The sequence below is a fragment of the Pseudomonas sp. B1(2018) genome (assembly GCF_003097365.1).
GTDB classification, from domain to species: Bacteria; Pseudomonadota; Gammaproteobacteria; order Pseudomonadales; family Pseudomonadaceae; genus Aquipseudomonas; species Aquipseudomonas laurylsulfatiphila.
In genome coordinates this window covers 1-57,032 of the sequence record NZ_PYUK01000022.1, presented here as the reverse complement: position 1 = coordinate 57,032, position 57,032 = coordinate 1, and the positions used below count along the sequence as shown (strand labels likewise).

Below are 57,032 nucleotides of genomic sequence, written 5' to 3'. Positions count from 1 at the left end.
CGGCGGGAATATTGCGCAGGATGTTAACGGAATATCCTGTTTTATGTGAGCACGCGCATTGATCCGCTTTGCACATCAATGCATGCCAACTATGCAATTAACATATCGATGCCCCTGCTCCACTATCCGCCCTAATAAGAACCGTGCGCCGCGTCCAGCCGGCGCACGTCATAAAAGCGGTGGAGTACAGATCAATGACAGCATCAATCCAACGGCCCGCGACTGCCGGTCGCTACCGGGCCAGCGCAATCTTCCGGGTCACCTCGGGCAACTTCCTCGAACAGTTCGACTTCTTTCTTTTTGGTTTCTATGCCACGCAGATCGCTGCCGTGTTCTTTCCGGCCAGCAGCGAATTCGCCTCGCTGATGATGACCTTTGCCGTGTTCGGCGCAGGCTTCCTGATGCGTCCATTGGGCGCCGTGGTGCTGGGTGCCTACATCGATGATGTGGGTCGACGCAAAGGCTTGATCGTGACCCTGTCGATCATGGCCAGCGGCACCATCCTGATTGTGCTGGTGCCCGGTTACGAGACCATCGGTTTGTTCGCCCCGGCCCTGGTGCTGATCGGGCGGCTGCTGCAGGGCTTTTCCGCCGGTGCGGAACTGGGTGGCGTGTCGGTGTACCTCGCCGAGATCGCCACACCCGGCCACAAGGGCTTTTTCACCAGTTGGCAGTCGGGCAGCCAGCAAGTGGCGATCATCGTCGCCGCCGCACTGGGTTACGCCTTGAACCAGTGGATGGCGCCGAGTGTGATTGCCGACTGGGGCTGGCGGATTCCGTTCTTCGTCGGCTGCATGATCGTGCCCTTCATCTTCCTGCTGCGCCGCAACCTGGAAGAAACCGAAGAGTTCGCCACCCGTAAACACCGTCCGAGCATGGGTGAGGTGTTCCGCACCCTGGGGCAAAACTGGCTGATCGTGTTCGCCGGCATGATGATGGTCGCCCTGACCACCACCGCCTTCTACCTGATCACGGTGTACGCACCGACCTTCGGTAAAACCGTCCTGCACCTGAGCACGTCCGATGCGCTGCTGGTGACACTGCTGGTGGGTGTTTCGAATTTCATCTGGCTGCCGATTGGCGGTGCACTTTCGGACCGTATCGGTCGACGCCCGGTGTTGATCGCCATGGCCTTGCTGGCCATCGCCACCACTTACCCGGTGCTGACCTACCTGGTGAACGCACCCAGCTTCATGCACATGCTGCTGGTGCTGTTGTGGCTGTCGTTCATCTACGGCCTGTACAACGGCGCGATGATCCCGGCGCTGACAGAGATCATGCCCGTGGAGGTCCGGGTGGCCGGTTTCTCCCTCGCCTACAGCCTGGCCACGGCCGTGTTCGGCGGGTTCACCCCGGCGATGTCGACCTTGCTGATCCAGTACACCGGCGACAAGGCGGCGCCAGGCTACTGGATGAGCTTTGCAGCACTGTGCGCGTTGTGCGCGACGCTCATGCTCTATCGCCGCGCCTCGAATCACCTGCAACCGGTGGCGTCGTGAACCTGCCCTTGATCGAGAACACAATCATGAAAAAACAGTTCGGTTTTGCCGCCATCGCGTTGGTGGCCAGCCTTGGATTGAGCGGCATTGCCCAGGCTGAAGAGATCCGTGTGATGACCTCCGGCGGCTTCACGGCGGCCTACAAGATCCTCGGCCCGAAGTTCGCCGCCGCCACCGGCAATACCCTCGACACCGCGCTCGGTCCCTCCATGGGCAAGGCGCCGGAAGCGATTCCCAATCGCCTGGCCCGGGGTGAGCAAGCCGACGTGGTGATCATGGTCGGCTACGCCCTGGACGATCTGATCAAACAGGGCAAGGTCGACCCTGCTTCACGGGTCGAACTGGCGGATTCGCGCATTGGCCTGGTGGTGCGCGAAGGTGCACCGAAGCCGGACATCAGCAATGTCGAGGGCCTGAAAAAGACATTGCTCGAGGCGAAATCGGTGGCCTACTCCGACAGTGCCAGCGGCGTGTACATTGAGCAGCAGCTGTTCAAGCGCCTGGGGATCGAAGACCAGCTCAAGCCCAAGTCGACCATGGTGCCGAAAATCCCCGTGGGCTCCGTGGTTGCCACCGGCGACTATCAATTGGGCTTTCAGCAGGTCAGCGAATTGTTGCCGGTGCCGGGGGTCAGTTTCGTGGCGAAGATTCCGGAGTCCGTGCAATCGGTGACCCGGTTTGCCGCCGGCATCCCGGTAGGGGCGCAGCACCCGGTCGAAGCCAAGGCCTTGCTGGAATACCTGGCCTCGACCCAGGCTCAACCGGATGTGAAAGCGACCGGACTGGACTCGGTCAGTCGCTGACCGACGGCTGCAGGACTTTCATCTCCACCACCAGCCGTTCCAGCTCCAATGCCGCCGGGGTCAAGGTTCGACCTCGGCGCTTGATCAGACCGACGCTGCGCATCACTTGCGGATCGGTCAGCGGCACCCGCGTCAGGATCGGATGATCCGCCGCCGGCATCGCCATCAACGGCACCGCCGCCACGCCCAACCCGGCCTCCACCAGACCGATCATGGTGGTCACATGACGGGTTTCACAAATACTCGAGCGCTGCGGCACCACCCCGGTCAACGCCTGATCCAGCAGAAAGCGGTTGCCCGAGGTTTTATCCAGCGAGATGTAATCCTGCCGATAGAACTCGTCCCAGGTGACACTGCTGCGCCCCGCCAGCGGATGATCGCGCCGGCACGCCACGACATACCCTTCCTGCACCAGGGGCTCGAAATCCACTTCGGCCTCCAGCGTACCCATGAAGCTCAGGCCGAAATCCGCTTCGCCATTGACCACCGCGCTCAAGACGTCATGGGCGCTCGAGTCCAGCACCTTGACCTTGATCCGCGGAAACTGCCGGTGATAGTGCGCAATCACCCGCGGCATGAAGTAGTAAGCCGCCGAGGGTACGCAGGCGACCGTGACATGGCCGAGCCGGGTCGAAGCGACTTCGCTGATGCCCAGCAATGCCACGTCCAGATCGTCCAGCAGGCGCTCGACGCTGGGCATGAAACCCCGTCCGGCCTGGGTCAGGCTGACCTTGCGCGTGGTGCGCTCGAACAGGCGCACGCCAAGGGCATCTTCGAGTTTTTCGATCCGCCGGCTCAGCGCGGGCTGGGAAATGCGCACCGTATCGGCGGCCTTGCGAAAACTGCCCTGCTCGACCACGGCACGGAAGGCTTGCAGGTCATTGAGGTCGAAGTTGATCGCCATGGGGTTACTCGCAAGCGACGCTGATTGATCAGCTAATCCTATAAATGTAACTAACTAATGCAAATTGTAACATCTGAGGCCGAGCGCTTTGCTGACGCCGAAGGGCTCAGCCTTTATTCTTGTCACCCCCGCTGTACCGAGTCCTGGAGTTTTCCAATGCCCCATGAAGGCAACCTGCTACAAGCCGCTGTCGTGTTCCTGATGGCGGCCGTGCTCATCGTTCCATTGGCCAAGCGCCTGCAACTGGGGGCGGTCCTGGGTTATCTGTTCGCCGGAGTGATCATCGGCCCGTCGGTGCTGGGGTTGATCGACAACCCGCAAAGCGTCGCGAACATTTCCGAACTTGGCGTGGTGTTGCTGCTGTTCATCATCGGCCTGGAGCTGTCGCCACGACGCTTGTGGGTGATGCGCAAATCAGTGTTCGGCGTGGGCCTGGCGCAAGTGCTGCTGACCGGCACGGTGATTGGCGTGGTGGCTTTGTATTTGTTTGGCCAGACGTTGAACACCGCGATCGTCCTCGGCCTGGGCCTGGCACTGTCGTCCACGGCGTTCGGCCTGCAAAGCCTGGCTGAACGCAAGGAACTGACCAGCCCTCACGGGCGACTGGCGTTCGCGATCCTGTTGTTTCAGGACATCGCCGCGATCCCCCTGATCGCCATGGTGCCGCTGCTCGCCGGTGGCGATCACAGCACCAGCGCCAGCGAAAACCTGAACCACGGCCTGCAAGTGCTGGCCAGCATCGCCGTGGTGGTGATCGGCGGGCGTTACCTGCTGCGGCCGGTGTTCCGCGTGGTGACCAAGACCGCGTTGCCGGAGGTCTCGACCGCCACCGCGTTGCTGGTGGTGATCGGCACGGCCTGGTTGATGGAACTGGTGGGTATTTCCATGGCCCTTGGCGCCTTCCTCGCCGGCCTGCTGCTGGCGGACTCCGAGTATCGCCATGAACTGGAAGCCCAGATCGAACCGTTCAAGGGCCTGTTGCTGGGGCTGTTTTTCATCAGCGTCGGCATGGGCGCGAACCTGAGCCTGTTGCTGAGCATGCCGGTCGCGGTGCTGGGCCTGACCCTGCTGCTGATCGCGATCAAACTGCCGCTGCTGTTTATTGTCGGCCGCCTGGCAGGAGGTCTGAAGAACGTCAGTGCGATCCGCCTGGGTATCGTCTTGGCGGCCGGCGGTGAATTTGCCTTTGTGGTGTTCAAGATCGGTCGCGATCATGGGCTGTTCGCCGCCGGGCTGTATGACCTGCTGGTGTTGACCATCACCCTGTCCATGGCCGTGACGCCGCTATTGCTGCTGGTTTGCGCACGCCTGGTCAGCCCGAAAGTGCAACCGGTGGAAGTACCGGAGAAGTTCCGCGAAATCGACGCCGACGCGCCACGGGTGGTGATCGCCGGGATGGGCCGCATGGGCCAGATCGTTGCGCGGATCCTGCGCGCACAGAACATCAAGTTCGTGGCCCTCGACACCTCGGTGGAAACCATCGAGCTGTCCCGCAGCTTCGGTGGCGTGCCGGTGTTCTACGGCGACCCGATGCGCCCGGAAATCCTCAGCGCGGCCAAGGTCGGCGAAGCCGAGTTTTTTGTGATCGCCACAGACGACCCGAACACCAACATCAAGACCGCCGAACTGGTGCGCAAGCTCTACCCGCATATGAAAATCATCGCCCGCGCCCGTAACCGTCAGCATGTGCACCGGCTGATGGACGTCGGTGCCCACGCCGTGCGCGAGACCTTTTTCTCGAGCCTGGAAATGAGCCGGCAAACCCTGATCGGCTTGGGATTGACCCCGGCCCAGGCCGATGCACGGATCAAGCGGTTCAAGCAGCACGACGAAGAGGTGCTGGAAGCCCAGCACGCGGTGTATGACGACGCCGTGAAAGTGATGCAGACGGCACAGGAAGCGCGGGGGGAACTGGCCAGGTTGTTCGAGTCGGATCAACTGCAGGAGCAGGCGGGCAAGAAATGAGGTGACTATTCGGGCCTCATCGCGGGCAAGCCCGCTCCCACAGTTATTTCGGGTGTCCTTGATTTTGCGTACATCCATTAATCCTGTGGGAGCGGGCTTGCCCGCGATGAACGATGACGCGGTGCATTGGATAAACAATCATTTCAAAGGAATCCACCATGGCTGACGAATCCTCCCCCGCCCTCAAGGAAATCTTCAACACCGAGCGCCTCCAGCACATCGCCACAGAAATGACGGCGGTGTACCCCGATTTTGACGGCAGGAAATTCCTCAAGCTGGCCCAATCCGGCCTGGCAGACCTCAGCGTCATGCAGCGCATGGCCCGGGTCAGCGAATGCCTGCACGCGGTGTTGCCGCTGGACTATGAAGCATCGCTGCAGGTGCTGCGCGCCCTCGCCCCGCGCCTGAACAGCGGTTTCGTCAGCATGTGCCTGCCGCACTACGTCGCCCGCTACGGCGCCCATGCGTTCGAGCAGTCGATGGACGCGCTGAAGTACTTCACCGCTTTCGGCTCTTCGGAATTCGCGATCCGCCACTTTCTGCGCAACGACCTCCAACGTTCGCTCAAGCTGATGCACGACTGGTCGCTGGACGACAACGAACACGTACGACGCCTGGCCAGTGAAGGTTGCCGACCACGCCTGCCCTGGTCATTCCGCCTGGAACCCGTCCAGGCCGACCCGACGCTCGCCGCGAAGATCCTCGACAACCTCAAGGCTGACACCAGCCTGTACGTGCGCAAATCCGTGGCCAACCACCTCAACGACATCACCAAGGACCACCCCGACTGGGTGCTGGATCTGATCGAAGGCTGGTCGCTGGACAACCGGCACACCGCATGGATCGCCAGGCACGCCCTGCGCAGCCTGATCAAACAGGGCAACCAGCGGGCACTGGCGATCATCGGCGCGGGCGGCAAGCCTGAAGTCGAGATCGTCGATGTGAAAGTCGAACCGCCTGTGATTGGCCTGGGGGAAAAGATCACCCTGTCGTTTGCCATCAGATCCACCGTTGAAAGCAGCCAGCGCCTGGTGATCGACTACGCCATCGATTACGTCAAGGCCAACGGCAGCACCTCGGCGAAGGTCTTCAAGCTAAAGGCACTGACACTGCCCGGCAACGCCAGTGAAGTCGTCAGCCGTGGGCAGCAGATCAAGGAACTCACCACCCGCCGGCATTATGCGGGGCGCCATGCGGTGCATGTCATGGTCAATGGCGAGCGGTTGGCCAGCACGGCGTTCGAGATTGTTGTTTAAACCCCAAGATGGATATTGGATGTTCCGCCGCCTTCGCGGGCAAGCCCGCTCCCACAGGGATCTGCTGCGTTACACAGTTGGAGTGAACAGCACAAAAACCTGTGGGAGCGGGCTTGCCCGCGATGGCGTCAGGTCAGCCACCCAGTAGCAACCCCTGCTCCCGCTCACACAACTCCACCACATAATCCCAAAGCACCCGCAACCGCACCGACTTGTGCAACTCCCGGCGAGTGCTGATCCAGTAACTGCGCTGGATGCTTTCGTCCGGCAACAGCGGCACCAGCCCCGGATCGGCACTGGCCATGTAACACGGCAGCACCGCGATCCCCAGACCCGAGCGCGCAGCCTGTTGCTGGGCGATCACGCTGGTGCTGTGAAACACCACCTGCGGGTTGCGGCAGAAGCTGTTGAGGAACATCAATTCCTGGCTGAACAGCAAGTCGTCGACGTAGCCGATCCAGGCATGACGCCCCAGGTCCTCGCGACTGCGCAACGGCGGCGAACGATCGAGGTACTCCTGGCTGGCATACAACGCCAGGCGATAGTCAGTGAGCTTGCGGGTGACCAGCATGTCGGCGGCCGGGCGTTCGAGGTGGATGCTGATTTCCGCCTCGCGGTTGAGGATGCTGACAAACCGAGGCACCGCCACCAGTTCCACTTCCAGCCCCGGATAGCGTTCGAACAAGCCGTTCATGCGACTGGCCAGGAACATGATGCCCAGGCCTTCGGTCACCCCGACGCGGATCTTGCCCAGCGGCGCGGTGGATTGGGTGATTTCCTCCTGTGCCAGCAGCGCCACGTTCTCCATCGCCTCGGCGTGTTTAAGCAACGCCTCGCCCGCCGGGGTCATCTCGTAACCCTGGGCATGCTGGACGAACAATGCCGTACCCAGGCTCTTTTCGATGGCCTCGATGTGCCGCGCCACGGTGGCATGGGTGGTGTTCAAGCGCCGGGCAGCCGTGAGCAAACGCCCGCTGCGCTGCAATTCGAGAAAAAACCGCAGGTCATTCCAGTCGAACATGAAGCGTCCTTGTTCGTGGCCGTTCGGGATGCTGTTTAAAAACGCACAGCGGCTGCGCAAAAACTAACATTCTTTTGACGAAAGCTAACAACTAGGATGACAGACAACAAGAACAACAAAACGAGGTCAGGGATGCAGGCTTCCCTTGATGAATACGATTACATCGTGGTCGGGGCCGGGCCGGCCGGGTGTCTGCTGGCCAATCGACTGTCGGCCAATCCTCAACATCGCGTGTTGTTGCTCGAAGCCGGCGGCCGCGACAACTATGCGTGGATTCACATCCCCGTGGGTTACCTGTACTGCATCGGCAACCCGCGCACCGACTGGTGCTTCAAGACCGAAGCGCAACCGGGCCTGCAAGGTCGCGCCCTGAGCTATCCGCGCGGCAAGGTACTGGGCGGCTGCTCCTCCATCAACGGCATGATCTACATGCGCGGCCAGGCCGGTGACTACGACCGCTGGGCCGCCGACGGCAACCCCGGCTGGAGCTGGCAAGACGTGTTGCCGCTGTTCAAGCAGAGTGAAAACCACTTCGCCGGCGCCGCCGAATTTCACGGTGCCGCAGGCGAATGGCGAGTCGAACGCCAGCGCCTGTCATGGCCGATTCTCGACGCCTTCCGCAGTGCTGCCGAACAAAGCGGCATCGCCAGCGTCGATGACTTCAACCAGGGCGACAACGAAGGTTGCGGCTATTTCCAGGTCAATCAGAAGGCCGGCATCCGCTGGAACGCGGCCAAGGCGTTTCTCAAGCCGATTCGCCAACGCTCCAATCTCACTGTACTGACCGGTGTCGAAGTCGACCGTGTGCTGCTGGACAATGGCCGCGCCTCTGCAGTCAGCGCCCGCTGGCAAGGCACGGTGAAGACCTTCAAGGCGCGCAAGGAGATCGTCCTCTGTGCCGGTTCGGTCGGGTCGCCGGGCATCCTGCAACGCTCCGGCATCGGCCCGCGCCCACTGCTGGAACGGCTGGGCATTGGCGTCGCCCATGAGCTGCCCGGTGTCGGCGGCAATCTGCAGGATCACCTGCAACTGCGCCTGATCTACAAGCTGGAAAATGCCCGCACCCTGAACCAGATGGCCGGCAGCCTGTGGGGCAAGCTGGGCATGGGCCTGCGCTACCTGTATGACCGCAGCGGCCCGCTGTCCATGGCGCCGAGCCAGTTGGGCGCCTTTGCCCGCTCGGGGCCGGAACAGACATCAGCCAACCTCGAATACCACGTGCAGCCGCTGTCGCTGGAGCGCTTTGGCGAACCGCTGCATGGGTTCCCGGCGTTCACCGCATCGGTCTGCGATCTACGCCCGCAAAGCCGTGGCCGGGTGGATATCCGCTCGGCGGATCCGCAACAAGCACCGCTGATCCAGCCCAATTATTTGAGCCACCCGGAAGACCTGCGGGTCGCCGCCGACGCCATTCGCCTGACCCGACGTATCGTCGCCGCCCCGGCCCTGCGCGCCTTCAATCCGGTGGAATACCTGCCCGGCGCCAGCCTGCAAAGCGAGGAACAACTGCACGAAGCCGCCGCGCGCATCGGCACCACGATTTTCCACCCCGTGGGCACCTGCCGCATGGGCAACGACGCCGACGCCGTGGTCGATGCGCAACTCAAGGTCCATGGCATCCCCGGCCTGCGCATCGCCGATGCCTCGATCATGCCGCGCATCACCTCCGGCAACACCTGCTCGCCGACGCTGATGATTGCAGAGAAAGCGGCTCAACTGATCCTCAACCCCGAAACAAGGACCTTTGCCCCGGAAAAGGAGATACCCACCAACGCCTGAAAACCACACACGGCCCCCGTAGGAGCTGCCGAAGGCTGCGATCTTTTGATCTTGCTCTTAAAAGATCGCAGCCTTCGGCAGCTCCTACAAAGGCCATTCAACGAACAAGTACATAAGCAAACCCGATGCATGGACAGTAGCGGCACCCGCCCACAAGGCCGGCGCCGACAGTGGAACAACAAAAACAATCACTGTGAGGGATACCGGTATGTCAGAACACGTTCAGCCCCTGGAAGCCGTGCGCAGCGCGGGCACCAGCCAGGAAACCCAGAAAGTCATCTTCGCCTCGTCCCTCGGGACCGTCTTCGAGTGGTACGACTTTTTCCTCTATGGCGCCCTCGCGGCGGTCATCAGCAAACAGTTCTTCGCCGGGGTCAACGACACCACGGCGTTCATCTTCGCGCTGATGGCCTTCGCCGCCGGCTTCATCGTCCGGCCTTTCGGCGCGCTGGTGTTCGGTCGGTTGGGGGACATGATCGGGCGCAAGTACACCTTCCTCGCCACCATCATCCTCATGGGCCTGGCGACGTTCTGTGTCGGGCTGCTGCCGACCTACGCCAGCATCGGCATCGCCGCGCCGATCATCCTGGTGGTGCTGCGCATGCTCCAGGGCCTGGCCCTGGGCGGTGAATACGGTGGCGCCGCGACCTATGTTGCCGAGCACGCGCCCATGGGCAAGCGCGGCTTCCACACCAGCTGGATTCAATCCACCGCGACCCTGGGCCTGCTGCTCTCGCTGCTGGTGGTGCTGGGCTGCCGCTACTTCACCGGCGACCAGTTCGAAGTCTGGGGCTGGCGCATTCCGTTCCTGTTTTCCATCGTGCTGCTGGGCATCTCCACCTGGATTCGCCTGAGCCTGCACGAGTCGCCGGCCTTCGTGAAAATGAAAGAGGAAGGCAAGCTGTGCAAACAGCCGATTCGCGACTCCTTCGGCAAATGGGAAAACCTCAAGGTGGTGTTGATCGCGCTGTTCAGCATCAATGCCGGGCAAGCGGTGACCTTCTACGCCGCGCAATTCTATGTGCTGTTCTTCCTCACCCAGTTCCTGAAAATGGACCCGGCCGTGGCCAACGGCCTGCTGATTGTCAGCGTGACCATTGGCGCCCCTTTCTTCATTTTCTTTGGCTGGCTGTCGGACAAGGTCGGACGCAAACCGGTGCTGATGATCGGCCTGCTGCTGGCCACAGCGCTGTACTTCCCGATCTTCAAGACCCTGGCCCACTACGCCAACCCGGCCATCGACCAGGCCAGCCGCCAGGCACCGATCACCGTGATGGCCGACCCGGCCACCTGCACCTTCCAGTTCGACCCGGTGGGCAAGGCGAAATTCGACAGCCCGTGCGACAAGGTCAAGACCTTCCTGGTCAAGCAGGGCTTGCCCTACCAGAGCGCAGCGGCCCCGGCCGGCAGTGGCGTGCAGGTGAGCGTCGGTGACGTGAAGATCGATGGTTTCGACGAAGCCGCCCTGCGCGGCGCCGTGACCCTCGCCGGCTACCCGCAACAGGCGGACATGCAACAGATCAACAAACCGATGATCGTGGCGCTGATTGTCGCGCTGATCATCATCTCCGCCATGTGCTACGGCCCGCTGGCGGCGTTGATGGTCGAACTGTTCCCGACCCGCATCCGCTATACCTCGATGTCCCTGCCCTACCACATCGGCAACGGCTGGTTCGGCGGTTTCCTGCCGACGGTGTCGTTCGCGCTGGTGGTGTACACCGGGGACATCTTCTACGGGCTGTGGTATCCGGTGGTGATCACCGGGGTGAGCCTGGTGGTGGGGATGATATGCCTGCGTGAGACGCGTAACGTCGACCTCGACAAGAACTGAGGTCATGCCTGCCGACGAGGGAGCTGGCTCCCTCGTCGCGGCGATCAGCTCCAATCAAACTTCGGCGTCAAGCAACTCGAACTTCACCTGATCCGGATAGAACGCCAGATACCCGCGGATTTGCTCCACCGACACCTTGGGATCCTCGTAACTCCACACCGCGTTGGCACTCTCATGCCCCGGCACCTGCAGACTGAAATAACTCGCATCGCCCTTGTACGGGCAATAGCTGGTGTGGTCGGTACGGGCGAAATATTTCTCGTCGATATCCTCCCGCGGCACGTAGTACACCGGCGGGTAGTTGGCTTCCAGCAACACCAGCGCGCGAGCCGAAGCGGCGACCTGAATGCCGTGGAACCTCACCAGCAGACAGCCAGGCTGCTCGGCGATGGTGATGACAGGACTAGGACCGGAGCTTTTCATGGAAAACGTTCCTCATGACGGTAATGGACCTGCAAATTGATGATGTGGGAGCGTGGCTTGCCCGCGATGGGCTGCGCAGCCGCCCCAAAACCTGAGACCACGACTTATCAGGTATAACCCAAGTTTTACCCTCGCGACTGCTTCGCAGCCGAACGGGAGCGACACACCAAGCTGTACATCCATACAGATAAAGATTGCTCCATCGTCCATCAAGCGCCATTCTGTGCACCCCTGACACATAGATCGACGATGGTGGTTATGCGGCTGTACCTCTGTGAAAAACCTTCCCAGGCCAAAGACATTGCAGCCGTGCTCGGCGCCCGGCGCCGGGGCGATGGCTGTTGGCTGGGAACAGACGTCACGGTGACCTGGTGCATCGGCCACCTGCTGGAAACCGCACCGCCGGATGCCTACGACGCGCGCTACAAGCGTTGGGTGCTGGCCGACCTGCCGATCATTCCCGAAAAATGGAAAATGACCGTCAAGCCGCGCACCGCCAGCCAGTACAAGGCGGTCAAGCGCCTGCTCGGTGAAGCCTCCGAACTGATCATAGCCACGGACGCCGACCGTGAGGGCGAGATGATCGCCCGGGAACTGGTGGAGCATTGCCGCTATCGCGGGCCGATCCGCCGCCTCTGGTTGTCGGCCCTGGACGATGCATCCATCCGCAAGGCCCTCGCGGCACTGAAACCGGGCAACGAGACGTTCAGCCTCTATCACTCGGCCCTGGGGCGTTCCCGGGCCGACTGGCTGATCGGCATGAACATGAGCCGGCTGTTCACCTTGCTGGGGCGCCAGTCCGGCTATCAAGGCGTGCTGCCGGTGGGCCGGGTGCAAACGCCAACCTTGCGCCTGGTGGTGGATCGCGATCGCAGCATCGCCGACTTTGTGCCCGTTCCCTATTGGGCCATCGATGTGCAACTGCTGCACAACGACACCGCGTTCACCGCGCAATGGCGCGCGGCATCCGAGGTTTGCGACGATCAGGACCGTTGCCTGAACCAGGCGCTGGCCCAACAAGCGGCAGACGCCATGCGCGGCGCGGCCAGTGCGCGGGTGATCAAGTTGCGCACCGAACGGATGCGCGAAGTGGCCCCGCTGCCGTTCGACCTGGGCACCCTGCAGGAGGTCTGTTCAAAGAAACTCGGCCTCGGCGCCCAGGAAACCCTCGACATCGCCCAGGCGCTGTACGAAACCTACAAGGTCATCACCTATCCGCGCAGCGATTGCGGTTACTTGCCCCTCAGTCAGCACAGCGAGGCGCCGGCCATTCTGGCGGCGCTGCGCCAGGCCGACCCGGCGTTGAACGCCTTGCACGATCACCTTGATCCGCAACGGCGCTCACGGGCCTGGAACGATGCCAAGGTCAGCGCTCACCACGGCATCATCCCCACCGCTGCGGCGAAGAACCTCGACAAGCTGGCAGGCAAGCAGCGCGCGGTCTACACGCTGATCCGCGCGCGGTATCTGGCGCAGTTCCTGCCCAATCACGAATACGACCGCACCCAGGCCGACTTCGATTGCGCCGGCGAACCCTTGCGCGCTGTCGGCAAGCAGATCATCGAGCCGGGCTGGAAGCGCGCCCTGCCCGAGGCATTGGCTGCGACCAAGGGACGCGAAGCTCCAGCGCCACAGACACTGCCCAACCTGGTCGAAGGCATCGATTGCGCGGTGGCCGGCGTGCAACTCAAGGACCTCTGGACACAACCGCCAAAGCCGTTCACCGAAGGCGATCTGATCAAGGCCATGAAGAACGTCGCCAAACTGGTGGAAGACCCGCTGCTCAAGCAAAAGCTCAAGGACACCACCGGCATCGGCACCGAGGCGACCCGCGCTTCGATCATCCAGGGCCTGCTCGACCGTGGTTATCTGGTCAAGAACGGCAAGGCCCTGGCCGCCACGCCGGCCGCGTTCAGCCTGATCGACGCCGTGCCGCGGGCCATTGCCGACCCGGGCACCACGGCGATCTGGGAACAGGCCCTGGACATGGTGCAAAGCGGGGAAATGAGCCTTGAGGAGTTCGTCACCAAACAGGCGGCGTGGATGAGCAAGCAGGTCAGCCGTTGCGCCGGACTGAGCCTGACCATCAGCGGTCCGCCGCCCAGCGGATCCGCCGCAGCCCCCTGGAAGAAAAAGCGCAAGAGCGCCCCGCGCAAAGCATCGAGTGGCACCAAGCGCAGGGCAAAGCCGGCAAGCAAAACGTAAACCTGACACTGAGCCTTTGTGGCGAGGGAGCTTGCTCCCGCTGGACTGCGCAGCAGGCCCAATGATTTTGTTTGAAAGCGAGAGCCGCTTCGCGACTCCACGGGAGCAAGCTCCCTCGCCACAGTTCGTGCGATGCCGACCATAATCAATGGTGTCCCTTGGCCGGTCAGGAGCCACCCCGTATGTCTTCGATAGCACTGCACGCCGCCCAACGCGACGAACTGGAAACCATCGAAAACCTGATGCAGTTCTACACCTACGACTTCAGCGAATGGCTGCCGCTAAAGTTGGGTGAATCCGGATTCTTCAACATCCTGCCCATGCCGGAGTACTGGCGACACCCGGCCACCCGCCCTTATCTGATCAAGGTCGACGGGGAACTGGCCGGCTTCGTGACCGTGGATAACCGGACTCACCTCCCCGCTGCCGACTACAACATCGGCTATCTGTTTGTCAGTCGACGCTTTCGTGGCCGGGGTGTCGCGCGATTTGTCGTGTCCACCCTCTTGAGTCAATTCCCCGGTCAATGGCAGATTTTCCATCTCGAGGCGAATCAGCCAGCACGCCTGTTCTGGGCCAGCGTGATGCCGGGGCTCGGCGTTGGCGCGTTCACCTTGCATCAGCAGCAGGTAGACGGTCATCCCTGCACTTTTTACCGCTTTGCGTGTCCGCCTTTGTCGTCCTGATCGACACGCCCTCGCCTCCCCTCGCTAATTCCGAACAGCTTTGTCCGACAATATGTAGTGACTGAAAATAATCACTACAAAACCGTTGACGCCTCCGTTTTGCCCTTGCATGATGCAGACGTCTCCCCGATCGGGAGTACAGGCAACACGTTTGAGCAAGCTCGTCTGACCGCCGAGCTGTTTTTCCCGGATACACGCTGCCCACAAGGCAGATTGAAGAAGCTGACCTGGCCTGAACGTCCAGTACAAGGGCGAGAAGTCTTGGCGAGCAATCCTCATGATGCTTGTGGCCGACCCTGAAAATGTCGGCAGTGGCCTTAAGGTTTTCGCCGCTTCTCTTCGTTGTGACGCTATTGCGTAGCAGTTATTCAACACGACTACATGCAACAGACGCAGGACCCCGCCCGATAAGGCGGTCGAACGCTGACGTCCTGGTTTCGGTGCCAGGGATCAACTAACCGATGGGCTACCTGTATTAGCGAATCAACTTTGAAAGATCACCAATTGGTCAAGGGGCTTTATGATGAATCTGAACAATCAACCAACTATCGATGAACTGGCTCGTATGTTCGCTGCCAAGAAAGACAGCCACGACAGCCATATTCTCTGGATCAGCAAGTGTGGCCAGGTTCATATCGACTGCCTGTCGCCGCACGCCCATGAAGCAGAGTTCGACCAGAACAACCAGAACCTGCTGGCCCGACTGAAGATGTACCGTCGCGGCCAGGGCTATGTCGGCAAGAAGGCCGCAGCCGACAAGGACTTCATCGGTAATGTTCTGCAAACCCTGAAACAGGCCTGGGCCTCGATGCAGAATCAGAACGAAGTTCGGGTGATTGACCGGTTCTACTAATTGAATGAGTCGTCACTGACTTATTGAAAAACAGGGCCTGCTCCCAATAAGGAGCAGGCCTTTTTTATGCCCGTACGAAGATCAACTGTGGGAGCGGGCTTGCTCGCGAAGGCGGCGTGTCAGTTGAAATATTGTAATCTGACACACCGCCTTCGCGAGCAAGCCCGCTCCCACAGGGTTTTGTGGTGGTTATGAAAAATCGGTCCCCAACACCAGCTCCACAAACGCCACCGACGCCGCATTGTGGTAGTTGTTCTTGCGCCGCAGCAACGCAGCCCCGCGCTCCGGCGCTGCCCCCTGCATGGAAAGCTTGCGCAATGCCCGATCCTGAGTGGCGATGGGTTCCGGCAGGATGGTGGCGATGGCGGAGTGCCGGATGACTTCCAGCAGCGTGTTGACCGAGTTCACTTCAATCACCACTTTGGGCGTGATCTGCGCCTTGGCGAAAAACTCATCGATGCATGTGCGGGTGATGTAATCCGGGGTCAGCAGCGCAAACTCCAGTTGAGCCACCTCTTGCGCGGACAACGCGTCCTGATGCTCGTAAAGCGGATGATCGCGTCCGACCATCAGCCCCAGGGTCTCGGTAAACGCCGGGATCGATTCGATCTCGGCGCTGCGCACCTGATCAAACGCAATCGCGATGTCCAGCGAATCATCCGCCAGCCCGGCTTCGATCCCGTCCATCGACAGCTCGAAAATCTCCAGGTGAATGTTCGGGTAGCGCGCCACGTAGTCGCGCACCAAGGGCCCGACCAGATAAGCCATGAAGGTCGGTGTCATGGCCAGGCGCAAGGTGCCGCGGGACAAATCCTTCACGTCATGCAACGCACGCCTGCCCGCCTCCAGCTCCACCAGTACTCGCCGCGCGCATTCAATGTAAGCCTGGCCGGCATCGGTGGGCCTGACCGTGCGCGAGGTGCGGTCGAACAGGCTCACACCCAGTGATTCCTCCAGTTGGCGGATCTGCTGCGACAAGGTCGGCTGGGACACATGCAGCACTTCGGCGGCGCGGGTGAAACCGCCCTGGTCGGCCACCGCCAGCAGGTAACGCAAATGGCGAAGCAACATCGGACTCTCCATCTATAGGCAGTGCTTATGCTTGGCATTGTATATCGGTCTTGGACGCTATGGATGGATCGGCAGAAGATGGCTCCACACCCAAGCAACGCCACTCCCGATAGGAGAATCACCATGCAACAGTCCCACGCCTACAACGACCCAAGCCTGGCCCTGACCACTTCTGTCCTTGATGCCAAGGCACGCAAGAACCTATCGTGGCAGGACCTCGCCGATGGCACCGGCTTGAGCCTGGCCTACGTCACCGCCGCCCTGCTCGGTCAACACCCGCTGCCGGAAAGCGCCGCCAAAGTGGTCGGCGACAAACTCGAACTGGACGCCGACGCCGTAGCCCGGTTGCAGATCATCCCGCTGCGCGGCAGCCTCTCGGGTGTGCCGACCGACCCGACCATCTACCGCTTCTACGAAATGATCCAGATCTACGGCACCACCCTCAAAGCCCTGGTCCATGAGCAGTTCGGTGACGGCATCATCAGCGCGATCAACTTCAAGCTCGACATGAAGAAAGTCGAAGATCCGGAAGGCGGCTCCCGCGCCGTCATCACCCTCGACGGCAAGTTCCTGCCGCTGCGTCCCTTCTAAGTTGATACCGGCCCGCACGCCCCGTGCGGGCCGAACCCTGCCCACCCATGAGGACGCAATCATGAAAGCGCTCATCGACGGTTTCCTGAAGTTCCAGAAAGAAGCCTTTCCGCAACGTACCGACCTGTTCAAACACCTGGCCACCACCCAGCATCCGGGCACGCTGTTCATCACCTGCTCCGACAGCCGCGTCGTGCCGGAACTGCTGACCCAGCAAGAGCCCGGTGAACTGTTCGTGATCCGCAACGCCGGCAACATCGTGCCGTCCTACAGCCCGCATCCGGGTGGCGTATCGGCCACGGTCGAATACGCCGTCGCGGTGCTCGGCGTGACCGACATCGTGATCTGCGGCCATTCGGACTGCGGCGCCATGACGGCGGTGGCCAAGTGCACCTGCATGGATCACCTGCCCGCCGTCAGCGGCTGGCTGCAACACGCCGAGTCGGCGAAAGTGATCAACGAAGCCCGGCCACACGCCAGTGAAGCGGCCAAGGTCAGTTCGATGGTGCGGGAGAACGTCATCGCCCAACTGGCCAACATCCAGACGCACCCGAGCGTGCGACTGGCCCAGGAAAAAGGCCTGTTGAACCTGCATGGCTGGGTGTACGACATCGAGACCGGCTCGATCGACGCGCTGGATGCCGACAGTCGCAGCTTTATGTCGCTGGTCGAGCATCCGGGCACTTGTGCGGTATCGGCCAAGGCGATCAAAGCCGCTTGACCGGAACCACCGGTTATTGAAAAAAGTGACCGCCCTTGCAGCGGTCACTGGTTCCGCTGTCTCAGCGTTTGACGCCCAGATCGATCTGGGTCATGCGGCTACGGATGGTGAACACGCCATCACCCGAGAGAATTGCACTGCGCGCAAACAGGCGCCCGCTCTCCCAGTTCGAAAGGCCCAGTTCAGGCTTGTTCAACGCGTACTGGCCGTCGACCCAACGGGTGATGCCATTGCCGACAAAAGGCGCGTTGACCGCGTTGTAGAAACGCTCCTGGGTCTCGGCACTTTCACTGACCAAGGACACGGTGAACTGCGGGCTGTAGCGATTGAACAAGGCGATGGCACTGTCCAGGTCGTCAACGATTTTCAGGCTGACTTCCGGGGTTTCTTCCCACTCCCATTCGCGGCCCAATTGATCTTCCGGCAACGGCTCGGCCTGGGCTTCGGTCTGATAGCCCTCGGCGCGGTACACCTCGACCGTGGCAGCCAGCCAGTCTTGCGGCAGATGCGACTCGCTGCCTTCGACGATGTGCAACTTGCAGCCCTGCCCCCGCGCGGTGCCGGCCTGCTTGAGTGCATCGAGGAACAGCGGCACCAGTTCAGCGGCGCGGTCGCGGTGGATCAGGCAGACGTTCAGGGTGTTGCAGACTTTGCGGTCCAGGGAGTTGCGCACCACGGCGGCAAAGCGCTGGGCGTCGGCATCGGCGTTGGCGATCAGCCAGGCGCCACCGGTGCCGTGCAGGCTGACCGCCGTGCCGGCCTGCTGCGCGATACTGCCCAACTGGCTGACGGCGCGACCCGAACCACGGGCTACCGCCAATGACAGGCGCCGGTCAGCGAACATCGCCCAACCGGCGGCGTGGTTGACGCTTTCCACCAGCGACACCGCACCGGCCGGCAAGCCGGCGTCGCTCAGCGCCGGGTTCAGTGCATGGGTAACGATCGCCTGGGCCGTGCCCAACGCATCGCTGCCGATGCGCAATACGGCGGTGTTGCCGGTGCGCAACACACCGGCCGCATCGGCAAACACATTCGGTCGGCCTTCGAAGACGAACGCGACAATGCCCAACGGCGAGACCACTTGCTCGACTTTCCAGCCATCGTGTTCGACGCAGCTGATCACCTTGCCACGACTGGCCGCAGCATCACGCCACGCGCGCAGGCCGGCGATCATGTCGCGACGCATGCGCTCATCGGCCAGCAACCGGGTGGTCGAACGACCGCGCGCCTTGGCCCGTTCGATGTCGGCCAGGTTGGCGGCCTCGATCAAGGACCAGCATTCCGGGGTTTCCAGGCGTTGGGCAAACAGGTCGAAGAAGGCGCTGATCGCTTGATCGGACACCGCCGACAGCGCGGTAAACGCCGCCTGGGCGCGCTCGATCGCGACGTTGGCCGCTTGCTGGTCCGCCACGGGGATCAACAACAACTCGCCGCTGACCTGCTCCACCAGCAGATGATCACCGGGCTGGAAGCGTTGCGCCAGTTCGGGGCTGACGACAGTGACACGATTACCGGCGAAAGGGATAAGCGTACCAGCGACTAGACGTTCGAGCGCGAGAGACATGAAGCGGTTTCACCATGCAGTGGGCGGCCGGAAAATGTATAGCAATTTCCCTGTGGGAGCGAGCCTGCTCGCGAAGAGGCCATTCCATCCAACATCGATAGCGCCTGACACTCCGCTATCGCGAGCAAGCCCGCTCCCACATTTGTTTGGCGTCGACCAAATCCAGCCCACGACCAACATCCACTGTGGGAGCGAGCTTGCTCGCGATAGCGGCAGGACAGTCAGAATTGATGTCGACTGACACACCGCCTTCGCGAGCAAGCCCGCTCCCACACGGGTTGTGCGCTTACGTATCTCAGTGTGTACAGCCGCGCCCCTGACACACCCCGCACGCAAAACCCCACCCCAACGACACACCGCAGATACACCCCATTGATGAAATACGCCGGTCGATTGGCCTGGCCGATCAAAGCGCTCAACTCACGGGGCATGCCCTTGCCCCGCCTCCCCGACCTGAAGGAGATCATCGTCCATGAACACCTCCATTTCCTCGGCCGTCAAAGGCCTGAACCTGAACCTCGACCGTGCTGGCAACTGGGTTGCGCCCCTGGCGCTGCGAGTGTTCCTTGCCTGGGAATTCCTCGAGTCGGGCCTGGAAAAGTTAAACGGCCAGAACTGGTTCGCCGATATCCAGGAGCGCTTCCCGTTTCCGTTCGACCACCTTCCGGCGACGCTGAACTGGGAACTGTCGATGTGGGCCGAACTGATCTTCGCCATGACCTTGCTGGTGGGCCTTGGCACACGCTTCTCAGCGTTGAGCCTGATGGTGGTGACCCTCGTCGCCACCGCCGCCGTGCATTGGCCCGCCGACTGGCACACCCTGAGTGAACTTGCCCAAGGTTACGCCATCAGCAACAAGGGTTACGGCAACTTCAAACTGCCCTTGATCTACCTTGTGGCCCTCACTCCGCTGTTGCTGTCCGGTGCCGGCAAACTCAGCCTCGACGCCCTGCTGGCGCGTTACTTCTGGCGTCGCTGACAGATCACAAAATATCTGTAGGAGCTGCCGCAGGCTGCGATCTTTTGATCTTGCTTTTGCGATCTGGAGATTGCTGAAGATCAAGATCAAAAGATCGCAGCCTTCGGCAGCTCCTACAGGGGAGCGCGTGCACCACCAAACTACGAGGCCCTGTAGGAGCGAGCCTGCTCGCGAAAAACCCGAGAGCACCGCGGGGTATCAGGCTCCCCGCAGTTGCCTGAACAACCTACCCCATCACTTCTTCCATCCCGGTCTGTTCAGCCAGCGTCGGATGCGCATTGCGTTCATGCACATGGGCATGCGGTGTACGGTCAATCAGCAGGCTCAGCAGTTCCGGACGACTGTAGTGGCCGCGGGAATCCATCATGCGTTTGCGCATGTCGATCAGGCCCATGTCGAGGTCGGCGATCACCTCGCCCTCACCTTCCTGCAACGAACCCAGCACCGTGCCATCCGGGCTGATGATCGCGGTAAAGCAGCCGCCGGAGATCGGGCCGATGGCGCAGCCGGTATCCGCCATGATCTGCGCCTGTTGCTCGGGGTACAGCCATGCCGTGGAATTGACCACAAAGCACGCAGCCTCCAGGGCATGCTGGCGAATGCTGACTTCCATTTGCGAGGCGAACAGGGGACCTGCAAACGACCCCGGGTACATCGCCGCATGGATCTGTTCGCCATCGGCCATCAAGGCATAACGGGCCAGCGGGTTGAAATGCTCCCAGCAGGCCAGTTGCCCGATGCGCCCTGCCGCGCTGTCGACGGCCCGCAGGCCGGAGCCGTCGCCCATGCCCCAGATCATGCGTTCATGGTAGGTCGGGGAGATCTTGCGGCGACGCTGGATCAGCGAGCCGTCGGCATCGAACAGCAACTGCGTGTTGTACAGAGTGCCGCCATCACGCTCGTTGACGCCGATGGACACGACCATGCCGACCTGCCTGGCCGCAGCGCCGATGGCATCGGTGGCCGGCGAAGGCACGGTGACTGCCTGGTCCAGCAGCTTGAGGTGTTCGGCGGCCATTTCGAACGGCGACTGCACGTAGGAAAAGTACGGGTAGTACGGCACGACGGTTTCCGGGAACACGGCAAATTGCACGCCCTGTTCACCGAGTTCGAGAATTTTCTGCACCACTTTGTCGACGGTGCCTTCACGGCTGTAAAGAACGGGACTGATTTGTACAGCGGCGGCTTTGACAATGGTCATGGCGGTGATCTCACTGAGGGAAGGGTTTCAACGAGATCAAGATTACGCTCATAATATAAAGGCTTGAATGTCGTATACACCACTTTTCAGGACATCAACAAATCAATCCCGACTGGCGCGCTGAATCACCTGCGGCGGCTGCCCGAAGGCACGAATGAAAGCACGACGCATCCGCTCCCGGTCACCAAACCCCGTGTCCGTCGCCACCACATCGATGGAGTGACGTCCGGTTTCCATCATCAACCGGGCCGACTCGACCCGCAGGCTTTCGATGGCCTTGGCCGGAGACTGGCCGGTTTCGGCATGAAACACCCGACTGAATTGCCGGGGGCTGAGATTGGCCGCGCTGGCCAGCTCCTCGACCGACAGCGCGGACTTGAGATTCTGCCTGGCGTAGTTCAGCGCGGCCTGAATCCGATCGGTCTTGGGGGCCAGTTCCAGCATCACGGAAAACTGCGACTGCCCGCCGGAACGTCGGTGGTAGACCACCAGCTGCCGCGCCACCTTGCGTGCAAGGTCGGCGCCCAGGTCCTGCTCCACCAGCGCCAACGCCAGGTCCACGCACGCGCTCATGCCCGCCGCCGTCCACAGATGACCATCATTGACGAAGATCCGGTCTTGCTCGACCTTCACGTTCGGGTACGCCTTGCGAAAGGCTGGCACATGCGCCCAGTGGGTGGTCGCCCGCCGACCATCAAGCAAACCGGCCTCCGCCAAGGCAATCGCCCCCGTGCAAATCGAGCCCAGGCGTCGAGTGCCCTGACTAGCGCGGCGCAAGAACGCCAGCATGCCCGCAGTGGTCGGGCGGATCAGGTTGTCGCCCAGGACCAGCAGCGTATCGAACGCGCGCTGGTCAAACGCTTCGGTCTGCACAGCAAAACCGGCGGACGTTTGCACCAGGCCACCCGGTTCGGACAACAAGGCAATGCGGTACAACGGCTCGTCACCGGCACAGTTGGCCAATTCGAAGGCGGCACACATGGCCAGGCCCAGAACCTGAAAACCGGGATAAACAATGAGTCCGATCTGGTGCATGGCGGTATGACCCTGAACGTGGCATGCCTGATATTCAGGCCAGGATCTGCACTCTAACCCGAACAGCCCGCACCGCACATCATGATGGCGCGCCTCGCGCATTGGCCGATGGCGACGGATAATGAAGCGGTTTGCATCTCACCGAGGAATGGAAGGATGTCACTGACTCTTTATTTCCACCCGCTCTCGTCGTTCTGCCACAAAGCACTGATCGCCCTCTATGAACTGGACATCGAGTTTGAAAAAAGGGTTATCGACCTGGGCAACGACGCCGATCGGGCCGAACTTCAAGCGCTGTGGCCGATCGGCAAGTTCCCGGTGCTTCGCGATCACACCCGGCAAAAGAACGTGCCGGAGTCGAGTGTGATCATTGAATATCTGGACCGGCTCCATGCCGGCCAGGCGCACCTGATTCCCCACGATTGGGAAGCCGCCCTGGAAGTGCGGCTGTGGGATCGCTTTTTCGACCTCCACGTACAGGTGCCGATGCAGAAAATCGTCGCTGACCGCCTGAACGCCGCCAACGGCGACCTGACTCGCGAGCGCGCCGCGCTGACAACGGCGTACGGCCTGCTTGAACGGCAACTGGCGGCAAAAACCTGGGTGGCCAGCCCGGCATTCAGCATGGCCGATTGCGCCGCCGCCCCGGCGCTGTTCTACGCCAGCACCCTCGTCCCCTATGCCGACGATCAGCGCCACCTGAGCGCTTATTTCGACAGGTTGACCGAAAGGCCCTCGGTCAAGCGGGTGATCGACGAGGCAAGGCCCTGGTTTGCCTGGTATCCGTTTGCCGAGGCCATCCCGGAGCGCTTTCGCTAGGGGCTCGCGCACAAAGACCTTGCGCGAGCCTTGGCTGCACGCGGGTTTGCGAGGGAACATCCGGAACATGAATAACGAGCGCAAAAAACCGGCGAATCGACGAACAACAACCGTCGGTCGAGTGTTTTCTGATTGAGCAAGAAGAAAAATGGCAGGGGCGGCTGGATTCGAACCAACGCATGGCAGGATCAAAACCTGCTGCCTTACCGCTTGGCGACGCCCCTGTATCTGTTGCGATGAGTGCCAGGCACTCGCTTTCTCGAGTGGCAACAGTGCTGTTGCCTGCTTGCGCGACAGGTTCCCTGAGGATCTGTGCAAGAGTGGGCGGCAATTTACCAACTTTTGCCTTGTATGGGAAGCCCCAATAAAACAATTTGTTTTTTAAAACAGACGCTTAGTGTTCAGCCGGGTCCCGGAGAAGTGGTCGGCGCACATTCGGCCCGATCACGTCTGCTACGCTTTTCCTTTAGGGGATGGAATCAGGAATCGTTTGCTCAACACCCCTCCTTTGCCATTTGAGGGCGCAAAATGTGAAAGGCAAATTGATGGGCACCTTTGCAACCATCCTGGTGGTCGGGGCCGCGATTTATGGACTGAACACCTGGGAACACATTGAGAGCCAGAGACAGGAAACGGTCTGCAGGGCCGCCCGGGAGCATCTCAACGGCCTGGAAACCCAGGCGCGGGCCCTGGCCTCCGGGTTGACGGTCGAAGCCTATGCCGAGGCCGAAAAAGCCGAGGCCGGCCAGTTGGTCCTGGCACTCGATACGGCCAGGAACGAAGCCGAGGTCAATGCCGTCATCGACAAACACGCCGCCGCCATCGAAGCACAGATAACGGCCGAAGACGCCGAAGTCCACTCCCGCAGCGATCAACCCTTCCTCGGCCAGGAACTCAAAAAGCAACGCATCCCCACCGACATCAAACAGGAATTCAAACGAGCTGAAAAAGCCGTCCTCGAGACCTGTGGATAGCAACGACTGCTGCTGCGGGTTTGTCGCCAGCGTCTAGACTCCAGCAACAGCAGGTTGCAACCAGACTCCGCGTTTAAAACAAAAAAAACTACAAACGAGGACGCCCATACCTTGAAAATATCAACCCTCTGCGCCATCGCGGGCCTGCTGGTGTCGGTCGCGGTGTCTGCCAACGGCGTCATTCCTGTCCTCGAACTGGACTTCACCCGGTCTGCGACCGAAACCCTGAAAAAAATCGGCATCAGTGACGCGTGCGTCATTGGCGCCTCGAGCCCCGTTGCGTTCACTTTCTGCCGGGAAGGATCGTCGACACTGTGGAAGTATCAGGCACTGGATCTGGAGCAGATGGCGGCGATGCAAGATGCAAAGCAGTCCCCGGCGGCCTACCAACCGGTTTCCGTGGTGGAATTCGGGAGCTCGGCCTGTGAACACGAGGGCAGCCTGGCTGCCACTGGAAAACCACCGATACGCAGGCTGATCCTCGGCCTGATCGCCATTTCCCTGCTGATCGGCTTGCGCTACAGCTATCGGGCCATGCGACAGCGCCGCCAGGACCCCACCGCGTACGCGCATCCCCTTGAGCAGGCGTCGAGTGAATTTCAGGCAAGCGCACAGGCAAAAGCCCTGGCAGCCTTTGGCCTCGCGGTTGCCGTGGCAGTCGTTTACTTCAATTACACGGGGTATTGAACAACAGGCGAGCGCGCCGTTGCGGCGCGCTCGCCGGTCACTCAGTGCGGTGCGCGCGGGATGGTCTTGAGCAGGTCTTCGGGGCTGATGTGACCGACCACGCTGCCCGGTTGCGGCAGGTTGAGGATGTGGCCCTTCATCTTGCCGATGATGTGCATTTCGCACGGCTTGCAATCGAACTTCAGCGTCAGCACTTCATCGCCGTGAATCAGCTGCATCGGCGCGACCTTGGTGCGCACGCCGGTCACGCCCTTGGCCTGTTTCGGACACAGGTTGAAGGAGAAACGCAGGCAGTGCTTGGTGATCATCACCGGCACTTCGCCGGCTTCCTCGTGGGCCTCGTAGGCCGCGTCGATCAGCTTGACCCCATGGCGGTGATAGAAGTCGCGGGCCTTCTGGTTGTAGACGTTGGCCAGGAAGGTCAGGTGCGACTCCGGGTACACCGGCGGCGGCGTGGTTTCGGCTTTACGGCTGCCGCGCGGGTGGGCGGCGACCCGCGCCTGGGTCAAGGCCTCGATCACTTCGCGGCGCAAGGCCTTGAGCTGCGAGTTCGGGATGAAGAACGCCTGCGGCGCATCCAGCTTGATGTCGATCGCGTGGTACTGGGTGGTCCCCAGCTGTCCGAGCAGATCCTGCAACTGCTCCAGCGCCTGCTCCGGCTTGTTGGCCGCGCCGAACGGGCCGGCCAGAGTGACGCTGGCGCTGATGCCCTCCTCGCTGGTCGCGGTCAGTTCCAGCTGTTCTTCGCGCAGGCGAGCGACCCAGCTCAGGGCGATGCGACGCTCGGCCGAGGTCCGTTGCAGCGCCTGCTGCCAGTTGTGATCGAGATTGCGATTCAGCGGATGGTTGGGGCGCAGCTTGTACATCCCCTCCGGCATCTCGTTGGGCTCGACGCGATAGCGATAACGCTTCTCGCCGTCCTCCTCGAATTCGCCCTTGGGTTCGGCGATGTTGGCGCGGAACCCCACCACTTCACGCTTGACCAGCACGTTGAGGCCGTCACCGTTGGACAGCGGCTCGTGCGTCACGACCTGCATGTCACGCTTGGCGACCTTCTCGACCACACCCACCGGCAGACCGGTGAAGGTCGGCGAGTCAAAGGCGCCGATATCGATCTTGCGGTCCGTGACGAAGTAATCGGTGCTGCCACGGTGGAAGGTCTTTTCCGGGTCGGGCAGGAAGAAGTGCGCGGTGCGGCCGCTGGAAGCGCGGGCCAGGTCCGGGCGGTCTTCGAGGACGTCGTCGAGACGCTGGCGGTAGTAGGCGGTGATGTTCTTCACATAGCCCATGTCCTTGTAGCGGCCTTCGATCTTGAACGAGCGCACACCCGCCTCGACCAGCGCGCGGATGTTGGCGCTCTGGTTGTTGTCCTTCATCGACAGCAGGTGCTTTTCGTAAGCGATCACCCCACCCTTTTCGTCCTTGAGGGTGTACGGCAGGCGGCAAGCCTGGGAGCAGTCGCCACGGTTGGCGCTGCGCCCGGTCTGCGCGTGGGAAATGTTGCACTGGCCGGAAAACGCCACGCACAACGCGCCATGGATAAAGAACTCGATGGCCGCGTCGGTTTCGTCGGCGATGGCGCGGATTTCCTTGAGGTTCAGCTCGCGGGCCAGCACCAGCTGCGAGAAACCGGCCTGATCGAGGAACTTCGCCCGCTCCAGGGTGCGGATGTCGGTCTGGGTACTGGCGTGCAGTTCGATCGGCGGAATGTCCAGTTCCATCACACCCAGGTCCTGGACGATCAGCGCATCGACGCCGGCGTCGTACAACTGGTGGATCAGCTGGCGGGCCGGCTCCAGTTCGTTGTCGTGCAGGATCGTGTTGATGGTGGTGAAGATCCGCGCGTGATAACGACGGGCGAATTCCACCAGCTCGGCAATCTCGCTCACCTCGTTGCAGGCGTTGTGGCGGGCGCCGAAGCTCGGGCCGCCGATGTACACGGCATCGGCACCATGCAGGATAGCCTCGCGGGCGATGGCGACATCGCGGGCGGGGCTGAGCAATTCCAGGTGATGTTTGGGCAAAGACATAGTTTTTTAGTCAGGCTTGTCACGGTCGAGGCGTGCATTGTAGCGGCGAAACGCCCGACCGGCACCCGTATGCTGCCAGGTGGCGTTTCGGGCAAGCCTGGCCAGCCTCGCTCCTACATTATTTGATCGGCGTCGGCCAAATGCCCAAGATCCTCTGTGGGAGCGAGCTTGCTCGCGATGGCGGTGTGACAGCCAAAATGGATGTCGACTGACACGCCGCCTTCGCGGGCAAGCCCGCTCCCACAAGGGGATTTATGTCGTACTCAGAATTTGTGCACAACAACATTCAACTGTGGGAGCGGGCTTGCCCGCGAAAGCGCTGGGTCAGTCAACACCTGTGCAAGCTGACACGCCGCCTTCGCGAGCAAGCCCACTCCCACAAGGGGATTTCATGTCGTACCCAGAATTTGTGCACAACAACATTCAACTGTGGGAGCGGGCTTGCCCGCGAAAGCGCTGGGTCAGTCAACACCTGTGCAAGCTGACACGCCGCCATCGCGGGCAAGCCCGCTCGCACAGTGTGTGTGTGTGTTGCCGAGATCAGGCCTTGGCCGCCATCGCGGTCACTTCCACGCGCATGCCTTCCACCGCCAGCGAGGCAACCCCGACAGCGGCGCGCACTGGCCACGGCTTGGCGAAGTAGCGCTTGTAGACCTCGTTGAACGCGGCGCGGTCGGCCATGTCGGTGAGGTAGATGGTCAGGTGCATCACGCGGTCCATGGAGCTGCCGGCACGTTCCAGTGCGACCTTCAGCGCTTGCAGGGTGCATTCGCTTTGCAGGGTGATGTCGCCCAGTTCCAGGCTGCCGTCGGCACGGGTGGGGATCTGGGTGGAGACCAGCACACCGGCGAAACCGACGACGTCGGAGGAAATCGAGTCGGCATCGAGGTCAGGCGTAAAGGTCAGGTCGTGGTTTGCCATTGGAAGTTCTCTTGCTGGAAAGGGTAAGGCGAGCGCCTTTTGCGCCGCCAGTTTACAGGGCCATTCCCGGCGCGTCGCTAATCCGCAGCGCTCGGCTGCGCATGAGCCGAGCCCTCGTCATTGCAAGGGCGAAAACTTCGTCGGCAGGTAGATCGTCGAGCACATGTCGCGCAGTTGCGGGCCGGAGTTTTCCGGCGGCCAGACGCCATCGGCGACCGCCTGGGTGCGCACCTGCAAGCGCTGCTCAAGGCTGGGCCACGGCCAGATGTGCAGGTAACGCGGCAGCGCGCCGTCGGTGGCGTAAAACGCCGCGTACACCGGCGAATATTGCTCTGCGGTTCGCGCCTCGATGGCTTTGCTCCAGCCGTCGAGTGTCGGCTGCAAGCCGCTGCTGACCAGATCGTAAACGCGCAACTCATAGAACGGACCGTGCTGGCCGGCGCTCAAGGGTTCGAGGAAGGGAAACAACGTGTAGTTTTCGATGCGCAGGTCGGTGATGAACTCGTTGACGCCAAACGCCCCGCCCCCCAGCAGGAAACGCTCGCGCTCCGCTTGCCTGAGGTGCTCATCTGCGTAGCCGCGCAGCACAGCGATCTGGTTCAACTGGCCGATCTCAGAGGCCCAGCAGCCCATCAGCGTGCCGCCGACGTTCGGATCGTCCAGCGCCGCCTCGATCTGCGCCAATGCTTGCGCCACCGTGCGCACCCGCACGGTGAAAGTGATCAGTTCATAAAAACGCATGGCGACTCCGCCCATTGGTTTGCCAAAAGCCCACAGCCTAAGGCAGCCCCCGCAGGCGGGATATTGATAAGAACCCCATCGATTACGGCATTTCCTATAGTGTTCCAGGTGATTTCTTTACGCCGGGCAGCCATCGATCATTCACACAACGTGTTCAATGCCTTCACTTAATGGCGCTTGATGCAGGAATGGCGACGAATATGCTGTGGGTACGTTTCCGTGATCTCGCATGACAACAAGAGCCCACACCATGCACAGCCCCAGAACGCTCTACCAGAAACATATCGACAGTCACACCGTCTGCGCCCTCGACGATCAGGGCCACGTGCTGCTGTACATCGACCGCCAGGTCGCCAACGAATACACCAGCCCGCAAGCCTTCAGCGGCATGCGCGACGCGGGTCGCAAAGCCTGGCGGCCGAGTGCGACGCTGGCGGTGGTCGACCACGTCAATCCCACGGCGCCGACACGCGTTGCCGCCATGCCGGACGCTGGCGGCGCCCGTCAGGTGTCCTACTTCGAAGAAAACTGCCGCGACTTCGGCATCGAACTGTTCGATGTGCTGGACAAGCGCCAGGGCATCGAGCACGTCGTGGCCCCCGAGCAGGGCTTTATCCTGCCCGGCATGGTCGTTGCCGCCGGCGACAGCCACACCACCACCTACGGTGCCCTGGGTGCCTTCGGCTTCGGCATCGGCACTTCGGAAATCGAACACCTGCTGGCCTCGCAAACCCTGGTCTACAAGTGCCTGAAGACGATGCGCGTAACGGTCAATGGCCTGCTCGGGCCTGGCGTGACGTCCAAGGACATCATCATGGCCCTGATCGAGAAAATCGGCGCTTCGGGCGCCACGGGCTATGCCATCGAATTCGCCGGCCCGGCGATCAGCGACCTCAGCGTCGAAGCGCGCATGACCATCTGCAACATGGCCGTCGAGGCCGGCGCCCGAGGCGCGTTCATGGCCCCGGATGACAAGGTCTTCGCCTACCTGCAATGCAAGCCCCGTGCACCCCGGGGCCAGCTGTGGGAACAGGCCGTCGCAACATGGCGCGGCCTGCACAGCGACGAGGGTGCGGTGTTCGATCGCGAAGTCACCCTGGATGTCGCGGCGCTCGAACCCATGGTCACCTGGGGCACCAGCCCCGATCAGGCCGCACCGGTGGGCGGGCATGTGCCGGACCCGGCCGCGCAGCCGGATCTGATCCTGCGCCAGGGCATGCAACGCGCCTTGAACTACATGGGCCTGGAGCCGGGCATGCCGCTCAGCGACGTGGTGATCAGCCACGCTTTCATCGGCTCGTGCACCAATGCGCGCATCGAGGACCTGCGCGATGTCGCCCGCGTCGTGCGCGGCAAACGGGTGGCGGCCCACGTGCGGGCCATGATTGTTCCCGGTTCGACGATGGTGCGTGACCAGGCCGAAGACGAAGGATTGGCGCAGATCTTCCTCGATGCCGGTTTTGAATGGCGCCAATCGGGTTGCTCGATGTGCCTGGCCATGAATGACGACGTGCTCGCCCCCGGTGATCGTTGTGCGTCAAGCACCAACCGCAACTTCGAAGGCCGGCAAGGCGCCGGTGCGCGCACCCATTTGATGAGCCCGGCCATGGTCGCCGCCGCAGCGATTACCGGGCACTTGACCGACGTGCGCACCTTCGCGCTGGAGGCTTGAACCATGCAACCTTTCGCTATCGTCAGCGGCAGCGCCGCCCCGCTTCTGGCCGCCAACATCGACACCGACGTGATCATGCCCAAGCAGTTCCTCAAAGGGATTGATCGCAAGGGCCTGGACAAGGGTCTGTTCTTTGACTTGAGGTTCCTTGAGTCCGGCGAACCCGATCCGCGGTTCATCCTCAACCAACCGGCCTGGAGCGAGGCTGCGTTTCTGGTGGTGGGTGCCAATTTCGGCTGTGGTTCGAGCCGCGAGCATGCGGTCTGGGGCCTGAAGCAAGTCGGCATCCGGGCACTGATCGGCACAAGCTTCGCCGGCATTTTCTACGACAACTGCCAGCGCAATGGGGTGTTGGCGATTCAGCTGACCGAGGAACAACTCAAGCAGATTGCCGCGTTGACCAGCAACCCGGCAACGGCTCGAATCAGCGTCAACCTGCCGGAGCAAACCATCGAACTGGCGGACGGCAACCTGATCCCGTTCGAGATCGATGAACTGCGCAAGCAATCGTTGCTGCTGGGGCTGGACGCCATTGGCACCACGTTGCAACGGGCGGAACAGATACGCCAGTTCGAAACCCGGCACCTGGCGGAAAATCCCTGGTTGGTCTGATTAGGATCCTGTAGGAGCGAGCCTGCTCGCGATGGTCGTTAACGATAACGCGTGTTTACTGGCTAAACGCGGCGCTCTTGAATCCATCGTCGGATCGCCGCCCGGAGCAAGCTCGCTCCTACAGAGGATAATGACGCCGGTGGGGCTGGACGCCATTGGCACCACGTAGCAACGGGCGGAACAATCCCTGGTTGAACTGATGGAAACCTGTGGCGAGGGAGCTTGCTCCCGCTGGGCTGCGTAGCGGCCCCAAAAGAAGGCCTGCTACGCAGTCCAGCGGGAGCAAGCTCCCTCGCCACAGAGGTGAGTGTGGCTGCCTCATTCCACCAAGAGGTGGTGATGACGGCCTCACTCAACCGACAGATGACGAAAATACTCCTCGAGAAACTCGACACAAACCCGCAGCTTGGCCGACTGGCTCAGCCGTGTCGGGTATACCGCCCACACGTTGGCGCTCTGGGTGTAATCGTGCAGCACCTGCACCAGTCGCCCCTGCTCCAGCATCGGCTTCACATCCCACATCGAGCGCAACAGGATCCCGCCGCCACTCAAGGCCCACTGCAACACGATCTCACCGTTGTTCGAGGATAACGGCCCGCTGACACGCACCGATTCCTCTTGCCCGTCCTTCGTCAGGCTCCACACACCGAACGCGTTGTTGCGTTCCTTGAGCACCAGGCAATCGTGGTCTTTGAGGTCAGCCAGCGATTGCGGTACACCGCGCCGTTCCAGGTACTCGGGCGTCGCACACAGCACCCGCCGGTTGCTTACCAGTTTGCGCCCCAGGTGCTGGCCCGGCAGGTCATCCCCCACGCGAATCTCCAGATCGAACCCTTCACCGACGATATCGACCACGCGATCGAACACGTCCAGGCGCAGTTCGAGTTTGGGATAGGTCTGCGACAGCTCGCAGATGGCCGGCGCCACATGGTTGCGGCCAAAACCGAAGCTGCTGCAGATGTGCAACGAGCCCATGGGTTGTTGCCGCGCCTCGGATATTTCGCCGACGAAATCATCGAAATCACCCAGCAACTTCTCCGCCCACACCCGCACCCGCTCGCCGTCGTCGGTCAGCGCGATGCGTCTTGTTGTGCGGTGCAGCAGGCGGGTCGAGAGCGTGCTTTCCAGCACGGAAATGCGTTTGCTGATGTAGGCCGGCGAATACCCAAGCTCCTCGGCGGCGCTGGCGAAGCCGTTTTTGCGCACGACGGTGAGGAACACCTTGAGGTCTTCAGGCAAGGGAAACTGATCACGATTCGTGTTCATACGCCTCATACTTTTGCTGTTTATCGCGTTATTCGCGAAGGATAGCATCGATCTACCGAGTGGCAATCCATCCCCGGCCAACCGTGGTTTCTGAATCCTCGATAAAAACAACATGAGGAAAGCGCGACATGAACAAGCCCTACGAGCAAACCCTTAACACCCCCGACGGCGGTTTCGTGCAACGCCTGCGCAGCCTCTGCGCCTACGAAATCGGCGTCATCCCGCTGCCGATCTTTCTCGGCATCGCAGTCATCGTTTATCTCTCGGCCCACCTGGGCTTCCTGCCCAAGAACATGATCGGCGGGCTCGCCGTGATCATGACCATGGGCGTGTTCTTCGGCCAGTTGGGCTCGCGCCTGCCGATCCTCAAGGAAATCGGCGGCGGCGCCATCCTGTGCCTGATGCTGCCGTCGATCCTGGTGTTCTACGGCTTCTTCGGGCCGGCGACGATCGACGCGACCAAAATGCTCATGAAGGAAGCCAACTTCCTGTACTTCGTGATCGCCAGCCTGGTGGTCGGCAGCATTCTGGGGATGAGCCGTTTCATCCTGGTCCAGGGCATGCTGCGGATGTTCATTCCCCTGCTCGTCGGCACCCTGGCCGCCGTTGCCAGCGGGCTGCTGGTCGGCAAACTGGTGGGCTACAGCTTTCACCACACGTTCTTTTTCATCATCGTGCCGATCATTGGCGGCGGGATCGGCGAAGGGATTCTGCCCCTGTCGCTGGCCTACTCGTCGATCCTCGGCGGCACTCCGGATATCTACGTGGCGCAACTGGCGCCCGCCGCCGTGGTCGGCAACATCGCGGCGATCATCTGTGCCGGGGTTCTCGCGCGCCTGGCCCTCAAACGCCCGAACATCAATGGCGAAGGTTCGCTGATCCGCGCCAAGGACGAGAACGATAAATTCAAGGTCAAGGAAGACACCGGCTCCCTTGTCGACTTCCGTGTCATGGGTGCCGGGGTGCTGGTGATCTGCGCGTTCTTCGTCCTCGGCGGCCTGCTGGAAAAAGTCGTGGGCATTCCCGGCCCGGTGATGATGATCCTCGTGGCGGTGCTGTTTAAGTACCTTCGGGTGCTGCCGGAGAAACTCGAGAAAGGCGCCAACACCTTTTACAAGCTGGTGTCGTCGGCCTTCATCTGGCCGGTCATGATCGGCCTGGGCATGCTCTACGTACCGCTGGACAGCGTGGTGAAAGTGTTCTCGGTCGGCTATGTACTGGTGTGCGTTTCGGTGGTGGTGTCGATGACAGTGGCCGGCTTTTTCATTGGCAACCTGATGAAGATGTACCCCATCGAATCGGCCATCGTGACCTGCTGTCACAGCGGCCTGGGCGGCACCGGAGACGTGGCGATCCTCTCGGCGTCCAACCGCATGTCGCTGATGCCGTTCGCGCAGATTTCCACGCGCATCGGCGGGGCTTCGACGGTGATTCTGGCGACGATACTGTTGCGCCTGTTTGTCTGAACCGAACAGAAACCCATAGCCATACCTGTGGCGAGGGAGCTTGCTCCCGCTGGACGGCGCAGCCGTCCCCGAAAGGGGGCCGCTGCGCGACCCAGCGGGAGCAAGCTCCCTCGCCACATTTGTTTTTCGGTCGTTATCGGCCCAGCCGATTCAAACCTGCGAATTATCGATTTGTGCAGCAGTCCGTGGACCGCGAGCATGGCGTCACTTCCAACAACAAAAACCAAGGACCCGCCATGACCGCCCGATTTCACAACCCAGTGGATACCCGTTTCGGCTGGGGCAGCCTGCAAGAGCTGGCCGCCATCACCGAATACCAGAACGTTGCCGTCGTGACATTTCCCGAAGCCCGTGACCTGGGGCTGGTGGATCGCCTTCAAGCGTTGCTGGGCGAACGTCTGGTCTACGTGATCGAAGATGTCCAGCCCAATCCCGATGTCGCGCAACTGCGCGCGACCTATGAACGCTTCTGGCAGGAAGCCGGCGATTGCCATGCGGTGATTGCCGTCGGTGGTGGCAGTGCCATCGACACGGCTAAAGCGTTGATTGTCGGCACCGAGTCAGGCCGCTTCGATGAGTTGCTGGCATTGCTGGCAAGCGGCAAACCCTTCGTTCCGGTACGCAGCAAACAGCTGATCGCAGCCCCGACCACGGCAGGCACCGGCAGTGAAGTCACGCCCTGGGCGACGATCTGGGACGCGGCCAACCACAAGAAGTATTCCCTGCACCTGGACTGCACCTGGCCAAAGGTCGCGATCATCGATCCGCAATTGATGCTCACGGTGCCAGCCAGCGTCACCGTTTCCACAGGCCTGGATGCTTTGTCCCACGCACTGGAATCGATCTGGAACATCAACGCCAACCCGCTTTCCGACACCTTCGCCATTTCTGCCATCGAAGACATCCTCGAATGCCTGCCCTTGCTGCGGCGTGACCTGTCCAACCAGGAACTGCGTTCACGGATGGCCCTCGCCGCACTCAAGGCGGGCATGGCGTTCTCCAACACCAAGACCGCGCTGGCCCACTCCATTTCCTATGAGATGACCCTGCACTACGGCTTGCCCCACGGCATCGCCTGCTCCTTCACCTTGCCACTGGTACTGGGCCTCGCCTGGGGCCACGACGCAACGCGCGACAAGACCCTGCAACGGGTTTTCGGGCCAGACCTGGATAAAGCCCAGACCCGTTTGCGCGCCTTCCTGCACAGCCTGGAGGTGAAAACCGAGTTCGCCGACTACGGCGTAACGGCCGAAGAAGCACAAGCCATGATCGACTTCGCCTTGCAAGGCGCGCGCGGCAAGAACTTCATCGGCTCACGAGCGGCCTAGGGCTCGACAGCCCCCAAGACACTACACTGCCAGCGGCGTAACGAGCCGCGACGATTTCCTGCCGCACCTGAAAAAGAGTGCACCCTGCGACGCAACTCGCAGGGAACGAACAAGAATAAGGAAAAGATCATGAATCGTGCCCAAACCATGCCAGGTCTCGCCGTACACAGCGCATCGTTTCGCGTCGCCCAGTGGCGCATGCTGCTGGCCGCCATGTTTTGCTATCTGTTTTTCTATACCGGGCGACAAACGTTCGGTTTCGCCATTCCCGGTATCCAGGCCGAGTTCGGCTTTACCAAAGAGCACCTTGGCTGGGTATCGGCCGCCATGCTCTGGGCCTACGCCATTGGCCAGGCCATCAATGGCAACCTCGCCGACAAATTCGGTGGCCGACGCATCATGACCCTGGGCGCGGTACTGTCGTGCGGCGCTAACTGGGTGACGAGCTTCGCCAGTAACTTTGCCGCGTTGATTTTGCCCTGGGGCATCAATGGCTACTTCCAGGCATTGGGCTGGGCACCGGGCAGCCGGCTGATCTCCAACTGGTGGAGCGCGGGTGAACGCGGCAAGGTCTACGGCTTCTACGTGTTCGCGGCCGGTTGCGCTTCCGTTCTTTCCTACGTGACCTCGATCGTCGTGCTGGAAGTGATGCATCTGGAATGGCGCTGGATCTTCCGCCTGCCCGTATTGCTCATGCTGGCGGGCGGCATCATCTTCTACCTGGTGGCCCGCGAGCGCCCACAAGACCTGGGATTCGAACCGCTGGCCGACACAGGCGTGGCCAACGCCGAGGACAAGAACCATGAGGTGGCGCACGGTGAAACCGAAACATCGGCGCAACGCTACAAAGCGGTACTGAAGAACTTTCGCCTGATCATCGCTGCCGTGTCCCTGGGGTTCCAGAACGCTGCCCGCTACGGTTTGATCGTCTGGGTGCCGGTGCACTTTCTGGGCGCAAACTGGAAAAGCGGCGACAGCATGATCGATCCGAAATGGATCACCGTGGCCCTTCCGGTCGGCATGGCCATCGGCGCGCTGAGCAACGGCTGGATCTCGGATAAGCTGTTCGGTTCCAAGCGCTACCTGGCGATCATGCTCTACATGTTCCTCGGTGCCGCCACCAGCTTGTGGATGTGGACCCTTGCGCCCCACAGCGCGACCGGCCTTGTGGCGTTGTTTCTCTGCGGTTTCTTCGTGTACGGCCCCGCTTCCAGCTTCTGGGCACTGTGCCCGGACCTGGTGGGCGCCAAGCGCGCCGGCACGGCGACCGGCGTGATGAACTTCTCTTCCTATCTGTTCGCCGGCCTGGCGGAACCGCTGATCGGCAGTATGCTCGACAGTACCGGCAACACCTCGCTGATCTTCATCGTGGTCACCAGCGCCTGCCTGTGCAGTGCGATTGTCGCGTTGTTCATCAGGCGTTGATTGCCGGGCACGGCAGGTTGAATCGAAGGCGCGGCTTCTGAACAGGATCGTCTATGTACCAGTACCACAAGTGGCTACGTTCATTTCATGCGGTGGCCAAGACCGGCAGCTTCACCCTCGCCGCCGAGTATTTGAGCGTCGGCCAGCCCACGGTCAGTGAGCAGGTCAATGCCCTGGAGAAGAAGTTTTCCGTGGAGCTGTTCCATCGCCGCGGCCGCTTTATCGAAATGAGTGCCGCCGGGCACCAACTCTATGCGATCACCCAGGGCCTGTTCGGCCAGGAGGATGAAGCCGTGCAACTGCTGCAGAGTTTCAAGCAACGCAAGACCGGCATGCTGCGCCTGGGCGCGGTGTCCCCGCCCATTGCGATGAACCTGACCTACGAACTGATGCAGCGGCACCCGGACATCGAGCTGGAAACCTCGTTTTCTCCGGAAAAAGAGACCCTGGATCGCCTGTTCAACTTCGATATCGATGTGGCGATCCTGGCCCTGTCCGAATTCGACCAGCGTTTTGACACGCAGCTTTACCGGCGCTACCCGATCATTGCGGTGGTGCGCGAGGACCATCCCTGGGCCCGGCAGAAAGAAGTACATGTCGAGCAGATCAGCGAAGAGAAATGGGTGCTGCGGGAAAAAAGCTCCCGCACTCGCCAATTGGTAGAGGAAAGCTGCAAGCGCCTGGGCGTCGCCCTCAATTGCGTCATGCAGTTGAACAGCCGCGAGGCCATCGTCCATGCCATCGCCAAGGGCATCGGTATCGGTTTCGTCTCGGCCGTCGAGTACGCCGAAACGCCCGGCACCAAACCGATCACCTTCGTCAATCACCCGTTTTCCATCGACTACCACCTGTGCTGCCTGGGCATTCGCCGAAACCGGCCGATGATCGCCGAGCTGTTCGACTCGAGCCCAACGCCGGCCACCTGATTTCGTCTCACCCTTGAGCAATCCACAGGCCTACTTCCTGGTGACAGGAGGGACGGCCTGCCCACAACAAAAAATGGAGAAACACCATGAATTACCAACAACCGACCCAACTGCAAGCCGTGGTCCTGGACTGGGCCGGCACCGTTGTCGATTTCGGCTCCTTCGCCCCCACGCAGATTTTCGTCGAAGCCTTTGCCGAGTTCGGCGTCGCCGTTTCGCTGGAAGAAGCGCGGGGCCCGATGGGCATGGGCAAGTGGGATCACATCCGCACCCTGTGCAATCAGCCGCAGATCGCCGAGCGCTACCGTGCCGTGTTTGACCGCCTGCCGACCGATGACGATGTCACCGCACTCTACGAGCGCTTCATGCCGCTGCAAATCGAGAAAATTGCCCTGCACTCGGCCCTGATACCCGGCGCGCTGAACACCATCGATGCCTTGCGCGACAAGGGCCTGAAAATCGGTTCCTGCTCCGGTTACCCGGCCGTGGTCATGGAAAAGGTGGTCGAACTGGCGCGGCACAATGGCTACGTGGCGGACCATGTGGTGGCCACCGACGAAGTGCCGAACGGCCGCCCCTACCCGGCTCAGGCCCTGGCCAACGTGATTGCCCTGGGGATCAGCGACGTCGCCGCCTGCGTCAAGGTCGACGACACCTGGCCCGGCATTCTCGAAGGCCGTGCCGCCGGGATGTGGACGGTCGCGCTGACCTGTTCCGGCAATGCCCTGGGCTTGACCTACGAGCAATACAAGGCCCTGCCTTCCGACAGGCTGGACAGTGAGCGGGCCCGCATCGTCAAGATGTTCGAAGGCTCCCGCCCGCACTACCTGATCGACACCATCGTCGATCTGCCGGCGGTCATCGAAGACATCAATGCCCGACTGGCGCGGGGTGAAACACCGCAAGGATCCTGAACGGATTCAAGCGTCAAGCGGCCGTCCCACGGGCGGCCGCCTCACCTGAAAAAATCACTCGGCGTCTTGCCGAACTGCTTCTTGAACATGGTGGTGAACGCGCTCGGGCTGTCGTACCCCAGCTCCCCGGCGATGTCGATGATCTTCTCCCCGACGGCGATGCGTTCCAGCGCCAGCAGCAGTCGCGCTTGCTGGCGCCATTGGCCGAAGGTCATGCCGGTTTCCTTGCGGAAGCGGCGCTGGATGGTTTTGGCGTCGAGGCTCAACCGCGCGCTCCAGTCCGACAAGGTCGAGCCATCGCCCGGGTCTTGCTGCAATGCACTACAGATCTGGTTGATCCGTTGATCGGTGGGCTGCGGCAGGTTCAATGGCAAGGTCGGCAGGATCGTCAGTTCGTCCAGGATCAGCCGCAGCACCCGGGCTTCCCGCGAATCCGGATCGCCATTGAAATCGAAATCCACCGAGACCTTGATCAGCTCACTGAGCAAGGCGGACACACTCACCGCGCGGGTTTCGCCAGGCAGGTCCGGGCTGGCGCCGGGATGCACAAACACGCTGCGCATCTTGATCGGCCCCACGCAGCGAATCGAGTGCACTTCCCCACTCGGCATCCAGATGCCACGGCTCGGCGGCACTGTCCATTGGCTGGTGGCGGCGTGCACCACCATTACACCTTCGATGGCATAGATCAGTTGATGCTTTTCATGGGAATGCGGCGCGATAAACCAGTTTTCCGGGTAGTCGGTCGCACTGCTGCGAACGCTCCAGTCGCCCTGGTCGATCTCCGCAAGAAATGCCTGCAATGGCTTGATCATGACGCCCTTTTTGCGATGGTCGGTGCCCGAGTTGCGCGAGACGGGCGACTTTGTGGGCCATAGGATAACGCCGAACCCTGAAATTGGCTGCGCCTTGCGTTCGCGGCTCGCGTTTTTTATCCGGATACCCGCCCATGTCGACCACCACCCTCAGCTCGCCCTCACCCACCGTCTCGGTCGCCAGCCAGGCCAGCCCGCTGGTCATGCGCGTCATCGGCGCCTGTGCGTTGGCGCACCTGATCAACGACCTGATCCAGGCCGTGCTGCCGTCGATCTACCCGATGCTCAAGGCCACTTATGGCCTGAGCTTCACACAGGTCGGCCTGATCACTCTGACCTTCCAGCTCACCGCCTCATTGCTGCAACCCTGGATCGGTTTCTACACCGACCGTCATCCCAAACCGTGGCTGCTGCCGGCCGGCATGGTCTGCACCCTGATCGGTATCCTGATGCTGTCGATGGTCGGCAGTTTCCCGGCGATTCTCGTGGCCTCGGCGCTGGTGGGGGTTGGCTCGTCGACCTTTCACCCGGAGACCTCGCGGGTGGCGCGCCTGGCCTCGGGCGGTCGCTACGGCCTGGCACAGTCGACCTTTCAGGTCGGTGGCAACGCCGGCAGCGCTTTCGGCCCCTTGCTGGCCGCCGCGATCATCATTCCCTATGGCCAGGGCAACGTCGCCTGGTTCGGCCTGTTCGCGGTGTTCGCCATCCTCGTGCAATACGGCCTGAGCCGCTGGTATCGCAATCACCTGAACCTGTTCAAGCTCAAGCAAGGCAGCAAGGCCACCCACGGCCTGTCGAAACGGCGGGTGACCTTCGCCCTGGTGGTGTTGGCGCTGTTGGTGTTTTCCAAATACTTCTACATGGCCAGCTTCACCAGTTACTTCACCTTCTACCTGATCGAAAAATTCGACCTGTCGGTGGCCAGTTCGCAGCTGTACCTGTTCCTGTTCCTCGGTGCCGTCGCGGCGGGTACGTTCTTTGGCGGCCCGATCGGCGACCGGATCGGCCGCAAGCGGGTGATCTGGTTCTCGATCCTCGGCGCAGCGCCGTTCACCCTCGCCCTGCCCTACGTCGACCTGTTCTGGACGGGCGTGCTGAGCATGATCATCGGCTTCATCCTCGCCTCGGCATTCTCGGCCATCGTGGTCTTCGCCCAGGAACTGGTGCCCGGCAACGTCGGCATGATCGCCGGGGTGTTCTTCGGCCTGATGTTCGGTTTCGGCGGGATCGGTGCTGCGCTGCTCGGGCATCTGGCCGATATCCATGGCATCGAGTATGTGTACACGCTGTGTTCTTTCCTGCCACTGCTGGGAATTCTGACCATACTGTTGCCGTCTACTGGACAACGCCCCTCGGGAGCGTGAATGGTCATCAGGAGGAACACCCCATGAAAATCGTAGTCACCAGCGTGCTCGTCGATGATCAGGCCAAGGCCCTGGCGTTCTACCGGGATGTACTCGGCTTTGAACTCAAGCACGACATTCCCATCGGCGAACACCGCTGGCTGACGCTGACGTCCCCGGGCGATCCCGATGGCGTCGAGCTGCTGCTGGAACCCAATGCCCACGGCGCGGCAAAAACCTTCCAGAGCGCGATCAAGCAGGACGGCATTCCCTGCACGTTTTTCGGCGTCGACGACGTGCAGGCCGAATATGCCCGGCTCAGCGCCGCCGGGGTTCAGTTCACCCGCCCGCCGACGGTGATGGGACCGGTCACCCTCGCGGTACTGGATGACACCTGCGGCAACCTCATCCAGATCGTCCAGCACCACTCGACCGCCTGATCATTTCTGCTACCAGCCCTGTAGCACTCGGTAACACCAGGCCCCAATGCGGTGCATCTTTTAAACGCCTTGCCGTCTGCCACCCCGCTCCACAGGGGGCCACCCGCCATGGCGTACTTTGTGCATCCAAAGGCCATCCTCTTCTGCCTGTAGCCGCCATGCGCCCCAAGGAACTGAAACTCTGGACCACCGGAGTCGCTCACCTGCTCGACCTGCCTGCCGGGCATGCGCGGCTGTCGGGGTTGAGCCACTGGCTTCGACAAATCTGCCCGGTCGATCATTTCGTGTTGTTTGTCTACGAAGGCAATCACCGGCCCCTGGCGTTGTTCGATACGTTTTCGGCGGACAAGCGCGCGGTGTATGTCGACGACTACCAGTGCGGGCCTTACCTGCTCGATCCCTTCTACCTGGCCTGCACCCGTGGCCAGGCACCGGGACTGTGGCGTTTGCGCCAGTTCGCCCCCGACCATTTCTACCTTGGCGAATACTTCCTGACCTATTACCAGCAGACCGGCCTGGCCGAGGAAGTGGCGTTCTTCGTCGACCTCGGTGGTGGCGCCACGGCGGTGTTGTCGCTGATGCGCTCCAGTGCCAGTTGCGCCTTCAGTCGGGACGAAATGCAGCTCGTCGAATGCGCGCAAGCGGTGGTCGAGCAAGTCATCAATGAAGCCTGGCGCTTGCGCCAGGCCCAGCAACCGCGCCCGGCGCAAGACCTGGACTTCAAGATCCGCGAAGCCTTCGACCACTTCGGCGCGCACATCCTCACCGGGCGCGAGCAGGAGATCGTCCAGCTGTTGCTGCGCGGCCACTCCAGCGCGTCGGTGGCCGAACAACTGAACATCAGCCCCGGCACGGTGAAAATTCACCGCAAGAACATCTACGCCAAGCTGGGGATTGGCAGCCAGTCGGAGTTGCTGGGGTTGTTCATTCGGGAGCTGACGGAGGATCCGTTGCAGGCGCCCGGCCTCAGGCTGCAAGCCTGATACCCGTTGGTATACGCATATTCCTGTGGGAGCGAGCTTGATCGCGATTGCGGCCATACATTCAACATCCATGTGTCTGACACACCGCCATCGCGGGCAAGCCCGCTCCCACAGGTCTGTCGGTGATCCGGAGATTGTGGTCAGGGCGGATCAAGCTGATCCTGCTCCCCTGGGCTCAAGCTGCAAGCCTGATACCTGTCGGTAAGCAGAAAACCCTGTGGGAGCGGGCTTGCCCGCGATAGCGGCAGCACATTCAACATTGATGTGTCTGACATACCGCCATCGCGAGCAAGCTCGCTCCCACAGGTCTACTGGTGATCTGAAGATTGTGGTCAGGGCGGATCAAGTTGATCCAGTGCGCGGTTCACCGCCAACTCCCCCAACATGATCACCTGCGCGATGCCCAACAGCGCATTGCGGCTCGACCCTTCCAGATGATCCACCAGATCGTTGGCCATGACATTGGCCGACGCCAGCGACTCACAGGCGTGCACCAGCAAGGTCTCGGTATTGAGTTCGGGATTGACGATGAACATCGTGCTGGGTTTGTGAGGGGTGGCCATGATGTGGGGGCCCGGGTTGAGGGCGCGCTCGGCGGCTTCGTGGAGCTTGCTTGAATCGAGGCTTTCGTACGGGGATGCCGGATCGGTGTCCGGCGGGTTGGGTGTGACCTTGAACATAGAATGGACCTCTAGCGCGAATAGTAAGGAGCCATCACCCTCGCTACCAAACGAAGGTGGCGGCCACACGCGGGTTGGTAGACCGGTCGCACTAGAACCCGGCGCCCGCAAGGGAGCCCCGCGCATGGCCACCATATAAAGCACAGTCCAAAAAATGACTGTATTCAGGTGACGTAATGCGCCTAGAACGAACTCGGGCTACCAAACCCGATCACTGTTTTTCAGTGACCGGCAAACGATAAGACCCACGTTCCAGACGCACAAGCCGGCGGATTCTGGCGTACCTGTAGGCAACGACGCAAGGTGGTGTAGCCTTCGCGAAGTAACCCCGGATGTCTTTAAACACGCATCTGCATTTTGTGTAGGAGCGAGCTTGCTCGCGATGGTCGTTAACGATTACGCGGGATGACTGGCTGAACGCAGCGCTCTTGAGTCCATCGCGAGCGAGCTCGCTCCTACAGTAATCTGCTTCTATCCCCGTAGGGATATATACACCGCAAAACCCCCATTGCTAGTTTGGCCACCGACGCACTGATTCATCACTGCAAGGGAGCCCGCCTCGTGAACAACACCCCGCCAAGCGATATCGAATTCTGCAATGTGGTCAAACGCTATGGTGAGGTGCAGGCCGTCAGCGGTCTGGATTTCGCGGTGCGGCGTGGCTCGTTTCATTCCTTTCTCGGCGGCTCGGGCTGTGGCAAGACCACTACCCTGCGCATGATCGCCGGCTTCGAGCAACCCACCAGCGGCGAGGTTCGTCTGGCCGGTAAAAGCGTGGCCGGTGTGCCGGCGTTCGAGCGGCCGGTGAACATGGTGTTCCAGCATTACGCGCTGTTCCCGCACCTGACCGTGGCGCAGAACATTGCCTACGGCCTGCGCTATCGCACACCGCGCCCGGACAAGAAACAGCAACTGCGCATGGCCGATGAAGCGCTGGAAATGGTGCGCCTGAGCGGCTTTGGCCAGCGCAAGCCGAGCGAGCTTTCCGGTGGCCAGCAACAGCGTGTCGCCCTCGCCCGCGCACTGGTCAACAAGCCGACGGTGTTGCTGCTCGACGAGCCGCTGGCCGCGCTGGACCGCAAGCTGCGCAAGGAGATGCAATCGGAACTGCTGCGTTTGCAGCGCGAGGTCGGCATCACCTTCGTGCTGGTCACCCATGATCAGGAAGAAGCCCTGTCGATGAGCGACAGCATCAGCGTGATGCACAACGGTTCGATCATCCAGACCGCCACCCCGGAACAACTCTACGAAGCCCCGGCCAGCCGCTACGTCGCCGACTTTATCGGCGAGTCCAATCTGTTCGACGGCACCGTGCGCCAGCTCAACGGCAATTCGGTGGTGCTGCGTACCGAGCAAGGGCTGGAACTGACCAGCCCGCTGACGCCTACCGGCAAAGGCCTGAGCGCCAACGCCGCCGGTTGCATTGCGGTGCGCCCGGAGCTGATCAGCATCGCCGGCGCCAATGCCGAAATGTGCCGCGAAGTGAAGCTGCCGGGCTGCGTCGAAGACCGCATTTACCTGGGCAATTCCACCGAGTACCGCGTACGCACCCAGGCCTTAGGCGTGGTCTGCGTGCGGGTGCCGCGCCAGCAGGATCACGGCGCCAATGCCTTCGAACACGGCGCAGCGGTTCGCGTCGGCTGGGATCACGCCAATGGCCTGGCCATGGCGTTGTAAATCATCGATTCGTTTCATCAACCGGATGTGGAGCGTGCTATGGACCAGAAGACTTTTATAAAAACCCTGCGCAGCTGGCAGAACGGCTCGATCAGCCGCCGCGAGTTTCTTGGCCGCACCGGCCTTGGCATCGCCGCTGCCGTGGTCGCGACCAACATGCCCGGCCTGCTGACCTCCAGCGCCGAGGCTGCCGAGCAGGCCAAGCTCGGTGATCGCCTGTCGCTGGCGACCTGGCCGAACTACCACAGCCAGGAAAACCTCGACGCCTTCGGCAAGACCACCGGCGCCCGGGTGTCGATGAGCGTGTTCGGTTCCAACGAAGAAATGCTCGCCAAATTGCAGGCCGGCGGCAGTGGCTGGGACGTGCTGGTGCCGACCAACTACACCATCAGCACCTATGTCGGGCTAGGCCTGATCGAACCGCTGGACCTGTCGCGCATTCCCAACTTCGATGCCTCGGCGTTCCAGCAGAAATTCATGGCCCAGGGTACGGTGGACGGCAAGGTCTACGCGGTGCCGAAAAACTGGGGCACTACCGGCATGCTCTACGACACCGGCAAGCTGAAAAACGGCCCGACCAGCTGGAAGGAATTCTGGGTCGCCGCCCAGGGCCCGGCCAGCGGTCGGACGATGGTCCACGACTACCAGTTGACCGCCATCGGCAACGCCCTCAAAAGCTTCGGCTACAGCTTCAACTCCCTGGACCCGAAAGAACTGGCCGATGCGGAAAAGCTGCTGATCGAGGTCAAGCCGCACCTGTTCGCGATCAACTCCGACATTCAGCCGTCGATGCGCAGCGGCGATGCCTGGCTGGCAATGTCGTGGACCGGCGACGCCTCGCAACTGCACCGCGACAACGCGCAAATGCAGTTCGAACTGGGCAAGGAAGGGGGCGAGTTGTGGAGCGACTTCTTCGCGATTCCCAAAAGCTCGGAGCACAAGGACGCCGCCTACGCGTTCATCAACTACCTGCTCGATCCGCAGCACAACAAGCTGGAAGTGCTGAGCCACGGCTACCCGAGCGGCGACAAGCGTGTCGACGCGCTGCTGCCGGTGGCGATGCTCGACGACCCGATCATGTACCCGGCCGCCGAGGCCTTGAGCCCGCTGGAGTTCGGTGCCGCCGCGACGCTGACCAGCCCGGCGCGTGCCGAACTGATGGCGCGTTTCAAGTCCGCCTGATCGCCTGACCATGGCCAATGAGGAGTCATCCATGAATGCCGCCGCCCACCCGCAAACGGTGCAGCCGGGCCATGCCCTGTCGGCCGAGGTTCGCCAACGGCGCAGCCTCGGCCGGCGCATCACCCTGCTGATGCTCTTGCCTTCGACCCTGTGGTTCCTGCTGCTGTTGTTGATGCCGCTGGTGATCATCCTGGTCTTCAGTTTCGGCGAGCGCAGCGCCGTGGGCGGTTATGCCGGTGGCTTCACCCTGGCCAACTACCTGAACCTCGGCTCTCGCGGCGCAGCGTTCAGCAACACGCTGATGCTCGCACCGCTGGGCACTTTGGTGTGCCTGGTGGCGGCCTATCCGCTGGCGTACTTCCTCGCGGTCAAGGTCAGCAGAAACCGTTCGCTGTTGCTGACCCTGGTGATCGTGCCGTTCTGGACCAGTTTTCTGATCCGCACCTATGCGTGGATTTTCATCCTCAGCGGCAAAGGCATTCCGGCGCTGCTGGCCAGCCTGGGGCTTGAGGATGTGCGGCTGATCAACACGCCGTGGGCGGTGCTGATCGGCATCGTCTACGGCTACCTGCCGCTGATGGTGTTCCCGATCTACGTCAGCCTGGAAAAACTCGACAAGCGCCTGCTCGAAGCGTCCGCCGACCTGGGCGCCAGCGCCTTCGAAAGCTTTCGCCGGATCACCCTGCCGCTGTCGGCGCCGGGGATCATCACCGGGGTGATGCTGGTGTTCATCCTGCTGATGGGCGAGTTCCTGATACCGGCCATTCTCGGCGGCGGCAAGGTGTTCTTTGTCGGCAATGCGCTGGTCGACCTGTTCCTGCAATCGCGCAACTGGCCGTTCGGCAGTGCGCTGGCCATGACGCTGGTGGCGATGATGCTGCTGATCATCGGCGTGTATCTGAAACTGGTGGCGCGCTACGGCGGCCGCCCTGCCGATGGAGGCTTGTGACATGTGGCTGCGCAGCTATTCGACATCGCTGTACCTGTTCCTCTACGCGCCGATTGCCTTGATCGTACTGTTCAGCTTCAACGCCGGGCGCAGTGGCCTGGCCTTCCAGTGCTGCTCGGTGCAATGGTTCGGCACCGCGTTCGGCAACCCATTCATCATGGAAGCCCTGGGCAACAGCGCACTCATCGCCGCAAGCTCCGCGGTGATCGCCACGCTGTTCGGCACCCTGGCGGTGTTCGGCTTGCAGCGCTGCGGCGCCAAGGTACGCCTGCTGTTCGATGCGCTGACCTACTGCGCGATTATCGTGCCGGGCATCGTCATCGGCATCTCGACGCTGATCGCCTTCATCAGCCTGTTCGACCTGATCAACCCGCTGCTGGCGAGCTGGCTGCCCACTGTGCCGAAGTTGAACATGGGCTTCTTCACGGTGATCGCCGCGCATTCGCTGTTCACCATGGCCCTGGTGATGGTGATCGTGCGCAGCCGTGTCGATTCCCTCGACAAGGCCCTGCTGGAAGCCTCGGCGGATCTGTACGCGCCACCGATGGACACCTTCTGGCGGGTGACCCTGCCGCAGATCAGCCCGGCGATCATGGCCGGGTTCCTGCTGGCGTTCACCTTCAGCTTCGACGATTTCATCATTGCCTTCTTCGTCGCCGGTTCCGAAACGACGTTGCCGATCTACATCTTTTCCTCCATCCGCCGCGGCGTGACGCCGGAGATCAACGCGATTTCCACGGTGATCATCTGCGTGTCGCTGGCCCTGCTGTTCACTTCCCGCCATCTGCAAAACCGCCGCACCGGCGTCCAGGAGTCGCACCATGCGTGATCAGCTCTACATCAACGGCGAATGGGTCAGCCCGGACCTGGGCGGCTATCTGGACGTGATCGATCCGGCCACCGAACAAGTCTTCCACCGGGTGGCAGCGGGGACTGAGGAAGATGTCGACCATGCCGTGCGCGCGGCGCGCTGGGCCTTCGACAACGGTTGGGGTCAGACCAGCGGCGCCGAGCGTGCGCAGTGGCTGGAGACATTGGCCGATGAACTGGAAGCCGGCAAACAGGCACTGGCGGAACTGGAAGTGCGCGACAACGGCAAACCGCTGCCCGAAGCCCAGTGGGACATCGGCGATGCCATTGCCTGCTTCCGTTACTACGCCGGTCTGGCCCGCGATCTGGACCAGCAACAGGATCAGCCGCTGGCCTTGTCGGACGAGCGTTTCCGCTGCCGCATCCGCCACGAGCCGATTGGCGTGGCCGGGCAGATCATCCCCTGGAACTACCCGCTGCTGATGGCCGCGTGGAAGGTGGCGCCAGCCTTGGCCGCCGGGGCCACGGTGGTGTTGAAACCGTCCGAGCTGACGCCGCTGACCGCCCTGGAACTGGCCGCCGCCGCCGATCGTATCGGCCTGCCTGCGGGGGTATTGAACCTGGTCACCGGCCTGGGCGCCGACGCCGGCAGCCCGCTCACCGAGCATCCGGGCGTGGACAAGCTGGCCTTCACCGGCAGCGTGCCCACCGGGGCGAAAATCATGTCGGCGGCAGCGCGGGACATCAAGAACGTCAGCCTGGAACTGGGTGGCAAGTCGGCCTTCATCGTCTTCGATGACGCCGATGTCGACGCCGCCGTGGAGTGGATTCTGTTCGGGATCTTCTGGAACCAGGGCCAGGTGTGCAGCGCCACATCACGCCTGCTGGTGCAGGAATCCATCGCCCCGCGCCTGATCGAACGGCTGGTGGAAGAAACTCGCAAGATCAGTATCGGCCCCGGTATGCAGCCCGGGGTTCTGCTGGGGCCGCTGGTCAGCCAGGGCCAGTACGACAAGGTGCTCGGTTTCATCGACCAAGGCCTGGCCAGTGGTGCCCGTTTGCTCACCGGCGGACGGCGACCGACGCATCTGGCTGAAGGGTATTTCATCGAGCCGGCGATCTTCGATGAGCCCGGCCACAGCAGCATTCTGTGGCGCGAAGAAGTGTTCGGCCCGGTGCTGTGCATCAAGCGTTTCAAGACCGAAGAGCAAGCCGTGCAAATGGCCAACGCCAGCCGCTTCGGCCTGGCCGCTGCCGTGATGAGCGCCGACCTGCAGCGCACCGCCCGGGTCGCCAACCAGCTGCGCGCCGGGATCGTCTGGGTCAACTGCTCGCAACCGACCTTCGTCGAAGCACCCTGGGGCGGCATGAAACACAGCGGCATCGGCCGGGAACTGGGGCAATGGGGGTTGCATAATTATCTGGAGGTCAAGCAGGTGACCGAGTACGTCAGTGACCAGCCGTGGGGGTGGTATTTGAAGTAAACAGGTCAACTGTGGGAGCGGGCTTGCTCGCGAAGGGGGCGGCACTTCCAAAAAGGATGGCACCTGACACGCCGCTTTCGCGGGCAAGCCCGCTCCCACAGGGATTGTGGCCAGCCGTGGGGTTGGCGTTCACTGAAGATCAGAATTGTGGGAGCGAGCCTGCTCGCGAAAGCGGAAGGTCAGTCGACATCTCTGTTGGATGTGCCGGCCTCTTCGCGAGCAGGCTCGCTCCCACAATGGATCGGCGGCGAGCACGGCATTGGCGTACATCCGTTCCCGCCATTTTTTTGCTGACCAGCAGGCTTGTGACTGCGGGCTAACAACAGGTAATTTGAACGGCCTGCCCTCCAAGCCACGCCGGAGTTGATCCATGCGCATCGCCTTGCTGTCCGACATGCACCTGTCCGTCAACGCGGTCCCGTTTCCTGCCGTGGAGGCCGATATTGTCGTGCTCGCCGGGGACATCGCGCGCCCCGCCAAGGCCATCGAGTGGGCCAGGGCGTGCCCGGTTCCGCTGCTGTACGTGGCGGGCAATCATGAGTTCTATGGCAGTGACCTGGTCTCCACCTACGAACAGTTGAACAGCCTGGCGCAAGGCACGCAGATCCACGTGCTGGAACGTTCGGAGTACGTCCACGACGGCGTGCGTTTTCTCGGTTGCACCTTGTGGTCTGACTATCGCCTGCTCGACAGCCCCGAGGATCGAGCGCTGGGTATCAACCTGGCGACTCAGCTGATCCGTGACTTCAGCCACATCAAGATCGCCCCCGACTTTCCCGACCTGTTCACGCCGGCCACTTCCCAACTGGTGTTTCTGCAGACGGTCGCCTGGCTGCAAGACTGCTTCGCCCGCGACAGCCGCACGCCCACGGTGGTGGTTTCCCATTTCGCCCCGACCCGCTCGAGCATCAGCCCGACCTTTGCCGGTTCGCCTATCAACTCGAGTTTTGTCTCGGACCTCGAAGCGCGGATCAAGGACTGGCAGCCGGCACTGTGGCTACATGGACACACCCATGGCAGTTTTGATTATCGAGTGGGCAATACCCGCGTGGTCTGCAACCCACGGGGCTATGCCAAGAACGGCATCAACGAAAACCCCGACTTCGATGATGCCTTCGTGATCGATCTGGATTTCTGAGGTAGCCCTCGAGTCAGCAGCACCGCGTATTGCATTTCCCCCGGCCAAAACGCGCTTCCTGACGTTCGCGGAAAAACATCTCATAACTCATCACTGGCTCACCCGGACGATTGCGGGCCATTTGTGCCACGTAGTTGTCGTACTCGGGAACGCCGACCATCAATCGGGCGCTCTGGCTGAACATTCTGGCGACCTGCTGCAGTTTGCCGAACATGGCGGATCTCTCTGTTGTCGTGGGACCTGGCCCATGAAACCGCGCTCATGTATCGGTATTGTGTCCGAATCGGGCGCCTTTGTATTTTCAAGTATCCAGGCACACGCCCGATGGACCGCCGGCAACCCGCTACACTTTCCTCGCTCCGCCGCTGCACCCGAGCGGCCACGACCACTGACTTCTGATCTGGAGGTATCCCATGAGCGACAGCAGCGAACTCACCACCTTTACCGGCTGGGCCGCCACGGCAGCAGGCGCACCACTGGAGCGATACAGCTACGATCCCGGTCCGTTGGGCAACGATGAGGTGGAAGTCGCCGTGGAGTATTGCGGCGTCTGCCACTCCGACCAGTCGCTGATCGACGACGATTGGGGTATCAGCCGCTACCCGTTCATTCCCGGCCATGAGGTGGTCGGCCGTATCGTGCGCATGGGCGCCCAGGTGCGTGGACTGGAAATGGGGCAACGGGTGGGCATCGGCTGGTACAAGGGCAGTTGCATGCATTGCACGTCCTGTATCGAAGGCTCGCATAACCTGTGCAGCACGGTGCAACCGACCATCATCGGCAGCAACGGCGGCTTTGCCGACCGCGTCCGCTCGCACTGGGCCTGGGCCCTGCCGATCCCGGCGGGGCTCGATCCGGCGATGGCCGGGCCGTTGTTCTGTGCCGGCTCGACCGTGTTCAACCCGCTGGTGGAATTCGGCATCAAGCCCACTGACCGGGTCGGCGTGGTGGGCATCGGCGGCCTTGGTCACCTGGCGCTGCGTTTTCTCAACGCCTGGGGCTGCGAAGTCACGGCATTCACCTCATCGCTGAGCAAGCAGGACGAAGCCAGGCGCCTGGGCGCACACAAGGTGGTCGCCTCGACCGACTCCGATGCGCTCAACGCCATTGCCGGCACCCTGGATTTTCTCCTGGTCACCGCCAACGCCAATCTCGACTGGACCGCCATGCTCGCCACCCTGCGCGGCAAGGGGCGCCTGCACTTTGTCGGCGTCGTGCCCGACGCCATTCCGGTGCACGTGTTCAACCTGATTCCCCAGCAAAAAACCATGTCTGCCTCACCGGTCGGTTCACCCGCCAACACCGCGGCCATGCTGGAATTCTGCGCCCGCCACCAGATCCTGCCGCAGGTCGAGATGTTTCCCATGAGCCGGATCAACGAGGCCATCGATCACTTGCGCAGCGGCAAGGCGCGCTACCGCGTGGTGCTGGACGCCAGCCAGTGACAGATGACGAACGATGAAGCCCCCTGTGGGAGCTGGCTTGCCTGCGATGGTCGTCAACGATAACGCGTGCGAACCGGATGAACGCGGTCCCCTGTAGGAGCTGGCTTGCCAGCGATGGTGGTCAACGATAACGCGTGCAATCTGGATAAACGCGGCGCACTGGAGTCCATCGCCAGCAGGCTGGCTCCTACAGGTTCCCGGGACTGGGTGAAGGCCCCGGTTTTGTCTTCAGGGATTGGCTACCTGCGCCGGCACCACTGCCATGTGCGGGTCGTTCCAGCTGAACCGATAGGCTTTGCCGGTTTCTGGCGGCTGGCATTTGCCGTTGTCGGCATCCACGCCCACGATCGACCAGTTCGCCCGTGAGTTTTCGCCCAGTTCACGGGCCGCTTCGGCTTTGAAACACTGGCTCAAAACATCATCCGGCACCAAGGCGTAGGCCTTGGGGTGTTCGCGCAGATACAGCGCGGCCTTCTCGATGGACGAATTATCCATGCCGAAATGCACGATCGGCTGGCGGGCGAACAACCAGTGCCCCTCCTCCCAGTTGACCAGCACCAGATCGGCGCTCTGGGTCATGCTCGCCGCCTGCGCCATCAGCACCTGATCGATGTTGGTGCCGTCCTTGAGCGGTTCGATGAAACCCCGGGCGAACCACAGCGCAAACCAGGTTGCCACCAGTGCCGGGAACACTTGACGCAAACGCGGGTGCTTTTTGAACCAGCGCTTGAGCAGCCACGGAATCAGCGGTGCGGCGACCAGCACCAGCCCGGGCAGCGCCGGGTAGATGTACAACTTGCGCTTGCCCGTGCTGATGCAGAAAAACAGCACCACCAGCACCACCCAACCGAGCAACACGAGGACCCGGCCGTCACGCTTTTGCAACTGACGGCGCCAGGCCGGCACCAGCCATGGCAGCACCAGCACCAACGGCAGCCAGTACTGCGGAATCACGTTGGTAAAGAAGTACCAGAACGGTTCGCGGTGATGCCACGCAGCGGCATAGCGGCCTGCGGTCTGGTGCAGGAGGATCTCCCGCGCATAGGCAATTTCATCGGCGCTGCCATTGAAGGCGATGGCTAATGCCAGGGGCAACAGCCAGATCGCAATCGCCGCGAGCATCACGGCCAACCCCAGCAACCACTTGCGGGCCTCGCCAGGCATGGCCACCACACCGGGCCAGTCCTTGCGCACCGCATAGGCGTAAGGGATCAGCAACAGCGCCGGCAAAAAACCCACGCCTTTGGTGATCACGCCAATGCCCATGGCCGCGCAGCCAGCGTAAAACCAGCGCCACGCCGGGCCGATCAGCAGGTGCCGCGCCAGACCGTAGAGGCCAAGCGAAGTGAACAGAATCAAAAAGCTGTCGATCTGGCCGGTGCGCAGGATGCTGTAGGTCTGGTAGGTCGCCAGGTACAGCAGCGCGGCGTTGCGCCCGATACGCTGGGTCCACAGGCGACGGCCCAGGTCATAGACCATCGCCGTGACCGTCACGGCCGAAAACAGTCCCGGCAGGTAGAGCGCGATGTTGGGCTTGCCGGTCAGCCAGGTGAAGAACGCCACCGTCCACATGAAAATCGGCGGTTTGTCGCCGTAGATCTCGGCGGCACGGTGCGGGATCAACCACGAGCCGTTCTGCAGCATCTCCAGGGCGACGCCGAGGAAGCGCTCCTCATCCACGTTCTGTGCCTGGCGTAGCCCCAGCCCCGCGCCGATCAACAACAGGGCAAGCAGCATCAGCCCCAGGCACTCGACCCGGGGCGACAACGATCTACGCATGGTTTATTCCTTCACGCTGCGGCTTTTGGCAATCAATTGCAGGTTGCGAAAATAGACGATGGAGCCAAAGGCCTGCCCGGCAATGAACACCGGATCCTGACGGTAGATGGCGTAGGCCAGCAGCAAGGAGCTGCCAACGATGCTCAGGTACCAGAAGCTGGTCGGGATCACGCTGCGCTTTTTGTACTCGCTGTACAGCCACTGCAGGACAAACCGCCCGGTAAAGGCGATCTGACCAACAAAACCGACCACCAGCCACAGGGTTTCACGGGTCAGCATCATCCTTCGAGCTCCTGGGCAATGGTGTTCAGCCGCGTGCGCTTGATCAGCCACCAGACACCGATCAGGTCAAGAATGCCGACCAGTGCGCGGTCGAGGTTGCCGTATTTCGAGACCCCGGCCGTGCGCGGCCGGTGGTTGACCGGGTGCACGATCATGCGCCCGTTGTGACGCTGGATCAGCGCCGGAATGAAGCGGTGCATGTGGTCGAAGTACGGCAGGCGCAGGAACGCCGCGCGCTCGATCAGCTTCAGGCCGCAACCGGTGTCCGGGGTGGCGTCCTTGAGCAGGCGGCGGCGCAGGTTGTTGGCGAACCGCGAGGCGTAGCGTTTGCTCGCAGTGTCGCGGCGATTGACCCGGTGCCCGGCGACCAGTTGCACATCGACCTTGCCTGGTTCGCCGCGCACCAGCGCCAGCATGCCGGGAATGTCCGCCGGGTCATTCTGGCCGTCGCCATCGAGGGTCGCCAGCCATTGCCCGCGGGCCTCGCGGGCGGCGTGATACAGCGAAGTGCTCTGCCCCAGCGACCGCTCGTGATGGAGGATGCGCAGGGTGTTCAAGCCATCGTGGCGGATCTGCCGCAGTTCCTGCAGGGTCGCATCGGTGCTGCCATCGTCGACGACGATGATTTCGTACGACTCATGGGCCAACGCCACGCGGATTTCCTCAAGCAGCGGTTTGAGGTTGTTCGCTTCGTTCTTGGCGGGAATCAGTACGGATACAAAAATGTCTTGGCTCATGGGGTCCCTCTCGCCTTTTATGATTTTTTCGAGATCAGAGGCGAACGCTTCAAATCCGGTAGAACTGCCGATACCACCGCACAAATTCTGCGACGCCGGTTTCCAGCGTCACCTGCGGGCTGAAGCCCACCCACTCGGCCAGTGCCGAGACATCGGCCCAGGTCTTGACCACATCACCGGCCTGCATCGGCAGGTAGTTGCGTCGGGCCTGCAGATGCAGGGCCGACTCCAGGCACTCGACGAAATCCAGCAACGCCACCGGTTTGCCACGCCCGATGTTGAAGAGCCGGTTGACGCCAGCGGCGCCGCCTTCCGGCACCGGAGGCTTTGGACGCAGTCGGGCGATGCCTTCGACAATGTCGTCGACGTAGGTAAAGTCGCGCGACATCTGGCCCTGGTTGTAAATGTCGATGGGCAGGCCTTTGAGGATGGCGTCGGTAAACTTGAACAGCGCCATGTCCGGGCGGCCCCACGGGCCGTAGACGGTAAAAAAGCGCAGGCCACTGGCTTTCAAGCCATACAAATGGCAGTAACTTTCGGCCAACAGTTCATTGGCACGCTTACTGGCGGCGTACAGCGATACGGGATGTTCGACAGGGTCCTCGACACTGAACGGCATCTTGCTGTTGGTGCCGTACACCGAACTGCTCGAGGCGTAGATCAGGTGCTCGGGGCGATGGTGCCGACAGGCTTCCAGCACATTGAGAAAACCCACCAGGTTCGACTGGGCATAGACATCCGGGTTGTCCAGCGAATATCGCACCCCGGCTTGCGCCGCCAGGTGCACCACCTCGGTAAAACCATGGTCGCGGAACAGGTCCATCAGGGCCGGTTTGTCGACGATGTCCAGTTTCCGGAAGCGAAAACCCGGCAAAGTCTCCAGCACCTTGAGACGTGCGTGCTTGAGTTCCACGTCGTAGTAGTCGTTGAGGTTGTCGATACCGACGACGTCCTGACCCTCGCGGCACAAGCGCTGGATCGTATGAAAACCGATGAAACCGGCGGCACCGGTGACCAGGACGGTCATGGCAGGCACGCCGTCGACAGCGCCTTGATCGGCGCGAGATTACTGATCCAGACCCTCATCCGCTGCATGTGTAGTTCCTGCTTATCGCGTCATTCGCGCACGGTTACGTTATGAAGCTTATAAAACAGAAACATTTCAGTTTCGATAACACCTCGCGCGACTTTAAAAAAAATAAAATATTTGGCCGAAATCACCGCTGCTATCTGGCCGATCCGTCATGGGGTTTGTAAAAGCGGAACAAGCCGATATCCACGGTCTTGATGTATTCCCTGGCCCAATCCGGCTTGACCGTACGGTCATGGAAATACAAGGCACCCTGGGTGCGATCCGGCAACTCCTTGTTCAGGGCCTTGCGCGCGATTTCCTTGGCCATCGCATACGGCACCTCCTCCTGGACCGAATCGGATTTTCCGTCACACCACCAGGAGAACTGACAGCTCTTGGTTTCCGATCCCTGCTTGACCACCTTGCACACCGTGTCCGGAAAGCCCTCGTGACCCAGGCGATTCATGACCACATTGGCCACCGCCTCCATGTCGGCAGCGTCCTTGCCCTTGGCTTCCCAGTAAATGGAACGGGCCAGGCACGTGATCGCATCGTCCAGCGGTGCGGCACCCGCCGGGTCAACGGCCTGGACCTCGGACTGGGTAATGGCTTCGACCTTGGGTTCCGTTGCGGGGTTTTTATTCTCGGCAGCCTTCTGTTCCAGCACCTCGGCCTTGTTCTCGGCCGATTCCTTTTTTTGCTCTTGATCCGTAGCCGATACCGGGCCGGCAAGCAGCGTGAGGGCAAGGCAGGTGGCGATCCAGTCGAGGCGCATGGTCGGTGTCACTCGGTGAGCGATTCGATTCAGTGTAGTAGTGAAATGATTTCGCTTACACCACTACACTCTGGATAAATCCGTTGTCCTGGATGGGTCAACTTCGCGCATCATGGGTGCCATCTGCTCAAGGGGGATTTTCATGGGATTCATCTCATCCGCAATGCGCCTGGCCGGTTTGTCACTGGGCCTGGTATGTGCCGCCAACGCCATGGCGGCGGACGAAGCGCAATTGATCGAATCGATCAACCTCTACCGCAGCCAACTGCAGCGCTGTGCCGGCCAGGTGTCATCGGAACTGCCGCCGCTGTCGGCCGACCCGCGCCTGGTGCTGAGCGCCCCGAGCATCGGTGATCTGCAACAGGCCATGGCCGCTGCCGGTTATCCGATGAAAAACGTGCAGGCCATCAGCCTGTCCGGACCTCGCGATGCAGCCGCGGCGATGAAGGCGATCCAGGAGAGTTTTTGCCAGATCGTCCTCGACCCGCAATTCGTAGATGTCGGCGTCTTCCGCCAGGACCGGCAATGGCGCATCGTGGTCGCTCGGCCATTGTTGAGCGCAAGCCTGGGCGACGCGCAGACCGAAGGCCAGAAGCTGCTCACCGAACTCAACGCCGCACGCACCCGCCCACGCCAGTGCGGCGCGCAATCCTTCGCCGCCGCGCCGCCGCTGGCCTGGAACGCCACACTGGCCAGCGCCGCCGAAGGCAACTCGCGCTCCATGGCCAACAACAACTACTTCGACCACAAGGACCGCGATGGCCGCACTCCGGGCGACCGCGCGGAACTGGCCGGCTACGACTTCCAGCAGATCGGCGAAAACATCGCCGCCGGGCAAGACACCGCGCACAAGGTGGTCGAAGGCTGGCTGACCAGCCCCGGCCACTGCGCCAACCTGATGAACCCGCAGTTCCGCGAACTGGGCGCGGCGTATGCGACCGATCCGAAGAGCGATGCGGGGATTTACTGGACGGCGATGTTTGGGGCGCAGTAAGAACTGAACCTGGCACGAACAATGTGGCGAGGGAGCTTGCTCCCGCTGGGCTGCGAAGCGGCCCCAAAAAAGGGCCTGCTGCGCAGTCCAGCGGGAGCAAGCTCCCTCGCCACAGGTAATTCATCACTCCTGTTATTTCCGTGTTTTTGCAACGTGCATCAGTGACTACTCATCCCCGCCGCCTGCATCAACCCCCGCAACCGCCCCCCCCCCACCCCCCCCCCCCGAAAACCACCCCCACCCGAAGAAAACCGCCCCCCCCCAGTGCGGGGGGGTAGG

The 57,032-nt window shown here is 61.7% G+C and carries 52 protein-coding genes and 1 tRNA gene; 33 read left to right on the top strand and 20 right to left on the bottom strand.

From position 1 onward, the window contains the following. Positions 1–194 precede the first annotated feature (194 nt). Positions 195–1,499: an MFS transporter gene (locus tag C9422_RS26965; RefSeq protein ID WP_116582794.1), complete on the top strand. Its 1,305-nt coding sequence runs from the start codon at positions 195–197 to the stop codon at positions 1,497–1,499. 26 nt (positions 1,500–1,525) lie between these two features. Next, entirely contained in the window at positions 1,526–2,302 is a 777-nt protein-coding gene (locus tag C9422_RS26960) for a substrate-binding domain-containing protein (protein ID WP_116582832.1), read from the top strand. Here C9422_RS26960 and C9422_RS26955 read toward each other — a convergent pair. Next, the gene (locus tag C9422_RS26955; RefSeq protein ID WP_102701806.1) at positions 2,292–3,206 is read right to left on the bottom strand and encodes a LysR family transcriptional regulator; all 915 of its coding nucleotides are present in this window, start codon (positions 3,204–3,206) and stop codon (positions 2,292–2,294) included. The two genes, C9422_RS26960 and C9422_RS26955, sit on opposite strands and share 11 nt — an antisense overlap. A 156-nt stretch (positions 3,207–3,362) precedes the next feature. Here C9422_RS26955 and C9422_RS26950 point away from each other — a divergent pair, with 156 nt between their 5' ends. Continuing rightward, positions 3,363–5,171, top strand: a complete 1,809-nt coding sequence (locus C9422_RS26950) for a monovalent cation:proton antiporter-2 (CPA2) family protein (RefSeq protein WP_116582793.1) — start codon at positions 3,363–3,365, stop codon at positions 5,169–5,171. Positions 5,172–5,329: 158 nt separating this feature from the next. Further along, positions 5,330–6,427, top strand: coding sequence for a DNA alkylation repair protein (locus tag C9422_RS26945; protein WP_116582792.1), 1,098 nt, complete (start codon positions 5,330–5,332; stop codon positions 6,425–6,427). A gap of 133 nt (positions 6,428–6,560) precedes the next feature. On the opposite strand, the gene C9422_RS26940 is transcribed toward C9422_RS26945, so the two are convergent. Continuing rightward, complete coding sequence (locus tag C9422_RS26940) at positions 6,561–7,448, bottom strand: LysR family transcriptional regulator (RefSeq protein ID WP_116582791.1); 888 nt, start codon at positions 7,446–7,448, stop codon at positions 6,561–6,563. 132 nt (positions 7,449–7,580) lie between these two features. Here C9422_RS26940 and C9422_RS26935 point away from each other — a divergent pair, with 132 nt between their 5' ends. Both C9422_RS26935 and C9422_RS26930 read left to right on the top strand, forming a co-directional pair. Beyond that, complete coding sequence (locus tag C9422_RS26935; protein ID WP_116582790.1) at positions 7,581–9,227, top strand: GMC family oxidoreductase; 1,647 nt, start codon at positions 7,581–7,583, stop codon at positions 9,225–9,227. Positions 9,228–9,435: 208 nt separating this feature from the next. Then, positions 9,436–11,058: an MFS transporter gene (locus tag C9422_RS26930; RefSeq protein WP_104447437.1), complete on the top strand. Its 1,623-nt coding sequence runs from the start codon at positions 9,436–9,438 to the stop codon at positions 11,056–11,058. Between the two features lie 54 nt (positions 11,059–11,112). Here the strand turns inward: C9422_RS26930 and C9422_RS26925 are convergent, their stop codons facing one another. Further along, complete coding sequence (locus C9422_RS26925; protein ID WP_008046975.1) at positions 11,113–11,481, bottom strand: DUF427 domain-containing protein; 369 nt, start codon at positions 11,479–11,481, stop codon at positions 11,113–11,115. A gap of 258 nt (positions 11,482–11,739) precedes the next feature. Here C9422_RS26925 and C9422_RS26920 point away from each other — a divergent pair, with 258 nt between their 5' ends. From C9422_RS26920 to C9422_RS26905, 3 genes are all read left to right on the top strand, one after another. Then, positions 11,740–13,686 (top strand): DNA topoisomerase III, encoded by a 1,947-nt coding sequence (locus C9422_RS26920; RefSeq protein ID WP_256590039.1) that lies wholly within the window; start codon positions 11,740–11,742, stop codon positions 13,684–13,686. A gap of 182 nt (positions 13,687–13,868) precedes the next feature. Continuing rightward, positions 13,869–14,372 carry a GNAT family N-acetyltransferase gene (locus tag C9422_RS26915; RefSeq protein WP_116582788.1) on the top strand — a complete coding sequence of 168 codons (504 nt, stop codon included), beginning with the start codon at positions 13,869–13,871 and terminating at the stop codon, positions 14,370–14,372. Between the two features lie 523 nt (positions 14,373–14,895). Next, positions 14,896–15,225 carry a hypothetical protein gene (locus C9422_RS26905; RefSeq protein ID WP_043302583.1) on the top strand — a complete coding sequence of 110 codons (330 nt, stop codon included), beginning with the start codon at positions 14,896–14,898 and terminating at the stop codon, positions 15,223–15,225. Between the two features lie 189 nt (positions 15,226–15,414). Here C9422_RS26905 and cynR read toward each other — a convergent pair whose 3' ends face one another. Beyond that, a complete protein-coding gene (gene cynR, locus C9422_RS26900; RefSeq protein WP_116582787.1) occupies positions 15,415–16,296 on the bottom strand; it encodes a transcriptional regulator CynR in 882 nt (293 codons plus the stop codon). A gap of 123 nt (positions 16,297–16,419) precedes the next feature. On the opposite strand from cynR, the gene cynS reads away from it, so the two are divergent. Together cynS and C9422_RS26890 are read left to right on the top strand one after the other, a co-directional pair. Continuing rightward, the gene (gene cynS, locus C9422_RS26895; RefSeq protein WP_007971791.1) at positions 16,420–16,887 is read left to right on the top strand and encodes a cyanase; all 468 of its coding nucleotides are present in this window, start codon (positions 16,420–16,422) and stop codon (positions 16,885–16,887) included. 61 nt (positions 16,888–16,948) lie between these two features. Further along, positions 16,949–17,608, top strand: a complete 660-nt coding sequence (locus tag C9422_RS26890; protein WP_116582786.1) for a carbonic anhydrase — start codon at positions 16,949–16,951, stop codon at positions 17,606–17,608. A 61-nt stretch (positions 17,609–17,669) separates the two neighbouring features. Here C9422_RS26890 and C9422_RS26885 read toward each other — a convergent pair whose 3' ends face one another. Continuing rightward, entirely contained in the window at positions 17,670–19,172 is a 1,503-nt protein-coding gene (locus tag C9422_RS26885) for an aldehyde dehydrogenase family protein (RefSeq protein ID WP_116582785.1), read from the bottom strand. A gap of 472 nt (positions 19,173–19,644) precedes the next feature. Here C9422_RS26885 and C9422_RS26875 point away from each other — a divergent pair, with 472 nt between their 5' ends. Further along, complete coding sequence (locus tag C9422_RS26875) at positions 19,645–20,151, top strand: DoxX family protein (protein WP_116582784.1); 507 nt, start codon at positions 19,645–19,647, stop codon at positions 20,149–20,151. Positions 20,152–20,377: 226 nt separating this feature from the next. On the opposite strand, the gene C9422_RS26870 is transcribed toward C9422_RS26875, so the two are convergent. Continuing rightward, complete coding sequence (locus tag C9422_RS26870) at positions 20,378–21,352, bottom strand: nitrilase-related carbon-nitrogen hydrolase (protein WP_116582783.1); 975 nt, start codon at positions 21,350–21,352, stop codon at positions 20,378–20,380. A gap of 102 nt (positions 21,353–21,454) precedes the next feature. After that, a complete protein-coding gene (locus tag C9422_RS26865; RefSeq protein ID WP_116582782.1) occupies positions 21,455–22,387 on the bottom strand; it encodes a GlxA family transcriptional regulator in 933 nt (310 codons plus the stop codon). A gap of 156 nt (positions 22,388–22,543) precedes the next feature. Between C9422_RS26865 and C9422_RS26860 the strand changes: the two genes are divergently transcribed. Then, positions 22,544–23,206 carry a glutathione S-transferase family protein gene (locus C9422_RS26860; RefSeq protein WP_116582781.1) on the top strand — a complete coding sequence of 221 codons (663 nt, stop codon included), beginning with the start codon at positions 22,544–22,546 and terminating at the stop codon, positions 23,204–23,206. A gap of 149 nt (positions 23,207–23,355) precedes the next feature. Here the strand turns inward: C9422_RS26860 and C9422_RS26855 are convergent. Then, positions 23,356–23,430: transfer RNA gene (locus C9422_RS26855), tRNA-Gln, on the bottom strand. 321 nt (positions 23,431–23,751) lie between these two features. Between C9422_RS26855 and C9422_RS26850 the strand changes: the two genes are divergently transcribed. Both C9422_RS26850 and C9422_RS26845 read left to right on the top strand, forming a co-directional pair. Continuing rightward, complete coding sequence (locus C9422_RS26850; protein WP_104447448.1) at positions 23,752–24,180, top strand: hypothetical protein; 429 nt, start codon at positions 23,752–23,754, stop codon at positions 24,178–24,180. 54 nt (positions 24,181–24,234) lie between these two features. Then, positions 24,235–24,867 carry a hypothetical protein gene (locus C9422_RS26845; RefSeq protein ID WP_371924868.1) on the top strand — a complete coding sequence of 211 codons (633 nt, stop codon included), beginning with the start codon at positions 24,235–24,237 and terminating at the stop codon, positions 24,865–24,867. Positions 24,868–24,908: 41 nt separating this feature from the next. Here the strand turns inward: C9422_RS26845 and C9422_RS26840 are convergent, their stop codons facing one another. The 3 genes from C9422_RS26840 to C9422_RS26825 form a co-directional block, all read right to left on the bottom strand. Further along, entirely contained in the window at positions 24,909–26,897 is a 1,989-nt protein-coding gene (locus tag C9422_RS26840; RefSeq protein ID WP_102702707.1) for a U32 family peptidase, read from the bottom strand. A 540-nt stretch (positions 26,898–27,437) separates the two neighbouring features. Continuing rightward, complete coding sequence (locus C9422_RS26830; RefSeq protein ID WP_116582778.1) at positions 27,438–27,818, bottom strand: RidA family protein; 381 nt, start codon at positions 27,816–27,818, stop codon at positions 27,438–27,440. A 117-nt stretch (positions 27,819–27,935) separates the two neighbouring features. Continuing rightward, positions 27,936–28,559 carry an NIPSNAP family protein gene (locus tag C9422_RS26825; protein ID WP_116582777.1) on the bottom strand — a complete coding sequence of 208 codons (624 nt, stop codon included), beginning with the start codon at positions 28,557–28,559 and terminating at the stop codon, positions 27,936–27,938. Between the two features lie 250 nt (positions 28,560–28,809). On the opposite strand from C9422_RS26825, the gene leuC reads away from it, so the two are divergent. After that, positions 28,810–30,231 (top strand): 3-isopropylmalate dehydratase large subunit, encoded by a 1,422-nt coding sequence (leuC, locus tag C9422_RS26820; RefSeq protein ID WP_116582776.1) that lies wholly within the window; start codon positions 28,810–28,812, stop codon positions 30,229–30,231. A 3-nt stretch (positions 30,232–30,234) separates the two neighbouring features. Continuing rightward, a complete protein-coding gene (gene leuD, locus C9422_RS26815) occupies positions 30,235–30,843 on the top strand; it encodes a 3-isopropylmalate dehydratase small subunit (protein ID WP_116582775.1) in 609 nt (202 codons plus the stop codon). 348 nt (positions 30,844–31,191) lie between these two features. Here leuD and C9422_RS26810 read toward each other — a convergent pair whose 3' ends face one another. Further along, positions 31,192–32,109 (bottom strand): LysR substrate-binding domain-containing protein, encoded by a 918-nt coding sequence (locus tag C9422_RS26810; RefSeq protein ID WP_116582774.1) that lies wholly within the window; start codon positions 32,107–32,109, stop codon positions 31,192–31,194. 128 nt (positions 32,110–32,237) lie between these two features. On the opposite strand from C9422_RS26810, the gene C9422_RS26805 reads away from it, so the two are divergent. The 5 genes from C9422_RS26805 (at position 32,238) to phnX (ending at position 38,168) form a co-directional block, all read left to right on the top strand. Next, positions 32,238–33,575 (top strand): 2-hydroxycarboxylate transporter family protein, encoded by a 1,338-nt coding sequence (locus C9422_RS26805; RefSeq protein ID WP_116582773.1) that lies wholly within the window; start codon positions 32,238–32,240, stop codon positions 33,573–33,575. A 236-nt stretch (positions 33,576–33,811) separates the two neighbouring features. Next, the gene (psrA, locus tag C9422_RS26795; RefSeq protein WP_116582771.1) at positions 33,812–34,903 is read left to right on the top strand and encodes an iron-containing alcohol dehydrogenase PsrA; all 1,092 of its coding nucleotides are present in this window, start codon (positions 33,812–33,814) and stop codon (positions 34,901–34,903) included. 129 nt (positions 34,904–35,032) lie between these two features. Continuing rightward, entirely contained in the window at positions 35,033–36,328 is a 1,296-nt protein-coding gene (locus C9422_RS26790; protein ID WP_116582770.1) for an MFS transporter, read from the top strand. Between the two features lie 53 nt (positions 36,329–36,381). Further along, complete coding sequence (locus C9422_RS26785) at positions 36,382–37,254, top strand: LysR substrate-binding domain-containing protein (protein ID WP_007980564.1); 873 nt, start codon at positions 36,382–36,384, stop codon at positions 37,252–37,254. Positions 37,255–37,340: 86 nt separating this feature from the next. Continuing rightward, positions 37,341–38,168 carry a phosphonoacetaldehyde hydrolase gene (gene phnX / locus C9422_RS26780; RefSeq protein ID WP_007980567.1) on the top strand — a complete coding sequence of 276 codons (828 nt, stop codon included), beginning with the start codon at positions 37,341–37,343 and terminating at the stop codon, positions 38,166–38,168. 41 nt (positions 38,169–38,209) lie between these two features. Here the strand turns inward: phnX and C9422_RS26775 are convergent, their stop codons facing one another. Further along, on the bottom strand, positions 38,210–38,983 hold the full coding sequence (locus C9422_RS26775; protein ID WP_116582769.1) for a helix-turn-helix domain-containing protein: 774 nt from the start codon (positions 38,981–38,983) through the stop codon (positions 38,210–38,212). A gap of 134 nt (positions 38,984–39,117) precedes the next feature. On the opposite strand from C9422_RS26775, the gene C9422_RS26770 reads away from it, so the two are divergent. The 3 genes from C9422_RS26770 to C9422_RS26760 all read left to right on the top strand — a co-directional run bounded on the left by C9422_RS26770 (position 39,118) and on the right by C9422_RS26760 (position 41,749). Further along, complete coding sequence (locus tag C9422_RS26770) at positions 39,118–40,347, top strand: MFS transporter (RefSeq protein ID WP_116582768.1); 1,230 nt, start codon at positions 39,118–39,120, stop codon at positions 40,345–40,347. 23 nt (positions 40,348–40,370) lie between these two features. Beyond that, positions 40,371–40,766, top strand: a complete 396-nt coding sequence (locus C9422_RS26765; protein ID WP_116582767.1) for a VOC family protein — start codon at positions 40,371–40,373, stop codon at positions 40,764–40,766. A gap of 158 nt (positions 40,767–40,924) precedes the next feature. Then, on the top strand, positions 40,925–41,749 hold the full coding sequence (locus C9422_RS26760) for a response regulator transcription factor (protein ID WP_008001844.1): 825 nt from the start codon (positions 40,925–40,927) through the stop codon (positions 41,747–41,749). A 332-nt stretch (positions 41,750–42,081) separates the two neighbouring features. Here the strand turns inward: C9422_RS26760 and C9422_RS26755 are convergent, their stop codons facing one another. Next, on the bottom strand, positions 42,082–42,429 hold the full coding sequence (locus C9422_RS26755; protein ID WP_116582766.1) for a DUF6124 family protein: 348 nt from the start codon (positions 42,427–42,429) through the stop codon (positions 42,082–42,084). A gap of 561 nt (positions 42,430–42,990) precedes the next feature. On the opposite strand from C9422_RS26755, the gene C9422_RS26750 reads away from it, so the two are divergent. The 6 genes from C9422_RS26750 to C9422_RS26720 all read left to right on the top strand — a co-directional run bounded on the left by C9422_RS26750 (position 42,991) and on the right by C9422_RS26720 (position 49,669). Continuing rightward, positions 42,991–44,106: an ABC transporter ATP-binding protein gene (locus C9422_RS26750; protein WP_116582765.1), complete on the top strand. Its 1,116-nt coding sequence runs from the start codon at positions 42,991–42,993 to the stop codon at positions 44,104–44,106. Between the two features lie 39 nt (positions 44,107–44,145). Beyond that, complete coding sequence (locus C9422_RS26745; RefSeq protein ID WP_102702570.1) at positions 44,146–45,288, top strand: PotD/PotF family extracellular solute-binding protein; 1,143 nt, start codon at positions 44,146–44,148, stop codon at positions 45,286–45,288. A 31-nt stretch (positions 45,289–45,319) separates the two neighbouring features. Beyond that, positions 45,320–46,237, top strand: coding sequence for an ABC transporter permease (locus C9422_RS26740; protein ID WP_102702569.1), 918 nt, complete (start codon positions 45,320–45,322; stop codon positions 46,235–46,237). Position 46,238: 1 nt separating this feature from the next. Then, a complete protein-coding gene (locus tag C9422_RS26735) occupies positions 46,239–47,066 on the top strand; it encodes an ABC transporter permease (protein WP_104447473.1) in 828 nt (275 codons plus the stop codon). Continuing rightward, positions 47,059–48,531, top strand: a complete 1,473-nt coding sequence (locus C9422_RS26730; RefSeq protein WP_116582764.1) for an aldehyde dehydrogenase family protein — start codon at positions 47,059–47,061, stop codon at positions 48,529–48,531. Before C9422_RS26735 ends, C9422_RS26730 begins: the two co-directional genes overlap by 8 nt. Before the next feature lie 370 nt (positions 48,532–48,901). Continuing rightward, positions 48,902–49,669, top strand: coding sequence for a metallophosphoesterase (locus tag C9422_RS26720; protein WP_116582763.1), 768 nt, complete (start codon positions 48,902–48,904; stop codon positions 49,667–49,669). Between the two features lie 13 nt (positions 49,670–49,682). Here C9422_RS26720 and C9422_RS26715 read toward each other — a convergent pair whose 3' ends face one another. Beyond that, positions 49,683–49,883 (bottom strand): YbdD/YjiX family protein, encoded by a 201-nt coding sequence (locus C9422_RS26715; protein WP_116582762.1) that lies wholly within the window; start codon positions 49,881–49,883, stop codon positions 49,683–49,685. A 199-nt stretch (positions 49,884–50,082) separates the two neighbouring features. Here C9422_RS26715 and C9422_RS26710 point away from each other — a divergent pair, with 199 nt between their 5' ends. Beyond that, positions 50,083–51,114 carry an NAD(P)-dependent alcohol dehydrogenase gene (locus C9422_RS26710; RefSeq protein WP_116582761.1) on the top strand — a complete coding sequence of 344 codons (1,032 nt, stop codon included), beginning with the start codon at positions 50,083–50,085 and terminating at the stop codon, positions 51,112–51,114. Positions 51,115–51,342: 228 nt separating this feature from the next. Here the strand turns inward: C9422_RS26710 and C9422_RS26705 are convergent, their stop codons facing one another. From C9422_RS26705 to C9422_RS26685, 5 genes are all read right to left on the bottom strand, one after another. After that, positions 51,343–52,893 carry a glycosyltransferase family 39 protein gene (locus tag C9422_RS26705; RefSeq protein WP_116582760.1) on the bottom strand — a complete coding sequence of 517 codons (1,551 nt, stop codon included), beginning with the start codon at positions 52,891–52,893 and terminating at the stop codon, positions 51,343–51,345. Between the two features lie 3 nt (positions 52,894–52,896). Further along, positions 52,897–53,175 carry a lipid-A-disaccharide synthase N-terminal domain-containing protein gene (locus C9422_RS26700; protein WP_116582759.1) on the bottom strand — a complete coding sequence of 93 codons (279 nt, stop codon included), beginning with the start codon at positions 53,173–53,175 and terminating at the stop codon, positions 52,897–52,899. Beyond that, a complete protein-coding gene (locus C9422_RS26695) occupies positions 53,172–53,912 on the bottom strand; it encodes a glycosyltransferase family 2 protein (RefSeq protein ID WP_104447479.1) in 741 nt (246 codons plus the stop codon). The genes C9422_RS26700 and C9422_RS26695 overlap by 4 nt, the downstream gene beginning before the upstream one ends. Positions 53,913–53,961: 49 nt before the next feature. Beyond that, on the bottom strand, positions 53,962–54,939 hold the full coding sequence (locus C9422_RS26690) for an NAD-dependent epimerase (protein ID WP_116582758.1): 978 nt from the start codon (positions 54,937–54,939) through the stop codon (positions 53,962–53,964). Between the two features lie 199 nt (positions 54,940–55,138). Beyond that, positions 55,139–55,759: a cell wall hydrolase gene (locus tag C9422_RS26685; RefSeq protein ID WP_116582757.1), complete on the bottom strand. Its 621-nt coding sequence runs from the start codon at positions 55,757–55,759 to the stop codon at positions 55,139–55,141. 142 nt (positions 55,760–55,901) lie between these two features. Between C9422_RS26685 and C9422_RS26680 the strand changes: the two genes are divergently transcribed. After that, a complete protein-coding gene (locus C9422_RS26680) occupies positions 55,902–56,753 on the top strand; it encodes a CAP domain-containing protein (RefSeq protein WP_116582756.1) in 852 nt (283 codons plus the stop codon). The last annotated feature ends 279 nt before the right edge of the window (positions 56,754–57,032 follow it).

Coding starts and splice junctions, on each gene's coding strand:
- C9422_RS26965 (WP_116582794.1), top strand. CDS start 195: ATGACAGCATCAATCCAACGGCCCGCGACTGCCGGTCGCTACCGGGCC.
- C9422_RS26960 (WP_116582832.1), top strand. CDS start 1,526: ATGAAAAAACAGTTCGGTTTTGCCGCCATCGCGTTGGTGGCCAGCCTT.
- C9422_RS26955 (WP_102701806.1), bottom strand. CDS start 3,206: ATGGCGATCAACTTCGACCTCAATGACCTGCAAGCCTTCCGTGCCGTG.
- C9422_RS26950 (WP_116582793.1), top strand. CDS start 3,363: ATGCCCCATGAAGGCAACCTGCTACAAGCCGCTGTCGTGTTCCTGATG.
- C9422_RS26945 (WP_116582792.1), top strand. CDS start 5,330: ATGGCTGACGAATCCTCCCCCGCCCTCAAGGAAATCTTCAACACCGAG.
- C9422_RS26940 (WP_116582791.1), bottom strand. CDS start 7,448: ATGTTCGACTGGAATGACCTGCGGTTTTTTCTCGAATTGCAGCGCAGC.
- C9422_RS26935 (WP_116582790.1), top strand. CDS start 7,581: ATGCAGGCTTCCCTTGATGAATACGATTACATCGTGGTCGGGGCCGGG.
- C9422_RS26930 (WP_104447437.1), top strand. CDS start 9,436: ATGTCAGAACACGTTCAGCCCCTGGAAGCCGTGCGCAGCGCGGGCACC.
- C9422_RS26925 (WP_008046975.1), bottom strand. CDS start 11,481: ATGAAAAGCTCCGGTCCTAGTCCTGTCATCACCATCGCCGAGCAGCCT.
- C9422_RS26920 (WP_256590039.1), top strand. CDS start 11,740: ATGCGGCTGTACCTCTGTGAAAAACCTTCCCAGGCCAAAGACATTGCA.
- C9422_RS26915 (WP_116582788.1), top strand. CDS start 13,869: ATGTCTTCGATAGCACTGCACGCCGCCCAACGCGACGAACTGGAAACC.
- C9422_RS26905 (WP_043302583.1), top strand. CDS start 14,896: ATGAATCTGAACAATCAACCAACTATCGATGAACTGGCTCGTATGTTC.
- cynR (WP_116582787.1), bottom strand. CDS start 16,296: ATGTTGCTTCGCCATTTGCGTTACCTGCTGGCGGTGGCCGACCAGGGC.
- cynS (WP_007971791.1), top strand. CDS start 16,420: ATGCAACAGTCCCACGCCTACAACGACCCAAGCCTGGCCCTGACCACT.
- C9422_RS26890 (WP_116582786.1), top strand. CDS start 16,949: ATGAAAGCGCTCATCGACGGTTTCCTGAAGTTCCAGAAAGAAGCCTTT.
- C9422_RS26885 (WP_116582785.1), bottom strand. CDS start 19,172: ATGTCTCTCGCGCTCGAACGTCTAGTCGCTGGTACGCTTATCCCTTTC.
- C9422_RS26875 (WP_116582784.1), top strand. CDS start 19,645: ATGAACACCTCCATTTCCTCGGCCGTCAAAGGCCTGAACCTGAACCTC.
- C9422_RS26870 (WP_116582783.1), bottom strand. CDS start 21,352: ATGACCATTGTCAAAGCCGCCGCTGTACAAATCAGTCCCGTTCTTTAC.
- C9422_RS26865 (WP_116582782.1), bottom strand. CDS start 22,387: ATGCACCAGATCGGACTCATTGTTTATCCCGGTTTTCAGGTTCTGGGC.
- C9422_RS26860 (WP_116582781.1), top strand. CDS start 22,544: ATGTCACTGACTCTTTATTTCCACCCGCTCTCGTCGTTCTGCCACAAA.
- C9422_RS26850 (WP_104447448.1), top strand. CDS start 23,752: ATGGGCACCTTTGCAACCATCCTGGTGGTCGGGGCCGCGATTTATGGA.
- C9422_RS26840 (WP_102702707.1), bottom strand. CDS start 26,897: ATGTCTTTGCCCAAACATCACCTGGAATTGCTCAGCCCCGCCCGCGAT.
- C9422_RS26830 (WP_116582778.1), bottom strand. CDS start 27,818: ATGGCAAACCACGACCTGACCTTTACGCCTGACCTCGATGCCGACTCG.
- C9422_RS26825 (WP_116582777.1), bottom strand. CDS start 28,559: ATGCGTTTTTATGAACTGATCACTTTCACCGTGCGGGTGCGCACGGTG.
- leuC (WP_116582776.1), top strand. CDS start 28,810: ATGCACAGCCCCAGAACGCTCTACCAGAAACATATCGACAGTCACACC.
- leuD (WP_116582775.1), top strand. CDS start 30,235: ATGCAACCTTTCGCTATCGTCAGCGGCAGCGCCGCCCCGCTTCTGGCC.
- C9422_RS26810 (WP_116582774.1), bottom strand. CDS start 32,109: ATGAACACGAATCGTGATCAGTTTCCCTTGCCTGAAGACCTCAAGGTG.
- C9422_RS26805 (WP_116582773.1), top strand. CDS start 32,238: ATGAACAAGCCCTACGAGCAAACCCTTAACACCCCCGACGGCGGTTTC.
- psrA (WP_116582771.1), top strand. CDS start 33,812: ATGACCGCCCGATTTCACAACCCAGTGGATACCCGTTTCGGCTGGGGC.
- C9422_RS26790 (WP_116582770.1), top strand. CDS start 35,033: ATGAATCGTGCCCAAACCATGCCAGGTCTCGCCGTACACAGCGCATCG.
- C9422_RS26785 (WP_007980564.1), top strand. CDS start 36,382: ATGTACCAGTACCACAAGTGGCTACGTTCATTTCATGCGGTGGCCAAG.
- phnX (WP_007980567.1), top strand. CDS start 37,341: ATGAATTACCAACAACCGACCCAACTGCAAGCCGTGGTCCTGGACTGG.
- C9422_RS26775 (WP_116582769.1), bottom strand. CDS start 38,983: ATGATCAAGCCATTGCAGGCATTTCTTGCGGAGATCGACCAGGGCGAC.
- C9422_RS26770 (WP_116582768.1), top strand. CDS start 39,118: ATGTCGACCACCACCCTCAGCTCGCCCTCACCCACCGTCTCGGTCGCC.
- C9422_RS26765 (WP_116582767.1), top strand. CDS start 40,371: ATGAAAATCGTAGTCACCAGCGTGCTCGTCGATGATCAGGCCAAGGCC.
- C9422_RS26760 (WP_008001844.1), top strand. CDS start 40,925: ATGCGCCCCAAGGAACTGAAACTCTGGACCACCGGAGTCGCTCACCTG.
- C9422_RS26755 (WP_116582766.1), bottom strand. CDS start 42,429: ATGTTCAAGGTCACACCCAACCCGCCGGACACCGATCCGGCATCCCCG.
- C9422_RS26745 (WP_102702570.1), top strand. CDS start 44,146: ATGGACCAGAAGACTTTTATAAAAACCCTGCGCAGCTGGCAGAACGGC.
- C9422_RS26740 (WP_102702569.1), top strand. CDS start 45,320: ATGAATGCCGCCGCCCACCCGCAAACGGTGCAGCCGGGCCATGCCCTG.
- C9422_RS26735 (WP_104447473.1), top strand. CDS start 46,239: ATGTGGCTGCGCAGCTATTCGACATCGCTGTACCTGTTCCTCTACGCG.
- C9422_RS26730 (WP_116582764.1), top strand. CDS start 47,059: ATGCGTGATCAGCTCTACATCAACGGCGAATGGGTCAGCCCGGACCTG.
- C9422_RS26720 (WP_116582763.1), top strand. CDS start 48,902: ATGCGCATCGCCTTGCTGTCCGACATGCACCTGTCCGTCAACGCGGTC.
- C9422_RS26715 (WP_116582762.1), bottom strand. CDS start 49,883: ATGTTCGGCAAACTGCAGCAGGTCGCCAGAATGTTCAGCCAGAGCGCC.
- C9422_RS26710 (WP_116582761.1), top strand. CDS start 50,083: ATGAGCGACAGCAGCGAACTCACCACCTTTACCGGCTGGGCCGCCACG.
- C9422_RS26705 (WP_116582760.1), bottom strand. CDS start 52,893: ATGCGTAGATCGTTGTCGCCCCGGGTCGAGTGCCTGGGGCTGATGCTG.
- C9422_RS26700 (WP_116582759.1), bottom strand. CDS start 53,175: ATGATGCTGACCCGTGAAACCCTGTGGCTGGTGGTCGGTTTTGTTGGT.
- C9422_RS26695 (WP_104447479.1), bottom strand. CDS start 53,912: ATGAGCCAAGACATTTTTGTATCCGTACTGATTCCCGCCAAGAACGAA.
- C9422_RS26690 (WP_116582758.1), bottom strand. CDS start 54,939: ATGACCGTCCTGGTCACCGGTGCCGCCGGTTTCATCGGTTTTCATACG.
- C9422_RS26685 (WP_116582757.1), bottom strand. CDS start 55,759: ATGCGCCTCGACTGGATCGCCACCTGCCTTGCCCTCACGCTGCTTGCC.
- C9422_RS26680 (WP_116582756.1), top strand. CDS start 55,902: ATGGGATTCATCTCATCCGCAATGCGCCTGGCCGGTTTGTCACTGGGC.